Here is a 57,538-nt window from a genome sequence, read left to right on the forward strand (position 1 = left end):
GACGAACGCGTCGCTCGGGCTCCGATCGGTGACGACGAATGCCTTCACCACAAGCCCGCGTGTCGCGTCGGGCGCGCCGATGACCGCGCACTCCTTGACGTCGGCGTGCTTGAGCATCGTGTTCTCGATCTCGACCGCGCTCATCGTCCAGCCGGCGGAGATGATGACGTCGTCGGCACGGCCGCAGTGGTAGAAATAGCCGTCCTCATCGATCTTCGCGAGGTCCTTGGTGGTCTCCCAGCGGTCGCGACGCCACAGCATCAGCTCGCCGATCACGCCCGGCGCGGACGGATTGCCCTCGGCATCCTGAACCTGAAGCTGCTGGCCCGGCACCGCCTTGCCCAGCGAACCCGGCTTCACCCGATGGTCGTCGGCGCCCGGATAGTTGACCAGCACCACGCCAATCTCGGTGGTGCCGTACATGCTGCATGCCGGGACGTGGAAGGTTTCGTCGATGAACTCGAGCGTGGCCGGGTCGATCGGCTCTCCCGTATAGGACAGCTTCTTCATCGAGAAGGCGAAATCCTGCGCCTTTCCGGAGTTCTTCATCATCCGGTAGTGCGTCGCCGCGGCCGACATGTTGGTGATCTTGTAGTCCTGCAGCGCCTTCATCAGCCGCACGGGATCGAAGCGACCGGCAAAGGTGCCCGTGGACACGCCAAGCCCCAGCGGCGCCAGTGTCCCGTGCCAAAGGCCATGCCCCCAGGCGGGCGAGGACGGACAGAAGAATTCGTCGCCGGGGCGGATGCCGGTGCCATAGAGCGCGGCGAACATCAGCGTCACCAGCGCGCGGTGCGTGTGCTTGACCGCCTCGGGCAGCTCGCGCGTCGTGCCCGACGTGTACTGGAACACCGCGAGGTCGTTCGCCCTGGTTTTCGGCTCGTAGCTCGCGGGATATTGCGCGATCTCGTCGAGCAACCCGTCATCTGCCACCACAACGCGCAGGCCGTCGATCGTTCGCGCCAGTTCGGCCTTTTCAGTGTTGGTGATGAGAATCGTCGGCTTGCAGTCGTCGACGCGCAGGCGGAGCGCATCGGGACCGAACAGCGTGAACAGCGGCACCGAGATCGCACCCGTCTGCATCGCGCCGAACAGACAGACATAGAAGGGCAGCGACGGCTCGAGCATGAACGCGATGCGTTCGCCCGGCTGAATGCCATTCGCGTCGAGCCAGTGTGCGAAGCGCGCCGCGCCGGCGGCGATCTCGTCGAAGCTGAGTATCTCGTCGCGACCATCAGCATGCGCAATGCGCACCGCCGCTCGGCCTGATCCATCCGCATGTCGCGTAATGCACTCGTGCGCGATGTTGAGGTGTTCCCTGTCGCCCTCGAACAGCTCCCACAGCGCCTGCGAATTGGCATGCGCCTGGGCGTCTGCATAGCGCGTATATTCGGTAAGCTTCGTCATCGATCCACCAGTTTCGTTCTACCTGTTGAACGCAGACTCGAGCGCTCGCCGGCAACAGACATGGCAATGTCACAACGACCTTGTTGTTGTAAATATAGAATGCTATTCAATATATCGAACACCATACCCATCGCCACAGGGATGCGAGCAACTCAATCATGACACAGCATCAACGCGCCGCGTCCGCCGATCGCGAGCTCGCCAGCGCCGTAAAGGGCAGCAAGGCCCCCGCCATTTCGCGCGCGGCCGCTGTGCTTCGGCTGCTCGGCAAGAGTGCCGCACCACTCGGCGTTCAGTCGATCGCGCGGGAATTGGGCCTTGTGCCAAGCACTTGCCTCTATGTGCTGAGAGCACTTGCCGACGAGGAACTCGTCTCGTTCGATCCCGATACCAAGCGCTATGCACTCGAAGCGGGCGTACTGACGCTCGCGCGGCAATGGCTCCGCCGCAACCAGTTCAACGACCTTGCGCAGCCCCTGCTCGACCGCCTCGCCCAGACGTTCGGCGCGACCATGCTCGGCGTGCAGACCATGGGGCTCGACCACATGATCGTGGTGGCGATCTCTCAATCGGGACAGAGTTTCCAGCTCAGCACGCAGATCGGCAGCCGCTTCCCCGCACTCATCAGCGCGACGGGGCGCTGCGTCGCGGCCTTTGGCGACTATTCGGACGCCGAACTGGAAGCGCGCTTCCGCACGCTCCGCTGGGACGAGCCCCCCACCTTCGAAGAATGGAAGGAGCAGGTGAGCCTCGCGCGCACCCAAGGTTTCGCTATCGATCAGGGCAATTACATCTCGGGCGTCACCGTCGTCTCGGCTCCGGTGTGGAAGGCCCGCGGCAAGCCCAGCCACGCGCTCGTCGCCACCGGCATCGGCAGCGCATTGAAGCGCAGCGGCCTGCCCGAATTGCAGGAAGGCCTCGTATCGGCGGCGCGGTCGCTGTCCAACCAGCTGTGCGGCGACGTCTCGGCGGACTGGACATAGCGCGAATTCCTATGGACTATGACGCCCGATTAGGAGGCCGCTATGAGTGACGCCAGCAGCTCAATGATCGCCGAAGCGCGGCGTGACTGGAAAACCGACCATCTCGGCATGTACCTGGAGTCGGGCGGTGCCGAAGGTCATATCGTCGATGTCAGCGATATTGGCGGGCACAGGTTCACGACCACGCTGCTGCTCAAATATGTCGGCCGCAAGAGCGGCAAGACGATGATCACCCCGCTCATCTACGGCGATATCGGCGGCGAGGTCGTGATCGTCGCCTCCAAGGGCGGCGCCGACCACCATCCCGCCTGGTATCTCAACGTTCGCGAGAGCAAGGAACTGGAATTCCAGATCGCGACCCAGGCCTTCCGCGCGACATGGCGCGAGCCCGGCAATGCCGAGCGCCAGAAGATCTGGGACTTCATGGAAGGCGTATTCCCGCCCTACAAAGGCTATCAGGCATCCACCGATCGCCAGATCCCGCTGGTAATCATGTCGCCGATCGAGCCCGCAGAGCGCTTCGGCAGTTGATCGGCGGGTTTGTCGTGGTGTCCGGACGTTAGATTTTGCAGGCTCGACCATTCAACTGCAGCGAAATACCGCGAACTGACACCGGTATCTCGTCACCGACGCGACACTTCAACTGCCCAAAACGGAATGGTCTCTTTCCCGATCAGGCCATTTGTAGTTTTCACTGTAACGATAACCTCATCTGTGTTCCATCGCGACACGCGCGGCGAGATGCTCACGACCTTAGCAGACGCCTCACGCATTGGCTGCTCAGAACAGCCCGCCAATGCACATACCGTCATTACCAAACCTATTCGGGTTGTCTCCATGGCCCGATACTATGCCTTCCGATTACATCCGCAATGCTGGCGCGTCCGTACTGTACGGATTTTGCATCCATTTTGACGGCGGCAATGTCAAAGATGTCGTCGGGAGTGGACGCTTCAGTTCCTCCCCGAGCTTGTCTCGGGGAGGGGGACCGCGCGTAGCGCGGTGGAGGGGCAGGAGACCTGCTCCGTGCCGCTACCAGCCCCTCCACCATGCTTCGCATGATCCCCTCCCCAAGCGAGCCTGGGGAGGAACTTATCTCCGCGATTTGTCGTCGAAAGCGGTCAATAAGCCGCTGTCCTACACGTCCCCGTTCTGTCACGGTTCGGTCGGCAATCGGCTATTTGAACCGTGCAGATGACAAGCGAGGCGTTGATCGAAAAATCCGATCAGCGCGGGCGCACTGATTGAGGGGATTTTTCCCGCAGGGCTGACCTTCCTGAACTTTGAAGGCCGGCGAAGGTCCGAAACCGGGTCGAGGCGGGAACCTCCGCTATCCTTCGAACGTCGGAATAACCTTCGGGATCTGGTTGTCGGGGCCCACCGGCGAGTCATGTTCCTCGACGATGCACACGGGATTGCTGTTCGATGCGAACAGCTTTCGTTCATCCTCAAGGCGGTGCTGCAGCATCGCCGGATCGGCGAGCCCCTTCATCGCGGTCTCGAAATCGGCGCGCGTGTTCCACCAGATTTCCATGATGCAGTCATAGCCCGGATGGATCACCTCGCCCGTGAGCGGATTGGGCTCGGGGGTGATGTAGCGCCGGACGTAACGCTGCGCATTGGGCAGCGCGGGCTTGGCACCGAGCTTCTTGGAGAGTTGCGAATGCTGGTTTTCATAATAGTCCATGAACTCCTGCATGGACATGTCGTCGCGCTTTTTCAGGAAGACGACCTGCTTGATCACCGCATTGCCTCCTCTTTGAACCTTTACCCGATCGGCATCATCCTCAGCCCACGCGCAGTGCGAGCACGCTGCCCTCCGCATCGCCCGAAACGTAAAGCGTGCCGTCCGCACCCGCGGTCACGTCGGAAAAGGGGATCATCGGCCCCGCCATGTCGCCGATCGGGCCGAGGAACTTTGGCTTCACGCCCTGGGGCGCGCCAACGGGCAGGTTCGATGCGACCACGCTTTGCGCGCCCGTCGCGGCATCGACGGTGATCAACGCCTTAGCGGAGGTATCGACGACGAACAGCTTGCCGCCGCGCACCGCCAGCCCTTCGGGCCGTCCCAGCCCGTCGACGACCGTCTCGGCCTTGCCGCCCGCGAGCTTCACGATCCGACCCGCGCCCGCTTCGGCGACATAGACCGCGCCGCCCGCGTCAATCGCGACGCCCATCGGCTTGTCCATGCCACTCGCCAGTTCGCTTACCTCACCGCCCTCCGCCGACAGCACACGCCCCGTGCCATATTCGGCGAAAACCACCGCACCACCCTGCGCGACCGCGACGCCCATCAACTGATCATGGCCATTGGCGAGGAACTCGCTTTCGCCCGCGGCGGGTCGATAGCGCGCGACGCCGCCGAGGCCCGTCGTCACGACCCATTCACCCGCAGTCGTGCCGGGCGCGACGCCGCGCATATAGCCGGGACAGCCGGGATAGAAGATCATCCCAGCCAGATCGAGGCTGCCGCCCGGCCGCAGCGTGTAACCGAAGGTTCCGTCGGCGACGAAGATCGCGCCATCCGCGCCCACCGCCAGCCCCAGCGGCCATTGCAGCGATCGTGGCACGATGGAGCGCACCTTGCCGGGACTGAGGATCTCGGTGATCTCGCCCGGAATGCTCGAGACGAAGATGCGATCACCGATGAAGGTGACGTTGTCGAGACCCGGCCCCAGATCAGCCAGCACCTCGCGCGTGCCGCTGACGAGATCGAGCCGCAGCACCTGACCGCTCGCCACCTGCGTGGTGACGATCCGCCCCTTGCTGTCGAACTTCACCGAATCCGGCACGCCCAGATCGCCCGCAACGACTTCGGGCGCGCCGCCGTCGAGGTCCACGCGCCAGATCTCGTTGGTGCCCATCACCGGGAAATAGAGCTTGCCGTCGGGCCCGACCTGAAAGGCGTTTGCCATCGGCACATTGTCGACGATGACGCGTGGCGCGCCGCCATCGAGGCTGATCTCCATGATCCGCGCGCCGACGCGGCATTCCCCCGCGATCAGCCGCCCTTGATGCCAGGTGATCGGATTGGCGACGGGCATGTCGCCCTGCACGACGCGCACGTTTCCGTCAGGCGTCCGCATGCAGACGCGGCCCTCGGTGATTTCGGTGAGGTACAGGTTGCCGGCCTCGTCGAAGACGAGATCGTCGGGCGCGACGATCTCGCCCCCCATCGCGCTGATCGTCTCGATCGCGCCGCTGTCGACGTCGATCGCGCTGACCTGACTGCCACCCACTTGCGCGACATAGACGCGCCCGTCGGCCCCGGTCGCGAGCCCGTTGGCGCCGTAAAGGCGGCTGGGCGGCGTCAGCCGTTCGACCGTCCATCCTTCGGCAGCGATTGCCGAACCCGATGCCGCGTAACGGCTTGCCTGCGACGCCATGCCTTATTCGGCCGCCTGTGCGGGCGCGTAGCCGAGCAGCGACTTGGTCTCCAGATACTCGAGGAAGCCATGCTCGCCCCATTCGCGGCCATTGCCGCTGCGCTTGTAGCCGCCGAAAGGCGCGTGGAAGTCGAAGCCGCCATTGATGCTGATCCAGCCCGTGCGCATGCGGCGCGCCACCGCGCGGCATTGTTCGAGATCGCTGCCGTTGACATAGCCCGCGAGACCGAACTCGGTGTCGTTCGCGATCTCGATGGCGTGGTCGACATCATCATAGCCGATGATGACAAGCACCGGCCCGAAGATCTCCTCGCGCGCGATGACCATATCATTGGTACCCGCGAAGACGGTCGGTTTGACGAACCAGCCCTTGTCCAGCCCATCGGGGCGACCAGTGCCGCCGGCGACCAACGTCGCGCCCTCGTCCAGACCCTTCTGGATATAGTCCTGGATGATGTTGAACTGGCTCTTGGAGACGACCGGGCCCATCGCGACATTGCCCCTGGGATCGCCCACGGTGACGCCCTCTGCCGCCGCCCTGGCGGCTTCAATGGCCTCATCCATGCGTGCAGCGGGCACCAGAAGCCGCGAACCGGCGCTGCAGGTCTGCCCCGAATTGCCCATCATGCCCGCCGTCGCGCCCGCGACATTCGCGGCGAGTGTATCGTCGTCGAGCACGATGAAGGGGCTCTTGCCGCCCAGTTCGAGGCCGACGCGCTTGATGGTGGTGGCCGCGTCCTTCTGGATCTGTACACCGACCGGCTCCGAACCCGTGAACGAGACCATGTCGACATCCTCATGCGTCGAGAGCGCGGTGCCGATGACGCTGCCGCTGCCCTGAACCATGTTGAACACGCCCGCGGGCACGCCGGCCGCGTGCAGGATTTCCGCCAGGATCTGCGCGGAGAAGGGCGCAAGCTGCGGCGGCTTCAGGATCATCGTGTTGCCCGTTGCGAGCGCCGGGAAGATCTTCACGCAGGTCTGGTTCATCGGCCAGTTCCACGGCGTGATGAGCGCGCAGACACCGATCGGTTCCTTCGCGATCACCGTTGCGCCGTGCTGCTCGTCGAACCTGAAGTCCCTCAGCACCTCGATCGCGGTCTGAAGGTGGCCCGCGCCAAGACCGACGTGAAAGCCATGCGCAAGCGACGAGGGTGCGCCCATTTCTTCCATGATCGCATCGCCAAGCTCGGCCTGGCGCTTCTGATATTCGGCCTGGATCGCTCCAAGGAGATCGAGGCGCTGCTCGCGCGTGGTCTGCGACCAGCTCGCAAAGGCCTTGCGCGCCGCGGCGACCGCCTTGTCGACGTCTGCGACCGATCCGAGCGCGATGCGTCCTGCGACTTCCTCGGTCGCGGGGTTGATGACATCCGCGGTCTTGAGCTCGACCGGATCGACCCATTCGCCATCGATATAGAACTTCAGATAGTCGCGCATATCATCTCCTGGCGATCAACGGGCTTGGCGCCTCTGTCTGGAATCGGCCGCGCCGCACTCTGACAGAGCGCGGCGCGGGTTGGTCTCTTACTGCGTACCTTCGGCGTACCAGGTACGGAATTTGTCGTATTTCGGCATTTCTTCCGAATTGGCCTTGGGGTCGATCGGCACATGGATGACCGCCGGGCCACCATGCGCGAATGCGCGGGCAATGGCCGGGCCGATCTCGTCCGCGGCCGTCACATACTGGCCATAGGCGCCCAGCCCTTCGGCGATCTTGTCGAAGCGCACCTTGTTGCTCCAGTGGGTGCCGGTCTCGGCGGTGCCAAGGCCGAAGGTGCGCTTGTACACACCCACTTCGAGACCCCACTGGAAATCGACCGCCACCACGCAGACGAGCGGCAGATTGCGGCGCACCGCGACCTCGAGCTCGCCGATATGGAACAGGAAGGACGAGTCCGACGTCACCAGCATCCCCGGTCGCGTTACGCCCGTCTCCGCGATATCGGCGAGCATCGCGCCTGTGGCATAGGGCAGGCCCGTGCCGATATGCCCGTAATTCTGGTTCCAGATCACGTCGTTCGGCTTGCACTGGTTATAGGTCCAGCCGAAGATCACCGATGCGCCGCCGTCGCGGATCATGATACCGTCCTTGGGGAAGGCCTTGGTCGCCTCGACGATGAAGCGCGAGGTATGGATCGGCACATCGCCGGTGCCGTCGCTCTTGGTCAACGTTTCCGCAGCGAGACTGTCGAGTTCGGCCTGGCCGTCCTTCATGAACTTGGCGAGATCCGGACCGGCCGCACGGCCCTTGCCCAGCGCGCGGCTGAGCTGCGGCACGACGGCGCGGACGTCGCCGACCAGCGGCACGTCGATCGGACGGTTGACGCCGATCGCGGTGGGATCCTGCTGCACATAGATCCATTTGCGATTGGCTTCACCGGCATGCCAATGACGCCAGCGGCCGAAATGCACGGGTTCGCCGAGTTCGGTGGCCAGCGCGACGACGAGATCCGATGCTTCCACCGCTTCGATCGAGGCGTCGGAGAAGACGTACTGGAAAGTGCGGTCCTCGATGCCCTTGATGTAGCTGGTGCCGCCCGAGGTCTGGATGACCGGACAGTTCATCAACTCCGCCAGTTCCTTCACCGCCGCGCCCGACTTGGTGGTGTGCACCGCGTGACCGACCAGCAGGATCGGGTTCTTGGCTTCGAGGATCAGCTTCGCCGCCTCGGCGATGCGGTCGCCATCAGCGCCCTGGTTGGTCAGGCGATAGCGGTGCGGCGGAAGCACTTCCGGCACGTCGAGCTCTTCGAGGATGATGTGGCTGGGATATTCGACGTAGGTCGGCCCCGGCGTGCCCGACATCGCGACGCGGATCGCCTCGCGGATCACCTCGTCGGTCTGGTCGGCATATTCGATCGCGCCCGAATATTTGACCGAATCCTCGATCATCGGCTCCTGGCGGACGAACTGGATGCGGCCGCGGCGGACGCGGCGCTCGGTTACACGCGCGCGCTGGCCGCCGAGGAAGATGACCGGCGAATTCTCGACCTTGCAGCACTGGATCGCGGGCATCATGTTCGCGAGGCCCGGCCCGAGCGTGCCGAAGCACAGGGCGGGCTTGCCGGTGATGCGCGACGCGGCTTCGGCCATGAAACCGGCCGCCGCCTCATGGTGCGGCGAGACCACGGTCCAGCCGCGCGCTTCGGCTTCAAGGCAGAGATGGACGAAGTTCGGATCGGGAATGCCGAACAAAGTCTTGATTCCCTCGGCCTCGAACAGGTCGAGGATGCGCTTGTAGACGGGCGTGCCGCCGGCCTTCAGCTTGAGGTCTGATGTTGCCGTTGCAGGCTTGGGATCGTCGTAGCTCATCTTCTACCTCTAATATTGCGTCCCCGCACGCGGGGCTCTCGATGCGAAAGTGGAAGGCCCGATCAATCCTGATCGGGCAGCAATTGTGGCGCACCCCGGCCCATGAAGGCCGCGAGATTGCGGTGCAGGTTGATGACCTTCTGCTCCTGATGCGGATTGGGCAAAGGCCCGCGGAATCCGCTCGATTTCATGCCCTTCTGCACGAACTCCATGTTGGAGAAATCCTGCTCGAGGATAGAACCCCAGTTCGCCGCGGTCGGGTCGGCATAGACCCACTCCGTCTCCGGCTCTTCGCCCTCGGGGAAGCGTTCGAGCGCATAGCTCTCGAACACGCATTTATTGGGGTCGTCGCCGTACGGCCGCACACGGTAGCAAAGCGCGAAGGTCACGCCATGCAGGATATTCTGGTTGGGCCACAGCCCCCAGGCGAGCCCTGCCTCAGCCATGATCTCGGGCGGAATTTCAGGCCAGATCACGCCACGCGCCGCATCGTCCTTCTTCGCCGAGGCGAGCCAGTGCGCGATGCATTCCTGCGCGGTCGCGGTCTCGGGGAGTTCGTCCTTCAGCCGGCTCGCCGCATTTACCAGCGTCTCGGTGGAGGCCGAGTAGTTGATCGTCTCATAATTCTCGCGGATCAACTCATAGGTCGAGACGCGCGGATCCTCGCCCTTGCCCGCGCGCGTCGTGCCCGCGCTCTCGCTCATCTGGAACTTGGCGTCACGTGTGTCGTAGCTGCTGACCGAGTGCAGGCCATATTGCTTCGAAAGCGCGTAATAATTGCCATAGGCGAGCAACTGGGTGTGCGTGCCCGCGACATGATAGGGCTCGAGAAACGCCTCGATCGCAGTCTTCCAGTTGCACGGATAGATCGCCCATTGGCGCCATTTGTAGCGCATCTTGTCGAGCTGGAAGTGATCGAGGATCTCGCCGGCGCGGCCCATCCATTCCTTCAGGGACACGCAATCCGGGTCCATGTTGATGTAGATGTAGCCGCCCCAGGTATCGACATTCACCTCGGACAGACAGGTCATCTCGGGCGTCAGGCCGCCATGCCAGTCCTGCTGGTCGAGGATGTAGACGTTGTTGCCGTCCTGATCGAAGGTCCAGCCGTGAAAGCCGCAGACGAATTTCTTGCGGTTGTTGCCGCGCACGTCATGGACCTTGCCCGGCAGCATGTCGGGCGTACTGACCAGCTGCCGGCCGCGATGCGGGCAGACATTGTGAAACGCCTTGAGCGTCCCGTCGTCCTTGCGCAGCACGATGATTGACTCGTCGGCGACGTTGTACGTCATCCAGTCACCGGGATCGGGCAGATCGCTCTCGCGCTCGACCATCTGCCAGATCTTCGGCCAGAGCAGCTTCTTCTCGGCCAGCGCATAGTCGCGCGAAAGGAAAGCCTCGGTCGGATAGGTGACCAGCTTCTCCGCATCCATGTCTTCGGCGGTGATGCCCGTGGCAGTCAGCTCCGGCTTTTTCATGGAATCCTCCTCCAACGCGATTCCGAGCGGACAATGGCATGCATCGGCACGCTCCGACTTCCCACCTGGACAGATTTTTGATCCTCGTAGCGCAAGTAAACACCCTGCCAAAACGAAAGACACCCCCCCTGGGCCCGGTATCCCCCGGGCGATCAGGATCTGAGCTCGAGCCCTTCCAGATCGCCGCTGGCGCGCCAGTCCTCGAGCAGTTTCTGGAACGCGCCCCAGCCGGGCCCATAGCTTCGGAACAGCGCCCAGGGCGCCTTCACCTGGCCTTCGTTGGTGAAATAGCTCGGCGTGCATTCGCGCTGGAACTGGGACATGTCGATCTCCACTTCATGGAAATGCCGGACATAGGCGTCCTGCGCCTCCTTGGTCGGCTCGACGGCCTTCAGCCCGCGCTTCAGCGCCTCGCTGATGATATGCGCGCTGTGATAGCCTTGGCGCCCGAACTGCTCGGTCACGCTGGCGTTCAGTCCGCCCTGTATATAGCCGATGAAGAACTGGTTGGGGAAACCGTGCGTCATCGTGCCGTGCAGTGTCTCGGGGCCGTTGGCCCAATGATCGTAGATCGACTCGCCGCCCCTGCCCTCGACGACGTCGATGCCCCAGCGACGCTTGAGTTCGCTGGTCACTTCGAAGCCGCTGGCGCAGATCAGGCAGTCGATCTCGTACTCGACGCCATTCGCGACGAAGCCCTTGTCGGTTAACCGCTCGAGGCCCTTGGTCTCCGAAACGTCGATCAGCTTCACATTGGGCTGGTTGAAGACGCCGTAAAACTCGTTGCTCGATAGCGGTCGCTTGCACAGGAAGCGGTACCAGGGCTTCAGCGATTCCGCAGTTTCCTTGTCCTCGACCATGTTCTCGACGCGCGCGCGCAGGCGCTCCATCACGCGGTAGTCGACGACTTCGCGCCGCGCCATGAACTCCTCGGGCGCAAGCTGGGGCCACCCCTCAGCCGCCAGTTCCGCGGCAAGGTTGCGCGTGATCTCGGTCCAGATGTCGCAAATCTGGTCTTCCTCGCCCGGCGCGAAGAATTCCATCGCGGCGCGGTGGAAATTGGCCTTGCGCTCGTCCTGCCAGCCCGGCTCGAGCGACTTCGCCCAATCGGGATCGGTTGGCGGATTGGGCCGCTCGTCCACGGTCGAGGGCGTGCGCTGGATGACGTAAAGCTGCTTGGCATATCGCGCGAGATACGGAACCGCCTGGATCGCGGTCGCGCCCGTCCCGATGATCGCAACGCGCTTGTCGGCCAGCTTGTCGAGCACCGGGTTCTGATAGGTGCCACCCGTATATTCATAGTCCCAGCGCGCCGAATGGAACAGCTTCCCCTTGAACTGCTCGATGCCCGGAATGCCCGGCAGCTTGGGCATGTTGAGCACGCCACAGCCCATGATGATGAAGCGCGCGCGGAACTCGTCACCGCGGCTCGTCCCGACGCGCCAGCGGCCAATTTCCTCGTCCCAGCGCAACGAGGTGATCAGCGTGTGGAACACCGCCTTGTCGGCAAAGTCGAACTTGCGCGCGATGAGCTTGCAATATTCATAGATTTCCGCGCCATCGGCGAACTTCTTGGACGGCATGAAACCCGTCTCTTCGAGCAGCGGCAGATAGCAATAGGCGTCATTGTCGCACTGGATGCCCGGATAACGGTTCCAGTACCACACGCCGCCAAAGTCGCCCGCATGATCGATATTGCGGAAGTTGGTCACCCCCGCTTTGGTCAGGTGATAGGAAGCAAGAATCCCCGCGAAGCCCGCGCCCAGCACGACAACGTCGAGATCTTCCGAAATCGGGTCGCGCGCGACCACGGGCATATACGGGTCGACGTCGTAGCTGTGCGTCACGTCGGCGGTCGACGGCACATACTGATCCTGCCGGTCGGACCGAAGTCGCTTGTCGCGCTCCTGCCGATATTTTTCCCGCAGAGACGGAATATCGAACTCGTCGGGCGCGGGGGTCCGCGTCGGCTTGCAGGTCATGTCCACTCCAGCAATCTCCTTATTTGCCCCTTTCATAATCAACAACCCTGTTCATTTACAACTCCCGAAGAGGCCGGAGGCGACCCCGACAGCGGGCGCGCGCGGACCTCCGATCCATGTCTTTTCCACGCAAATTCAATAACAAGCTTGCCGTTCAACCAGACGATCGTGGTTCCGCAAGGCGTGCTGTATTCGCTGGAGCGATGAATCCCCCGGCGATTTGGACAAGATCAGCCGCATGCGCTTGAACGGTTGCTTTCCCGGCTGGCAGAGCATGCCGAAGTCACAGAATCGAGGATGCCGATGACGCAGCAACTGATCAATTTCGACGGACGGACGGTCATCGTCACCGGCGCCGGCGGCGGCGGCATCGGCACGGCGGTCACGCGCATGCTGGCGCAGTCGGGCGCGACCGTGATCGCCGCGGGCCGGTCGCAGGAAAAGCTCGATGCCAATATCGCGCCTTTGGTCGCGCAGGGCCTCTCGATCGTCCCGGTCCAGGCCGACGTATCGACCGACGACGGTGTCACCGCCGTGATGGAGGCAGCGCTTGCCGCGAAGGGAACGCTTTACGGCCTTGCCAATGTCGCGGGCGGTGCAGCACCCGAAACCTGGATGCGCGCCGAACGCGTGACACGCGCCGACTGGCGTGCGCTGTTCGCGCAGAATCTGGAGACAATGTTCTTCATGAGCCAGGCCGTCGCGCGCGAACTCCGCTCGCGCGGGCTGCCCGGTTCGATCGTCGGCGTCTCCTCGATCAGCGGCATGAACACCGCGCCCTATCATATCGCCTATGGCACCGCGAAGGCCGCGATCGTGGCCGCGACCCGTACGCTCGCGGCTGAACTGGCGCTCGACAATATCCGGGTAAACACGGTGGCGCCGGGCACGACGATCACGCCGGGATCTGGTGCCTATATCGACGAGGACGAGGCGCGTGACCGCGCCGCGGTCGCGATGGGACGGCGCGCACAGCCCGAGGAACAGGCCGGCGCCATCGCCTTTCTGCTATCCGACCTTTCCAGCTACATCACCGGGCAGACCATCCTCGTGGACGGTGGCCTCAATCTCAAATGGACGCATCTCGGGGCGGACAACACCTCGCTTTTTCTCAAGAACGAGGATTTCCGGGCGGCCATCCAGCGCTAACCCGTAAACGACGTGGCGCGTCAGGGCTCCAGAACCAGCGTGGTGCCCTCGACGCGCCAGCTTTTGAGCGTCGACAGAAAATTCATGCCAAGCAGGTTCATTTCACCGAGCTCCGGCGACACCGTCGCGCCGATGTCCTTCCGGACGATCGATCCGATCTCAAGCACGCCGATACGCCCACGGCGCGCCTCGACCGTCCCGTTCGCGGTTTCGACAACGACCGGGAAGCCGCCGTCGTCGATATCGACCCCCGCGGATTCAGCCGTGGCGCGCGACAGGGCGGTAATCGTCGCGCCGCTGTCGATCAGAAAGCGTACCGGTCGTCCGTTGATCGCGCCATTGGCCCAGAAATGTCCGTCCTGGGCCATGGCAATCTTGAGCGGAGCCCCCAGCGCCTCGGCATGCTGACCAAGCGCTGAAAGCCTTATCTCGCTCCATGCCACGCCGAGCTGGTGGCGGAATGCGAACAGCACGAAGAGTGCGGCGAAGATCGCGACCCAGCCCAGCACCATCTTTAGCGTGCTCTTCAGCGGCAGCCGCCGCGCCAGCAGTGAGCTCCCGACCAGAACCAGCGCACCGATGCCCCAGATAAGATTCATGTTCTGATCGTCGGTCATCCTGTCTCCAGTTCCAGCCCGTCCCACCCGGCCATCACGCCCTCGGGCAATGCCCCGCACAATGTCGCATAATCCATCGACTGATCCATATGGGTCAGCACCGCGCGGTCGGGGGCCAGTGCCGCGATCCATTCGAGCGTCTGTGCCAGATGCGGATGCGTTGGGTGTGGCTTATGGCGCAGCGCGTCGACCACCCAAAGGTCAACGCCCTCAAACAGTTTTGCCATATCATCTGTCAGGACATTGAAATCTGTGGAATATCCTATTGAGCCATTCGGCCCGTCAAAGCGCAGCCCCGCCGAGGTGACGCTGCCATGTGGCTGGTCGGTGACGCGGACGCGAATATCGCCCAGCCGCCAGTCGCTTTGGAGCCCATGCCCCGTCACGGTGGGCGGATAACCGTCCTTGCCGTCAAAGGCATAGGCGAAGCGCGTGCGCAGCGATGCCAGCGTGTCGGACCGCGCATAGCCGTTCACCGGGCGTCCACGGGCGTGGAAGAGCTGCCTCAGATCGTCGATGCCGTGGCAATGATCGGCATGGTCGTGCGTCCAGATCACCGCGTCGACATCTGCCACCCGCGCATCCAGCAGCTGCTCGCGCAGATCGGGCGAGGTATCGACAAGGATCCGCGTCGTCGCACTTTCGACGAGGATCGACGCGCGGCGCCGGCGGTTCTTCGGATTGGCCGGATCACAGTCGCCCCAGTCATTCCCGATCCGCGGCACGCCCGAGGATGTGCCGCAGCCCAGTATGCGAAGCTTCACGCAGTCGCCTTGGAAAAGAGTGCGTGGAAATTGCGCGTGGTCTGTTCGGCAAGCGCCTCGACGCTCTCGCCGCGCAGCCCAGCGAGGAAGCGCGCGGTATCGGCGACATAACCTGGCTCACATGGCTTGCCACGATGCGGCACCGGCGCAAGGAAGGGCGAGTCGGTCTCGATCAGCAGGCGATCAGCGGGAAGACGCGCCGCCGTTGCCTGCAGATCCTTCGCATTCCTGAAGGTCACGATACCCGATATCGAGATATAAAGGCCGAGTTCCAATGCGATGTCAGCGAATTCTCCGCTCGCTGTGAAACAGTGGATGACGCCCGGATAGGCTCCCTTGCCCATCTCGTCGCGCAGGATCGCGGCGGTATCGGCTTCGGCATCGCGCGTATGAACGATGAGCGGCAATCCGGTCTCGCGCGACGCGGCAATATGCGCACGAAAGCTCTTCTGCTGCTGCGCGCGGTCCGAATGGTCGTAATAATAATCGAGTCCGGTCTCGCCGATCCCGATCACCTTCGGATGCGCCGCGCGCGCGACGAGCTTGCTGGTGTCGATATCGGGATGCGTGTCGGCCTCATGCGGATGGATGCCTACCGTCGCCCAGACATCGTCCTCGCGCTCGGCGGTCGCGATGATGTCGTCCCATTCGCGCTCGCGCGTCGAGATGTTGAGCATCATGCCCACGCCCGCCGCGCGCGCGCGGTCTAGTACCGCCGCTTGGTCCTCGACCAGCCCCTTATAGTTCAGATGACAGTGGCTATCGACGAACATCGTTCATTCCCCGGCGGGCAGTTCAAGCCTCGGGAAGATGGGGCTCGGCGGCGCCAAAGTGAAGCCCGAGGCGGCGAGTGCTCGATACCATGCGCGCTCGCGGATCACCGCATAGGTGCGCGCATCGTCGGGCACGCCCATCTGGTCGAGCAGCTTTGCGGTCGCGGCCGGGATGATCGGCTGGATCGCGATGGCGACGTTGCCGATCGCTTCGTAAAGCACCGCCAGCACGGCGACCATGCGCGCGGGATCGGTCTTGCGCAGCGTCCACGGCGCCTGCGCGTCGATATACTGGTTGCAGGCGAACACCGCGCGCATCCAGCTTTCGATCGCCGCCGAGATCTCGAGCTGCCCCATATGGCGCTCGAACTCGGCGCATGCCCGGTGGACCAAATGGTAGAGATCGAGATCGTCTTGGGTCGGCTCGAAACCGTCGGCTGCGAGCTTTCCTTCGCAATTCTTCGCGATGAAGCTCAGCGTACGTTGCGCGAGATTGCCGAAACTGTTGGCGAGATCGGCATTGCAGCGCGTAACGATCGCTTCCTCGCTATAGCTGCCGTCATTTCCGAAAGTGACCTCGCTCAGCAGGAAATAACGAAGCTGGTCGACGCCGAAACGGTCGGCATATTCGGTCGGATCGACGACATTGCCGAGTGATTTCGACATCTTCTCGCCGCGGTTGAGCAGGAATCCGTGGCCGAAGACCTGCTTTGGCAGCGCGATGTTCGCCGACATCAGGAAGGCCGGCCAATAGACCGCGTGAAAGCGGACAATGTCCTTGCCGATGATATGATAGTCGGCGGGCCAGTATTTGCGGAACTCGGCCGTATCCCCCGGATAGCCGACGCCGGTCAGGTAGTTGGTCAGCGCGTCGAGCCAGACATACATGACATGGCCTTCGCTGTCGGGCACCTTCACGCCCCAGTCGAAGCTGGTGCGCGAAACCGACAGGTCCGACAATCCGCCCTCGACGAAGCGCAGCACCTCGTTGCGGCGGCTTTCGGGGCGGATGAAATCGGGGTTCGCCGCATAATGCTTCAGCAGCGGCTCCTGATATTTCGACAGACGAAAGAACCAGCTCTCCTCGGCGGTCCAGGTGACGGGCGTGCCCTGCGGCGAGAGCTTTTCACCGCCATCCCCCTCGACGAGTTCCTTCTCGTCGTAAAAGGCCTCGTCACGGACCGAGTACCAGCCTTCATAGCGGTCGAGATAAAGGTCGCCATTGGCCTCGAGCGCCTTCCAGATGGCCTGGCTTGCCGCATGATGATCGGGCTCGCTCGTCTGGATGAAGCGATCGTAGGAAATGTTGAGAACATCATCCATTTCCTTGAAATAGGATGACATTTCATTGGCCAGCGCGCCCGGCGTAACATCGCGGTCGCGCGCGGTCTGCGCCATCTTCAGACCGTGGACGTCGGTGCCCGTCATGAAGAAAACGTCGCGTCCCATCATCCGCTGGAAGCGCGCGATCGCGTCGGTCGCGATCGCTTCATAGGCGTGGCCGATATGCGGGCGGCCATTGGGGTAGGAAATGGCCGTGGTGATGTAGAAAGGCTGCTGCGTCATGGCGCTCAGCCTTTAACGTCAGAACGCCTCGGGGCAAGTCCGGCGATCAGCGTGCCGATCTGGAAAACCACGCTCTGCACGTCAAGCGAGGTGCCGACCGCGCTCGACGTCAGCGCGCGGCATTGTTCCCATAGCGCGATGGCGTCGGCGAGCGCCTGCCCCTGCCGCCGTTCGGCCGCACGCGCGATAAAGGCGGGTGCGCGCTGGAGAAACGCCTCATAGCGCATCTGCGCCGCCTTGAGAGAAAGGCTTTTGGCCAGTGCGACCCGCGTGGCATTGCCGGGATCGCCACTTGCCGCCAGATAGTCCATCGCCTCGTCGAGCCCTGCAATGTCGAGCCCGGCAAAGCCCAGCGCGCGGCCGGGCGATCCCTCGCCCGCGCGCACCAGTGCCGCAATCTCCGCCTCATCGGATTCGGGGAGCTCGTTTCGCAACACCCGCGCCATTGCGTCGCTGCCGAGCGCTGAAAAACGCAACAGCCGGCAGCGCGACCGGATGGTGGGAAGCAATCGGCCCGGGGCGTGGCTGACCAGCAGGAACACGGTCTCCGCCGGTGGCTCTTCCAGATTCTTGAGCAGCGCATTGGCCGCCGCCCGTTCGAGATCGTCGATCGCGTCGATCACCACGACGCGGCGCGAAGACATCGATGGCGTCGTCGCAAACATGCCCTGCAGCGTGCGCACCTGCGCGATCGGAATGTTGCGCGCCAACTCGCCCGTGCCGTCCTTGGCCAGACGCTCGAGCCGCTTGAAATCGGGATGGCTTCCCGCCGTCACCAGCCTGGCGGTGGGATGCTCGGCGCTCACGTACAGCCCCTCGCCGCCCGGCGGTGGCCCCGCTGCTTCGGCCAGCAGGCGCAGCGCGGCCATGTCGGCGAAGCGGGCCTTGCCGATCCCCTGCGGCCCGGTCAGCAGCCAGGCGTGGTGCAGCTTGCCGCTCGCCATCGCCTCGCAAAATGCAGCGATCTGCGTGTCATGTCCGACAAGTGACGTCATGCCGCCAATGCCTCCAGCCGCGCCATCACCTGCGCGACCGCGTCGGCCCGCACGGCATCGGGTGCGCGCGCCGCGTCGATGACCAGAGTCCGCGCGGCATCGTGTCGCGCCTGATCGAGAAAGCCCGCGCGAACACGATCGTGAAAGCCGATATCGAGATCCTCGAAACGCCCCTCATCGAGCCCGGTCTCTCCGAGCCGCGCGCGACTGCGCGCGAGCCCGACGCGTGGATCCACGTCGAGCAGAACGGTGATGTCGGGCCAGAGATCCTCGACCAGATCGCGGTGAAGCCCGCGGATCAGTTGCTCCGAGATGCCGCGCCCCGCGCCTTGATAGGCCAGTGTCGATCCGACGAATCGGTCGCACAATATCGTGCGCCCTGCGCGCAATGCGGGCCGGATGACGCGCTTTACATGCTGGATGCGCGCAGCCGTCATCAGGAGCAGTTCGGCGCCCTGATCCCAGACGGCCCCGTCGGCCGAGAGCAGCAGTTCGCGGAGCTTGAGCCCTTCGTCGGTCCCGCCGGGCTCGCGCGTGACAAGCAGATCATGGCCCAGAGCGCCAAGCCGTGCCGACAAGGCCTCGATCACCCCGCCTTTGCCCGATCCGTCGCCCCCTTCGACGACGATGAAGCGCCCACGGTCTTGCGCGCCGTCAACCATGGGTCGGGATTCTCGTGAAATGCCGCATCGCGCCTACTATCCGGTTTTTGCCCTGGACAACAAGGCGGCACTGATCGTCCTTGAGAAAGGAGCGATTTGCAGGGTTTGTGGGTCCCGGAACCCGTTTGCGGGATCGATACTGCCGCAGCATCGATCCCGCAGGATCCTTCAGGCGAAGATCGACATCAGCCCCGCCCATGCGCGGCCAAAGAAGCCGGCCTCGCCGACATCGGCCTCTGCCACCAGCGGCATCGTCTGGGGCGGGGTGTCGGGCGTTGTGACGACGAGATCGGCAATGTGCTGCCCCTTGCGGATCGGCGCCTTGATCGGCCCGTTATACACAACCGAGACCTTCATATTGGCAGCAGCCCCGCCCGGCAGCGTCACCGCAATGTCGCGCGGCGCGATCAGGCCGACCTCGCTCTCTTCGCCGAGCTGGACCTCGGCGGTCTGCACGCGCTTGCCTTTCGAAACGACGGGCTTGGAGGTCCAGGCCTTGAAGCCCCAATCCATGAAGCGCACCGATTCCTCGATACGGCCGTTGAAGCTGGTGAGCCCCGATACGACCATGACGATGCGGCGGCCATTCTGGATCGCCGAACCGGTGAACCCGTAGCCGGCTTCTTCGGTATGGCCGGTCTTGAGCCCGTCCGCGCCCGACACCCGTCCGAGCAGCGGATCGCGATTGGCCTGGGTGATCGTCTTTCCGTCGCTCAGCGTCCGCGTGTAATCGGCCTGGCTGTAGAACGCCTTGTAGAGATCGGGGAATTCCTCGATCGTCGCCTTGGCCAGCTTTGCGAGGTCGCGTGCAGACACATAGGTCACCCCCTCGTCCGGCCAGCCATTGCTGTTGCCGAAATGGCTGTTGGTGAGGCCGAGCTTCTTTGCCGCGTCGTTCATGCGCTGCACAAACGACGCCTCGGTGCCGGCGATGCCCTCGGCCAGAACGACGCACGCGTCGTTGCCCGACAGCGTCACGATGCCATGGAGCAGATCCTTGACGCTGACCTGCTCGCCGGTTTCGAGGAACATCGTCGAGCCCGCGGCGGGGCCGTGCCATTGACGCCATGTCTCGGGGCGCACCATGAACTTCTGGTCAAGCTTCAGTTCGCCGCGCTTGATCATGTCAAAAGCGACATAGACCGTCATCATCTTCGCCATAGAGGCTGGCGGGATGCGCTGGTCGGCGCCCTTCGAATAGAGGACCGCACCCGAAGACAGATCTTCCATATAGGCGATCGGCGCGGGCGTCTCATAGGGCGGTGCGGCCGCGCTGACGGGGACTGCAAGCGCGAGCGCGAACAATGAAGGAAGGATCAGGGGTTTCATCGGAACCTTTCGATGGAGTGTCGTCGAGATCATGGCACGAAATCCGGCAGAATCGCTGAATCGGGATAGCCTTTCGCACCAGCCTCGCGCAACGCCTGTTTGGCCGCGCCGTCGGTCGTGAACGGCCCGAAACGGACACGGTACACCGCACCCGCGGGATCGACATGAGCGCCGAGCCGGTCGGCCATCGCGCGGGCACGCCCAAGGCTGGCAAAGGCCGCCACCTGCACATAGCGCGGCACGCCCTCCCGGAGAGGCAGCGTCTCCGGCTTGCGCGCCCCATACCGGTTTTCCGCAGCGTTCGGGCTCGACGCTGCGACGGCGTCAACGCGGCGTATCCGCACGCGTGCATGACCATCGCCCGAAATCCCCAACAGACGCGCAGCGCCGTGCGACAGGTCGACCAGCCGGTCATTTGAAAACGGACCGCGATCGTTCACGCGGGCGATGATCGAGCGCCCGGTATCGAGCGCTGTCACTTCGATGTGGCTGAGCAGAGGCAGACTGCGGTGTGCGGCAGTGATCGCGTCGGGATCGAATGGCTCGCCGCTCGCCGTGCGCCTGCCGCGCAGCTCGTCTCCATACCAGCTGGCAGAACCCGTCGCCTCATAATGGGGCACGATCTTCCCGAGCAATCGCGGTGCCGCGCCGGTCGGAACGAATGTGGCTGTCCGGGGCGTCTGCGTTAGCTCGGCCGCCGGGACTGGTGCGTCCGCGGAAGGACCGCACCCGGCCAGCAAAGCCGGCAGGAATGCAGCGATTGCGGCGTCAGCGCGCCACTTCATCCGCGAGCAGCCCCACCGACAAGGCGTAGAAATTGGAGCAGTTATAGTCGAGGATCACGCGGTAATTGCCCGTCAGCAGATACGCGGTCTGTCCGGGGCCATCGGGCTCGAGCAACGAAGCGAGCTCGCTGTCACGCGGCACCGGATAGCCCGTCGGCCGCACACCCAACGCCTTCCATTCGGCGATCGTCTTCCATTGGCTGTGGCGGTCGTGCACCCGCGCGCAGCGCGGCGAAACCAGCTTCGAACGGATAGCGCTGCGATCCAGCGTTGACGGCACGCTTGCGGCGACGCCCCACGGCACATTTGGTCGCCATCCCGCATTGACGAAATAATTGGCGATCGAGGCGAGCGCGTCGGATTCGCTCGTCCAGATGTCCTTGCGCCCGTCGCCATCGCCGTCCTTTGCAAGGCGCAGATAGATCGAGGGCAGGAATTGCGGATAACCCGTCGCCCCCGCCCAGCTACCGACGAGCCGACTGCGCGGCACGCCCTGATCGATCATTTTCAGCGCCGAGAGGAATTCGGACGTGAACAGCTCGCGACGGCGCCCCTCATAAGCGAGACTCGCGAGCGCGCGCAGCAGGTCGAAGTCGCCGGTATAGCTGCCGTAATTGGTCTCGTGCCCGTAGATCGCGACCATGATCGCCTCGGGCACGCCCGTTTCGCGCTCGATTCGCGACAGATTGCCGCGCAACTGCTGATATTTGGCGCGTCCGCGATTGATCCGCGCCGCATCGACGTGCCGCGCCTTGTAGGGAGCGAAGGCGGGTATGGGGCTGTTGGCCGCACCGCCCGGCTGCGCGCGATCCAGTTCGATCACGCGTGGATTAAATGTTAGCGTCGGCAACACGCCGTCGAGCGTCCGGCGGCTGATTCCCTGGCGTTCGGCCTGCCCGCGAAGCCCGGACAGGAACGACTGGAAACCATCCTCGCTCTGCGCAAGCGCGGGTGTCACCACGAGATTGCTGCTCTGGGGCACCGCGGCGGACACCAGAAGAGCGGCAGAAAACAGAAAATAACGCATCGTCTTCCCCTAGCCCCTATCGATGCCATAGCCGGAGCGTCACGGGAATCCCCTTTCGTCGCGCCAGCGACACAATAGATCGCTTGCGTTACAATCTCGTTCAGACGCCTTCCCCCTTCCCCTCGGCGCATCTCGACGATATGGCCGCGCGAGAGCGGACAGGTGGCCGAGTGGTTTAAGGCAGCGGTCTTGAAAACCGCCGTGGGTGCAAGCTCACCGTGGGTTCGAATCCCACCCTGTCCGCCAGCAATTCGTTTCCAGCCATTCCCGACGGGCCGAATTACCCTAGAGAATCTAAGGCATTTTGGCCTTTCATCGTTTCCCCATATTCCTTGTTATTCCCCACAAGCCCGGATACAGTGTGGGAAATAATGTGGGATAGGCAGACATGGGCAAGCTGACAGCAACCGCAATCAAGGCGGCGAAAAAGCCGGGACGATATGGCGACGGCGACGGGCTATTCCTCGTGGTCAACAAGTCGGGCGCGGCATCCTGGGTTGTACGCGCTCAGAAGGCGGGCAAGCGCCGAGACATAGGCTTAGGCAGCGCCAAGAAGGTTTCGCTGGCTCGCGCCCGCCAATTGGCCGAATCGGCACGGACGCAAATCGAGGCGGGACTTGACCCCGTTGCCGAGCGCAAGAAGGCCGAAGGCATCCCCACATTCCGGCAAGCCGCCGCGCTCGTTCACGCCGAGCACAAGAAGGCTTGGCGCAATTCCAAGCATGGCGCGCAATGGCTTTCCACGCTCGAAACCTATGCATTCCCCACCGTTGGCGATTTGCCGGTGAACGCGGTTGACGGTCCAGCCGTGCGCGATTTGCTGGCGGCAATCTGGCTGGAGAAGAATGAGACGGCGCGGCGCGTCCGCCAGCGCATCGGTGCGATTGTCGATTGGGCCGTGGGCAAGGGCTATCGGGACGCTGCCCTGCCTATGGCGGTCATCAATCGTGCGCTCCCCAAGGTGACTAGTAAGGGCGGGCATCATGCGGCCCTTCCCTATTCCGAGCTTCCCGCATTCATTGTCCGGTTGCACGAAAGAGAGACATGGGGGCGGCTGGCGCTGGAGGCGGCAATTCTGACGGCGGCGCGCTCAGGCGAGATTCGCGGCGCGACATGGGCGGAGGTAGATTTGGAGGCGGGCCTGTGGACCGTGCCACCCGAGCGCATGAAGGCGGGCAAGCCGCATGTCGTTCCCCTGTCGCCAGCCGCCAAGCGGGTATTCGAGCGGGCGGCGGCGCTTAACACCGTGCGGGCGAAATTCATCTTTGAGGGCGCGAAGCCCGATAAGCCCATGTCCGACATGACGCTCATGAAGGTTCTGCGCGACATGGGCGAAAGCTGCACGGCGCACGGCTTCCGCTCCACGTTCCGCGATTGGGTTTCGGAGCAGACCAATTTCCCCGGCGCGATTGCGGAGCCGGCACTTGCCCACGCCATCGAAAACAAGACCGAGGCGGCATATCGGCGCGGGAATCTACTCGAAAAGCGGCGCGGCATGATGAACGCTTGGTCCGATTACTGTGACGGAGGGCGGGGCAAGGTCGTTCGGCTGGCAACAGCTAACAAAGGTTAACATCAGGCGCGGCTGAGATTTTCCCTCAACCGCGCCCAATTGTTCTCAACGTTGAAAGGACCAACAATGACGGGTGACGTGCAATTGCTAGCCTTGGCAGCGTACGAAATTGAGCGCGGGGAGCGCGGGGCATTTGCGGCATGACGAAACTGCCAACCATCCCCGACGACATGAAAATGGAGTTTGTCGGGCCGACTGTCGAGGATGACGTGCGCCGCCTGATTGTCCGTTACGGCATTGATGCCGTCCGCGATGCGGTCAAGAAACAGGCCAAGAAGAAAAGGGGTAGGCCTGAAGAAAAGGACATTCGGGAGCTGCGCCCCTTTCTGGAGCAAGACGCGCGGGCCTGGCTGGAGGGGCGTGACCCGTTTGCCGAGCGTTCAAACTATGCCATCGCGCAACAGTTTGCGAATGAGCGGCCAGGTCATAGCTACGCCGGAACAATGACCCGCATCCAGAAGAAGCTTGCACAAAAACGGAAATTCTATGTCTTTGCCATCGCGGAAGCGCTCGCTCGCGACGAGTACCCCTACAAGCAACACCTTCGAGCGCTCGAAGCGGTCGCAACCGAAAGCGACCATGAAATTTGGACCTTGGTTATAGACCGCGCGAACGGCACGCTTGCCTCATACACGCGGAAGCATGGCGAACCCGATGACTCCATCACCATGAAACAAATCGAGGAAGGGGCACGGAATGCGCTGTCCTTTCCCAATGTGAGCAAGCCTATTCGACTAGGAATACTCGGTTCAATGACGCGAAAGGCCCCGCCGACGAAGTAGTGTCGAAATTCGCGATAATTTCGACATGTCGGAAATGGGCCGAATTAAATGGTCTGTTGCCGGCTGCTAATGTGCATATTGTCCCTGTCCACACGCTGCGACGCTTGGGCATTCCGCCCTGTCTCGCCAGCCGTGCGGAGTACGAAGCATGGAAGCTGGATTTCAGACCGTTTCCCAATTTCTACAGACCTACGCCATCAGCCGAACGGAATTTTATCGGCAAGTGGCGTCGAATAAAATCAGGTTGACGAAAATCGGACGCGCCAGCCGCGTTGCCAAAGCGGACGCCGAGGCATGGGCCGGGAGCCTCCCCACTATCGGCGGGGGGCATGAAGCATGAGAATGGCAAATGGAAAGGCCGGGACCGTTGCAGCGGTTCCCGGCCTGAAAGTCGCTCGCTTCGTCAGCAAAGCAAATGCCCAATACCCGTTTTTGCCTATCGGCTCAAATGCCGATTTGGCGGCGCGCGTCATTGGCGAGCGGTTCCGATTATCACCAGCAATCGCCTGTACGATTGCCGAGCTTGTCGGCTATGGAGCACGCGCATGAAGCGGCGCATCCTGACGGCAACGGGGCCGGGCGGCGCGTTCACGGTCAAGGGGCAGGTTGCCAAGGCGTTGTCCGCGCTCTTGTCGGCTGGCGAGAGGGGCGTGACGGCGCTGGAGGTCAATTCCTGGGCCTATCGCCTTGGGGCCTATGTCCACACGCTCCGGCACGATTGCGGGCTGTCCATCGAGACGGTGCGCGAGCCGCACGATGGCGGCTGGCACGCTCGCTATGTGCTCCGCTCGCCCGTGACGATGGGGGAGGCGCTGGCATGAACGGTGCTGTCCTTTTCGAGCAGCCCTATCGCGGCGACGTGTGGCGGCTGGAGGTTGCGAGCCATGACGGGCGGACGTTCGGCAACTGGCGCAAGTGGTATTGGGATGGCGACAACCTGAAACCGACGCGCCAAGGCGTCACGATTCCGTTGGAGCGGCTATCCGAGCTGGAGGCGGCATTGAGCGCCTACAGGAGCGGAAGCGCGCCTGACGGGGCTCCTAGCGCAAAATAGGCGCATCTAGGCTGGCGGGAGCGGCTGGAGACGGTCGCTCCCCCTTTCTGCCGAGCAATCTTGAAACTTGGGAAAGGGGGCGAAAAATGCCCTTTTCAGGCTCCAGCCGCGAAGGCGCGATTGGCACAAGTCCGCCGCATCCGGAAAGTGGCACGGCGCTTGCGATATATACTAGTTCTAAGAGTGCACGGCCATTTGACGCGAAACATGGGTTTTCAGGATGGGGCGGCGCTCGAAACAGCACGGACCGCACAAGCGTTGCACTGACACTGCGACAGGCGAGCGGCATAATCGAGGCGGCGCAATTCGCCTATCGCGTGGGCCTTCTCTTCAACCGTCACGTCACAATCCATCTGGAGCGGGCGGGCGTTTCTGACAGTGAAGCGGCGGCAGCAATAGGGGCATTCCTGACCCTCGCGCGCGATTGGTTCCGCAAGCAGGGCAAGCGGACGGCATGGGCTTGGGTGCGAGAGAATGGCGACGGCAAAGGCTCGCACGTCCATATTCTTTTGCACGTCCCGGTTTGCGTGAAATGGAGCGGTTGGCGGTTGCGGCGCTGGTTGGAGCGCATCACCGGCAAACCCTATCAGGCGGGCATAATCCAGACGGCGCGCATCGGCGGAACAACACGTGCGGCGGCAACGGCTCCAGCCGCCTATCAGGCCAATCTGGCGGCGGTTGTCGCCTACGTCATCAAGGGCGCATCGCCTGACGCGGCGCGGGCGCTTGGGCTGGAGCGGTTGGAGGATGGCGGGCGCATCATCGGCAAGCGCGCGGGATGGAGCCAGAATGTGGGGCTATCAGCACGTTGTCCTAGCTCTTGAACGTTTCCGAATACACGCGCTCTGTTAGTATAAGTTAACCCGAAGCGGTTCCTCCGGTTATCTAAAATAGAGGAAAATAGACATTTTCGACGCCATTACGCGCGCCCTTTTCTAAGCGTGGCTAACCGTTTTCTAACGGCGGATACCGGTAGCGTTGTTCGCTGATAATACAGGGCGGAAACAGGCGCGGCGAACGGGCCGCTATTTGGCCCGGAGCGCGGCAACTGTGGCAAGGATGATGCTTTTCAGCATAACCGCCAGGATTGTTAGCGCCGTCATGCGCAGAATCTATCCCGATTCACCATGCGAGCCTAGGCGGCGTGGACAAATTCGATGAGCCACCACGACGGCAGCTATCCGCGATTTTGGTCTAGAATTGGCCTTTCCGGACCCGACCCAAAGTCGGACGGTCGCGCCCTCGAAAGCGGATGCAAAATCCGGACTGTCTGGACACGCCATTGCTGCCATTCCGTTGCCGTGACAGCCTTCGTAAAACTGGCCCCTTGTTCATCTAGGCCGGGATGGCAACAATCGATTAAGCGCGAGTGATAAAATTCTCACCTCCGCCTTCGTTTCAATTGCAATAAATACACTACATTCCGAAATAAACTGGGGAAATTACAAGGTCATTTTCCACGGCAAAATTTGACGGAGAGATTATCAAGAAAGTTAAACAAAGAGCTGCCAATATAACTTTGTCACTTACATAACTTTTTTCTGACAAATACAGCGCTGTATGAATAATCAAAAATATCACTAACAGAGGGTAGAAAACCACAGTCAGTAAAAATATAGTATTTATTTCAAAAAAATGCACAGAAATATAGTTTATAGATATCGGCCCAAATGCGTATATGTTCCCCCACACTAAATTCACCACAGGTTTGGTGTTTAAGTAAAAGCAAAATACTGGCAAAAAAACGCCTGAAAATAACGAAAACAGGGATAAGGCAACAATTTTATTTGTAAATGTTGAACGCATAACGCCATCCCCTCATGACGAACACAGCAGCCATATCCGCCCCTTTAAACCCATTGCTTCGGCGTCGGCTTACGCCTTCTTTGTCGGCAACTAGTAACCGCCACAGCCGCCGCGGCTACTGGTGTCGCAAGAGGCGCCAGCAGCAGCGTGCCGACTAGCAGCGCGCCACTCACCACAACTTCGATAGCGACGACAGCTCCTTTGTTTGTCATGGCAGCTATTCACGATTTTTTCCAAAAGGCCGCCTGTCGGGACACGACCCAATCTTTGCCGTTTTCCTTCTTCGGGCGAATGTTTGGATCCTGCCGTTTATTCAGCTTCGGTAGTCGGGGCACGAGAGCGTGAGATGACCTCACTACCCGCGTCCAGAAATCATTCGTGCGAGAAAGTGAGTATTCCGGCGATTTGCCGGATTATCAGCGCATAGCCGATCAAAATTCATCAATTTTTTGTCAGTTCATTCCAAACCAAGGGCTTGGCAAAGCATCTTGGCGGAAGGACTGCCCAGTGAAAAAGTTATGGGCAATTTCGACCTTCAGCGCATTGATGTTGAGCGGCTGCGGAGACTCGGCAAGGGTCAATTATCGCGTGATTGTCGAGGTGAACGATAATGGCGTGAAGCGTGCCGGTTCGAGTGTATGGTCTTACTCGATAGCCGAGAACGTGTCGCTTGGTGGTAAAAGCTATAAGTTCAAGTTTAACGGTGAAGCCGTGGCGATAGATTTGCCGGGCCGAGGAACCCTTTTCGCGCTCTCCGAGGGCAGAAGTCCCGAAGGATTTTATCGAGGTGCCGAAGTGCGCATGGCGCCCGAAGCGTTATTCCGAGATGAGTTGACGCGGGAACGCGCAGGACATCGCGGGAAAACACTCCAGCGTCATGAAAAGCTTCGCGAGATTTCCAATATGGCGGGCCGCGCTAAATCGCTGCATTGTCCAGAAGTCTTCAACCCTGTGCCAAGTTTAGTTCATGAGCCATGGAGCGATTGCCCATTCATGGTTCGATTCCGCGATATTCGCAATCCGGCTTCAGTCGAGGCGGTTGATCCGGCGGATCTGGCTGCCGCCTTTGGGAAAGGTGTGAAACTGCAACGAATTGTGATTCAGATTACGCGGGACGAAGTCACAGGGGGAATAGGCAAGAAAATGCCTTGGCTGGAGCAATGGGCGGGCAAAAGGGTTTACCTCAGCGGCAAACCATTCGGAACGTTAAATCCTGACCGACATGATTCGCTTGCGGACCAGCTCAGTGCGGGCGCCTTTAGTACTGAAATGTAATCAATAGCGCCGATCCAAACGAACCCGCTGTCGGGAGGAGCATGGTCGGCAGGTAGAAATTGAACGGCAGCTTTTTGGCGAAATGCGCACAGAGCGGACAGTCCGCTCCCCACGACTTTTCGGCCATTCGGTCGGCCAAAATGCCCTCCCGATAGCGGACGGATCATGCCGGAATTTGTCCACGCCACCTAGAGCGCCGGTGTCGCCTAACACGCTCCCCCAGCATGGGCCGGAAACAAGTCAGCTCGTAACTTGCCTCACGATCATGCACTTACGCCTGCCAAGGGGTTGCCGCCGTTTGCTAAAGTAGACGGGAATAGAATTTTCCGACGCCTTCATGCGCGCGCGTAACTAGGGCGTCGGAGTTTTTGGACGCCATTACGCGCGGGCGCGCGTAGTCAGGCGAGCATGGGTTTTGTCAGGCCCGAAAAAGAGGGCGGCGGGCGAGTTTTCGGACGCCATAAAAAGCGGGGCGTGCCGAATAAAATAACCGGCGAAAATACCGGTGACTTTGCCGTGACGTGGGAAAATGTGTGGGAAAGGCATTATAGCGTTGGAAAATAATCAATATAAATCAAATCATTAAGCGCATCTGTTAGACAGACACCCTGTCCGCCAGCGACGATCGTTGCTCGTCCGAAGCGAATCGAAAAATCCGAAAATTTCTGCTCCTCGGCGAGGGTCGGTCGGGGATATCGCCGCTATCTGGCGTGGAGCGCGTGAGAGTTGGACCATTTAGATAGTGCATGCTATCTATTGAACGCCGGAGCCGAAGATGCCTACCGGAGACCAACGCGAGAGGATCCATGACCCAGACCAATCACCAGATCGTCCGAGATTTTTTTGCGGCTATATCGCGCGGCGAAACACCCGACGCGCTGTTCACGCCCGACATGACCGGGTGGACCGCATCTTCGGGCACCTCGGAGAAGGCGCGCTTTCTGGGCGGTATCCGGCTGCTCACCACCATATTTTCCGGGCCCTACCACTACAGCATCAAATCGCTCACCGCCGAAGACGATCGCGTCGTGGCCGAAGTCCATGGCTCGGGCATGCTGGTCAGCGGCGAGGCATATGCCAACGACTATGCGTTCATCTTCCGCATCAGGGATGGGCGGATCGCGTCTGTCGCGGAGCATAGCGACGTGGCGCTGGTTCGTGAGAAGCTCCACCCGCTGCTCGCCGCGGCCATGGCAAAGGCCGGGGTATAGGCATGGCCATTGCCGGCGTAGCAGCACCACGAGTCGTCGTCGCGGGAACCGGACATGGCTTGCGCGTCCATGTTCCCGCGCTGCGAAGCGCGGGATTTGAGGTGGTTGCGCTCGTGGGCAGCGATTCCGAGCGGACACGGCGCCGGGCGGAGAAGGCCGGCATACAACACGCCTCCACTGATCTTGCCGAGGCGATAACCCAAACACGCGCAGATTGCGTGGTGGTGGCGACCACACCGCCGTCGCACGCGCCGCTGGTCCGCGTTGCGCTGGCGCATCGTTGCCACGTGCTGTGCGAAAAGCCGTTCGTACAGAATGCCGGGCAGGCGCGCGAACTGCTCGCCGCAGCCGAGGAAGCGGGCGTTGTGCACCTGCTGGGAAACCAGTTTCGCATGCTGCCCGAGCGCGCCATGATCGGCCGGGCAATTGCGGATGGTGCGATCGGTGCACCGCGACTGGTGACGATCACGCAATATGCTGGCCTGCTCGCTGACACGAGCCGCAAATGGCCGGACTGGTGGTTCGATCGGGAAGCCGGCGGCGGCTGGCTCGGATCCTCGGGATCGCACATGATCGACATGATCCGCAGCTGGCTCGGCGAGTTCGAGTCCCTGAGCGCCTCGACGCTGGTCGTCGCGGATCGCTCGGGTGCCAGCGAAGACAGCTATACCGTGCGCTTCGAAATGACGAACGGCGTGCAGGGCCTGCTCGCACAGACCGGTGGCGCCTGGGGACCCTTTGCATCGATGACCCGTGTTGCCGGTTCGAAAGGGACCGTCTGGCTGGAAGACGGTGCGGCCTGGCTCGCCGACAAGGACTCCACATCCAAACTCCCGATCCCCGATGCGCTTGTGCTGCCCCCCGAAAGCCCGAGTGACGATCCGCGCCAGCAGTTTCTCCATGTTGAACTGCCGCCGGCGCGACGCCTGTGCGAGATCTGGCGTGCACTAATAGAAGGCCGGCCATTCGACGGACCGCCACCCGCCACCTTCGCCGATGGCCTTGCATGCATGAAGGTGATCGACGCGATCCATGCCTCCGCCGCGCAGGGCGGCGCGCGCATTGCGATAGTGCCGGACTGATCCGGCACCGACCTTACCGCCCCGCCTTTCCCGAATTTGCGTTGATCCCGTCGAGCACGAACTCGATGATGGCGGTGCCAATCTCGTCGTCGCCCGCGAGACCTTCGGGGAACAGCCAGTCCTTGAACATCATGTTGGCGAGCACGGCAGCAAAAGAGACGCGCACCATCAGCCGCGGATCGACTTTCGCATCGTCGCCGACCCGGTTGCTCTGGACCGCTGCGCCGCGATCGAAATAGGTGGCAAGGCTGTCGATCGCGCCCACACCATGGGCGTCGTCCGCGCCATAGGTCTGGGTCAGGATCAGCGCCCGGAAAAGCTGCGCGTGCTCCTCGATGAAGCGCTGCAGCTCGGTGATATAGAGCCGGGCATTGTCCCTGTTTGCCCCGCCATCTGCAGCATTCGCAATATGCTCGGCATTGAACCGCTCGAAATGCGCGTTGAGCGGGCGGAACACCGCCTCTCGAAACAGGTCGGCCTTGGAGGCGAAGGTACGGAACAGCTGCGCCTCGGTGACGTCCGCGCGCCTTGCGATGGCTGCGGTCGTTGCGCCGGCATAGCCACAGCGCTTGAACTCCTCTTCGGCCGCGCGGATCAGCCGATCGGTGATTTCTTCCGATGAGCGGCGTTTCCTTCGAACGGGTTGCGGGCTGGAATTCACGATCGCTCCATCAGTCGTTTGACGCTGTCTATCACGCGCGCGGGCGCTCGCCAGCCATCGCTTGCCAATTCAATTGATAGTACATACTATCTTATTTGTCGAAGCCGAATCCAGCGGCATTCGGAAAAGGGTGAGAAAGGACCGCAGGCGTGAGCCGTCTGATACGACCGGATTCGAATTTTTCGCCGTCGAACGGCCTGCTCCGCGCGGACCAGTTCCAGATTGCCTATGCGACCAACGACATCGATGCGGCGTGCGCCATTTTCCGCAATCGCTTCGGCATCGACGCCTTTCGGCGGCTGGAAGGCCCCTTGCCGGCCGGCGGTCGTATCCGTGTCGAGCTCGCCTGGGTCGGCACGGTGATGTACGAGCTTTTGACGGCGAGCGGTCCGGGCTCCGCGCTCTACATGGACCGCGTCCCCGATAACGGCTTCGCCATCAGGCATCACCATCTGGGGCTCCTCATCCATGACGCTGCGCAATGGGCCGCGCTGGCGCGCGAAGCCGAACGTGTCGGCACACCCTTGCTCAATCTGCGTCACAATGAAGGCTTCATGCGGACATGCTTCGTCGATGCCCCCACGCTCGGCCATTACCTCGAATATATCTTCCCCGAGCCCGCGGGCCTCGAATTCCTGAACGCTGTGCCGGGCAATTGAGGATCGCCAATGACTGAAATCCGTCCCCATATTCTCGACTATCTGGGCGATCTTGAAGGCGCGGTCGCCGAACTGGGCAATACCTGGCGGCCGGACGATCCGACCTACCGCGCAGACGTTTATCGCCAGACGATGGCGAGTTTTTCCTATAGCTATTTCGCCTATTTTCATGCCGATGCCGAGCATCCCGACTGGGCGCCACTGTGGAATCCGGTGTTCACGCTCCAGCCCAACCCGGACGACATCTACACCTATAGTCCGATCCGCGGAGACCTTCGCTACCGCGTGTCGGGCAATCGCGGGACCGTGAAGATCCTCAGCTTCACCAGCCAGCGCCACATGTCGGGGATGATCGACGATATCTCGATGATCGGCGCGCACAACGAGATCGACGACAGCGAGTTCGAGGTCGATGCCAGTGGCGAGTTCGAGATCCTGTTCAGCGCGGAGCGGCCGCAGGGCCACGCGGGCAACTGGGCAAAGATCGATCCGCAAGCCACCGCGATCTTCACGCGCTTCCGCAGCTATGACTGGGAAAATGAAGTCGATCCGGTACTGTCGATCGAATGTCTCGATCCGGTGCAGCCCAAGCCACGACCGACCCGCGACCAGATTCTCGCGCGCATCCAAGAAATGGCCAAATTCCCGGCACGCAAGACGCGCAGCTATTATCGGCTGCAAAACGGCGTGAAGGAGCGCGTCGGCTTTAACGTCTTCGAGCCGATCCAGATGAAGGGCGCGCTGGCGAAACAGGTCTATTGGCCAGCGTGTTTCCGGTTCGATCCCGGGGAGGCGCTGATCATCGAGACCGAGCTGCCCGAGCACCGTCCCTATTGGAACATCCAGCTCAACGACCCGTATTTCAACGCGCTCGAATATGTCTACCGGCTCTCGAGCCTGAATGGCCATAGCGCGAAGCTGAGTTCTGACGGCAAGTTTCGTGCGGTGATCGCGCTCGAGGATCCGGGCGTCCCCAACTGGCTCGATCCCGCCGGCTATACCGAAGGCGGGATCTATGGCCGCTGGTTCAATTGCAGTTCCGCGCCGCTGCCGGTGCTCAAGCGCGTGAAACTCGCGGAACTACGAGAACACCTGCCGCCCGACACGCCCGTCGTCACGCCCGAGGAACGCGCCGAGGAACTGCGCCGGCGCGTCCGTGCCTGCCAGCGCCGGCGCCGCTGGTAAGTGGAGGATTTCATGGCAGGCTTCGAAGAACGCTTCCCGGCCCCCGACCAGTTTCGCGGTGCGTCCGACCAGTTGCACGCATTAGTGACTGCGCAGACTGGCACCGACGCTTTCGGCCCGGACGACTATCTGCCCGGGCTGGAGATATTGCTGCAGTCGATGGACGTGGATCCGCATTTCACCGAGCGCGGACGCCGCATCGCCTGGGGCGATCTCGTCAACGTGCTCGGCGCCCGGGCGCATGCCTATCGCGCCATGAAAGCCAATCCCGCTTTCGACGCGCGTCCGATCTCACGGCCCATCGTCATCACCGGCGTGCCACGCACGGGCACCACCGCGCTGCACAAGCTGATGGCGGTCGATCCGCAGTTTCAGGGGCTGCAGACCTGGCTCACCGGCGCACCGATGCCGCGCCCGCCACGCGATCAATGGAGCCAGCACCCGCAATTCCTGAAGGTCGCGGACCAGTTGCGTGCACGTTACGACGCTGCGCCTGACTCGCGCGCGGCGCACCTGATGGTGGCCGAGGAGGTCGACGAATGCTGCCTCGTCTTGCGGCAGAGCTTCGTCTCCAATCTGTGGACCTGCGGCTGGTCGGCACACAGCTATGACGCATGGTGGCAGCAGCAAAGCGAACGGCCTGCCTATGAACATCTTGCCCGCGTTCTGCAGCTCATCGGCAGCGCCGAGCCCGACAAAAAATGGCTGCTCAAGAACCCGGGGCATATCGCCAATCTCGACCTCGTCTTCGAGACGTTCCCCGACGCACTTGTCATCCAGACGCACCGCGACAGCGCCAAAGCACTGCCTTCACTGTGCGCGCTGCTGATGCAGCGCTTCCCGCTCATGGAAGAAGGCTCTGCGGCCAAGCGCGCGCGGGCCATGCTGGCGCGCGAGACTCAAAAATGGGCGGATGCCGTGCACCGCGCCGACGTGGTCCAGCAGCAGCATCCCGGTAAGATATTCGACGTGGTGCATGCCCACTTCCACCGTGATCCGATGGGCATCATCCGCCGCATCTATGCCTTTGCGGACCTGGAACTGACGCCCGAGGTGGAAGCCGACATGGTACGGCGCGCCGAAGAACGGCCCGAGCTTGCCCATGGCGTTCATCGCTACGATCTCGCGGATTTCGGCATGACCGAGGAAGCAATACGCGCGCCGTTCGGCGACTATATCGATCGCCTCGGCCTCGCGCCGCGCAAGAGCGTCGTGGCATGAGGGCGATCGTCTATCCGGGAGCCGGCGCCCCGCTCGTGCTCGAGCGCGTCCCCGATCCCGAGCCGGGGCCGGGAGAACTGGTGATCAAGGTCCACCGTTGTGGCATTTGCGGGACCGACCTGCACATGACCGAAGGGTCAGGCTTCGAGTTTCCCGCGGGGACGGTGCCGGGTCATGAATATGCCGGCGAGGTGGTCGCGATCGGCAAGGAGGTGACGGGCTGGGCCGAGGGCGACCGGTTGACCGCGCTCCCGTCGACCGGCTGCGGCAATTGCGCGGCATGCGCCCAGGGCAATCTCGTGCTGTGCCGCGATGCGCCCGGCGTGATGGGCGGTTTTGCGGACTATCTGAAGGTGCCCGCCAAGGTCGCGGTCAAGCTGCCGTCGGTCTTGTCGCTCGCCGATGGTGCGCTGATCGAGCCACTGGCGGTCGGTCTGTACGGGATGCGGCAGGTGGTGATGGACGCGCGGAGCCGCGTGCTGGTGCTTGGCGGCGGGTCGGTCGCGCTGGGGGCGATCTGGTGGGCGCGCAGGCTTGGCGCCGGCCGGATCATCGCGGCGTCGCGTTCGTTGCGCCGGGCGGAAATGGCGCTGGCCATGGGCGCAGACGCATTTGTAACCTTCGGCGAGAACGAGGCGACGGAGATCCGCGAGGCGTTGGGCGGCCCACCCGACATCGTCGTGGAATGCGTCGGCACCGCCGGATTTCTCGGCAAGGCCGTGCAGCATGTCGCTTCGCTGGGGCAGGTGCTGTCGATGGGCTTCTGCACCGTGCCCGACACACTCATCCCGGCGGTTGCCGCCACCAAGGGGGTCACGATGCGCTTCCCGGTCGGCTATGCGCTGTCGGACTTCGAACGCGTCGCGCGCGACATCGATCGCGGCCATGCCGACCCCAAAATGATGATCAGTTCGGTCGTCGCGCTGGACGACGTTCCGGCGACCTTCGACCGGCTGCGCGGTCCCAACGCGGAAACGAAAGTCCAGATCGCGCTCGACATGTAGCGTCGAAGGCACGTGCGTCGATGCACCGTTTCGTCGCAAGAGTCGCTTCCGTCCTATGATTGAGCGGCCGCGTTGATGCAAAAAGACGTCGTGATTGAGCGAGTCTCGTAGCCCCGCACACCGCAATCGGCATCCGACCCATGTCGATCCCGAGCCCTCTGGTCTCGAGAGGCTACGACTCTGCATCTGGAGCGACTGAAATGAGCAAACTGTCCTTAGTGACCCGATCGACGATCGGCCGTGCGGCAATCGGCTTCGTGGGGACCGCCATGGTGCTGCTGGGCACGCCGCTGTTGAGTCCCGAGGCATCCTCTGGAACGCCAATCTCGGCGGACATGTCGGAAGCAGCCATCGAGGGTAATGTCACGCGCCCTTCCTGAGCGATACGCGTCATGAACCGACAGGCGGCCGGCAAGCCGGCGTTCGATAACGGAGCTTGGGATACCAGTCGGTGCGCCATCCGCCGGGCGTGAGGTCGAGGACGGACCGGGGAGACGCAACTGCAAACGCCTGATCGGCATGCGCGCTTGCCCGCAGCTTCCAGCATTCCACTCAGGCACAGCCTTCAGCTCATCGCACCACACGGTGCTTGCAGCTTGACTTGCAGGGGTGCGTCACCCATGCCCGGATGGTTCGGCGACGCCTGCAGACAGGCTGTCCATGCCGCAATCCCCATCCGAGGTGTTCATTCCCTTATGCGGCTCCCACGCTTCTTCGGCCTTGCCTCCCACGATATGGCGATCGATCTCGGAACGGCGAACACCGTTGTATATCTGAGCAATAGCGGGATCGTGCTCAACGAACCCTCGGTCGTTGCCATCGAGACGCGTAACGGCGCGAAGCGCGTGAAGGCCGTGGGCAGCGACGCCAAGCTGATGATGGGCAAGACGCCTGATCACATTCAGGCGATACGTCCGCTGCGCGACGGGGTCATCGCCGACATCGATGTCGCCGAACAGATGATCAAGCATTTCATCACCAAGGCCCATGGTGGGCCCAGCCGCCTTCCCAGACGCCCAGAGATCGTCATTTGCGTGCCGTCGGGTTCGACGAAGGTGGAACGCCGCGCCATTCGCGATGCAGCCTCGAATGCGGGGGCGTCACGTGTCTATCTGATCGAGGAACCCATGGCCGCCGCGATTGGCGCTGGCTTGCCGGTCACGGAGCCGATCGGAGCGATGGTCGTCGATATCGGCGGCGGCACGACCGAGGTGGCGGTGCTTTCGCTGCGTGGTCTTGCCTACAGCAATTCGGTGCGCGTCGGCGGCGACAAGATGGATGATGCCATCTCCTCCTATATCCGGCGCAAGCACAACCTCATGATCGGCGAAGCGACCGCCGAGCGCATCAAGCACAGCATCGGCAGCGCGATCATACCGTTGAACGATGGTCCCGTGCTGCGCGTCAAGGGGCGCGATCTCGTTGCCGGCGTCCCCAAGGAGATCAGCATCACCCAGGGCGAAATTGCTGAAGCGATCACTGAGCCGGTGAGCCAGATCGTCCAGGCCGTGCGAACGGCCCTCGAGTACACGCCCCCCGAGCTCGCGGCCGATATCGTGGATCAGGGGATCGTCATGACCGGCGGTGGTGCGCTGCTCGACCGTCTCGACCAGGTACTCAGCCAGGCGACCGGGTTGCCCGTGTCCATCGCCGAAGATGCGTTGATCTGCGTCGCCATGGGCGCGGGCAAGGCATTGGAAGACCCAGCATATCGAGGCGTGCTCACGCAAGAATAGGCCCGGATGCGCCGAACGGCGTGCGATAGCGACGCGGATCGGGGAAAGACCCGATTGTCGCGCTGCTGACGCGTAGCCAGACTTCGCCGACCACAGGGATCATGAGAGCCGTTCCTGCGGACAACGGCACAGGAGGGTTTCGGGTGGCAGGGCGACAGCAGCCGGATCCGGACTTCGCGCAGTTCGACGTGTTCGAAGGCGGTCCGCCGCGACGGATTTCAGCGCTTGTCCGCCTCCCGGCCCCGCTCTGTCCCAATGTTGCGAGCCGGGTCCTCCTCGTCATCCTGATCGGCTGGGCACCGTTGGTCGCCCTCGCCTACTTCGCGGACCGGACCCTGACGCCGGGAAGCTTTCAAAGCTTCGTGCGCGATGTCGGCACACAAACACGCTATCTCGTCGCAGCGCCGCTCATGGTGCTGGGCTGGCGACATTGCGCACGACGTCTCGGCTCAATCGCGCTCCATTTCCGGGTATCCGGGGTACTCGATAATGAAGATCAACCGACGTTCGAGGAAATCCTCCGGAATGCACGCCGCTGGGTCAATTCGCTTTGGGTGGAAGCGGCGATGCTGCTCGCGATCTACGCGGTGATCCTGCCGATAAGCGTTATGCCGCCGCTGGCCCTGCTGCCCGCATGGGCCGTTGTGCCCGGCGGAGGCGCATTTTCGTACGCGGGCCTGTGGCACCTGATCTTCAGCCTGCCATTGCTGCTGCTCCTGATGCTGGGATGGCTCTGGCGCATAATCGTGTGGACCATCGTGCTCAGTCGGATCTCTCGCCTCCGCCTGAACCTTATCGCCGCACATCCCGATCAGTCGGCAGGGCTTGGCTTTCTCTGCCAGTCGGTACGCTCATTTTCCATCGTCGGTGCGGCGCTGGGTTCGATCGCTGCCGGACGTTTCGCGAATGTGCATCTCGCCGGCCAGGCCACGCCGTTCACCGATGGACTGCTTGTTGGCGGCATCGCCCTTGTGTCGATGCTGATCTTTGTGGCGCCGCTCGCCGTCTTCAGCAGTCGCCTCGCCCATGTCTGGCGGCAGGGCTCGATGATCTACGGCGCACTCGCGACCGAGCTGGGCGCGCAATTCGAGCAATCGTGGTTTGCCGACGCAAGACCCGTGGAACGTCAGATGTTGTCCGAGCCCGATTTTTCGGCCGCGACCGATCTCTATCAGGTCGTGTCAAACGTCTATGCGATGCGCTTCGTGCCAGTCGACGTCAGAAGCCTGATAATCTTGTTGGGCGCGACACTCGCCCCCTTTGTGCCCGCCATGTTCCTGTCGATGCCGACAGAGGCCGTGCTCACGGAACTGCGGGGTCTTTTCTTCTGACGCCGCAAGCGATCAGCGGCGCTCGATCTGCGCGACCGCAAGCACCGACAACAGTCCGACCGAAAGGCCGCGCAGGCTTTCCTTCGTTTCGACATCGATAAATTCGTCAGTCGAATGCGCGCGCTCACCGCTGCCGCCCGAACCGATGGTGATCGCGGGAATTCCGAGGCTGATCGGCACATTGGCGTCGGTGGACGACGCCTCATATTCGGGCGCAAAGCCCTGCGCGCGCGCCGCGGCCGCGGTGTAGGCCACGACGGCCGCGTCACGCGGCGTGACGCCAGCGGGGCGATCGCCGATCTTCTTCTTTTCGGCGGTTATCGATCCCTCGCGCGTTGAACGCGCACCGTTTTCGGCAGCGACGGCGCGATCGATCACGGTCAGGAAGCGCCGTTCAAGGCCGTCGAGTTCGGCGGCGCTTTCAGAGCGCATGTCGAACTCGACAAACACTGAATCGGGGATCGAGTTGACCGATGTTCCCCCGCCGATAACCGCGGCGGCATAGGTCGTCTTGGGCTGGGTCGGAGGCACGATCTCGTAGAGATCGGTAATCGCGCGCGCAGCTGCGGCCATGGGATTGACGATGCCGAAGGCGCTGAAGCTATGCCCACCCGGCCCCTTGAAGGTAACCCGGTAGCGCTTCGAACCCACGGCCGCATGCGTCAGTTGTGCGGGATCGATACCGTCCACCGAGTAGAATGCCGCGACGCGATCCTTGTATTTGCCCTGCGTGAAGAAATGGCGGACGCCGCGCAGGTCGCCCTGCCCCTCCTCGCCAACCGTGCCAACGAACAGGATGTCATGCCGAGTACGGATCTTCGCGGCGTCGAGCGCGCGGATCCAGGCGAGCATCGTGGCAAGCCCGCGCGAATCATCGCCAATGCCGGGGGCGAAGAGCCGCGTCCCCTCGCGGCGCACTTTCACGTCGGTGCCCGCGGGGAAAACCGTGTCGAGATGCGCCGAAACGACGATCACCTTGCCGCCCGCCGAAGACGTGCCGCGCCGGAGCCCCATGACGTTGCCCTCGGCATCGGTGTCGATGTCGGTCAGGCCGTGTTGTGCGAGCATTTCACGATAGGCCGCTGCACGCTTCGCCTCGCCAAAAGGGGGCGACGGGATTTCGGTGAGCGTTATGATTTCGCCGACAAAGCGGTCGTGTTGCGCCGCAAGCGTCTGCTCGGCTCTCTTGTAGGCGGGCAGTGCACGGATCGTGGCGATCGCCTGATCTTCGGACGTTGCTGCAGGCGCCGCTGCAGCAGGATGTGCCGCGGCGAGCGCCAGAACAATCAGGGGCTGGAGCGCAGAAATAGGACCGAACGGCCGATTTCCGCGCCCCTGCCGCACCGACTTACTTCTTGCCGAGCGTAAGGCCGCCAAAGCGCTTGTTGAAGCGCGCCACCTGGCCACCCGCGTCGAGCAGGCGCTGGTTGCCGCCGGTCCAGGCCGGATGCGCCAGCGGGTCGATTTCGAGCGTCATCGTCTCGCCTTCCGAGCCCCAAGTGGAGCGCGTCTCGTAAACGGTGCCGTCGGTCATCTGGACCTTGATCATGTGGTAGTCGGGGTGAATGCCTTGTTTCACGTCAAATGCTCCGAAAATGGCTGGTTTCCGACCAGCCTGGGGATGCGAAGGCGGCGCTCTAGACGGTTGGCCGCCGAATTACAAGCGTCAGACCGCAGGCCAGGATCGGGTCATGATGAAAACATCACGACCCATGCATCCTGGCCTGACTGAAAGCGCAGCCTCTGATTCACCGATCAGGTTGAAACCTGATCGGATCAGGCGCTGGGCGGATCCGCGATCATGGCGGTAAAGTTCGCTTCCGCGGCAACCTTGCCGTCGATCAGTGCGCGTCCGGCAAATTTGCAGACGCTCGAACGCTTCTGGACGAACTCGACCTCGAGGCGCAGCAGCACGCCCGGCTCGACGGGGGTGCGGAACTTCGCGCCCTCGATCGCCATGAAATAGACGAGCTTTCCGGAGCCCGCGAGCCCAAGCGACTCGACCGCGAGCACACCTGCGGCCTGCGCCAATGCCTCGACGATGAGCACGCCGGGCATGATCGGACGGCCAGGGAAATGCCCCTGAAAAAAGCCCTCGTTAAAGGACACCGCCTTGATCGCCGCGATCGACCGGTCGGGGATGATCTCCTCGACCCGGTCGACCAGCAGCATCGGATAACGGTGCGGCAAGGCCGCAAGCACCCGCTTGATATCAAGCGGGCCGATCGCGGCCTTTTCGGTCGTTTCCTCGTTCATGCGCGTGTGTCAGCGGCCCTGAGGCTGCGGCTGCGCCGGCTGCGCCGCCGGTGCGGGCGCGGTCGTGTTGACGCTGGGCAGCTGCTGATTGAGCTGCGCCAGAACGTCGTTGGTCACGTCGATCGAAGCAGCCGCCGCCAGCGTCGCCTGACGGTCGAGAGCGACGGTCGCGCCGCGCGCGGTCATCACCTGCGAGACGATCGGATTCAGCTTTTCCTGGATCTGCTGCGCGACATAGGCGCGGTTGCGCTGGAAAGCCTGCTCGCGATCGGACAACTCCTTCTGCGCAGCGGTCTGCTTCTGCTGAAAGGCGGTGGCACGCTGCTGGAGCGCCGCGTCAGGCTGCTTGCCGGCAAGCGCCTTCACAGCGGCTTCGAGCGACTGCGCCTCAGTCTGGAGCGGCTGGCCGAGCTGCTGCGCGCGCTGCTGGATCTGCTGAAGCTGCGTCTGCATCTGCGCCTGCGCAGCCTTGCAGGCGGTGCATTCGCGGAACACGCGGTCATTGTCGACAACCGCGATCACCGCGGGATTGAGCTTCTGCGCCTGCGCCGCGATCGGGCTTGCGACCGCGAGCGCCGACAAGGCGGTAACAATAAGATACTTCGTCATCAGAATTGTGTCCCTACGTTGAATGTGAACAATTTGGTGTCATCCCCTGGTTCCTTGACCAGCGCCTTCGCGATGTCGATGCGGAAGGGGCCGAACGGCGAATTCCAGTTTACACCGAAACCGACCGAAACGCGTGGCTTTGGCGAATCGCCGAAATAATCTTCCTGAAAGCCATTATTGTCATAGGTGAAGTTGGCCGGGCAAACGCCGGGGGCCGAGGCGTTGACAGAGTTCTGGCCCGACGCCGAGCAAGTACCCGGAAATTGGGTCAGAATTGGATCGAGCAGGCCGAAGACCGCACCCGCGTCCACGAAGACCGACGGACGCAGGCCCAGTTCGCGCGCACCCGAGCCGAGCGGAATCTCGAGTTCGGCGCGCGCCAGATAATATGCGCGGCCGCCCAATGCGTCATCGGTCTGCTGCTGCTTGTCCGTCGAAGGCTCATACTGGTTGGTGTCGCTGTTCAGCACCAGCGGACGGCGAATGATGCGCGGGCCCACGCCACGAATGTCGAAACCGCGGATCTGCGGCTCGCCGAGGAAGAAGCGGTCGGTCAGACGGATCCGGTCGATCGGATTGCCCGCATCGTCGGTGCGCGGCCCTTCGAGCGAATGAATATAGCCCCCCTCGCCGGTCAGCGAGAAGATGAAGCCGCCAAACACGTTCCAGTATTTCGATCCGCGCGCGATCGTCCGGATATATTTGACGTCGCCGCCCAGCCCCGCGAAATCCTGGCTGAGGCTGAGCCTGTGCCCCGCCGACGGGCGCAGACGATTGTTGGTGTTGTCGAAAGCGAGCGTATAGCCCAGTGCCGAGGTCGTACGCTTGCCGATCGCGTCGCAGAGATAACGGCCGGCGCGCAGCGGATCGCACTCGATGTCGCCGTCACCGTCGACGTCCGAATAGAACAGATCCTTGTCGAGCGTGACGTCGTCGAAGGTCAGGCCATAGCGCGCCTGCGCCTGCCAGAATTCGGTGATGGGCACGCCCATCCTGACCCCGAAGCCCGTGGAGAGCTGCTCATAGGTGGTGTTGCGGTCGTTGTTGCCGACATACTGGAACGAATTGTAGTCGCGGCGGAAGATATCGCCGCCGAGCGCGATATTCTTGTCCATCAGATAGGGCTCGGTAAAGCCCAGCTCGATCGACTTCGAATAGCTCGAATAGTTGATCGCGGCGCGCAGCAGCTGTCCCTTGCCGCGGAAGTTGCGCTGCGTGATCGACGTATTGATGATGAAGCGCTCAAGGCTCGAGAAACCTGCCGAGAGCTGGAGTTCACCCGTCGACTTTTCCTCGACATTGGTCTCCAGGATGATGCGATCGGGCGCCGAACCCTGCTTCTGCTCGATCTCCAGATTTTCCTGGAAGAAGCCCAGCGAGTTGATACGGTCCTGCGAACGCTTGACCTGGAAGCTGTTGAACGCGTCGCCCTCCGCCAGGCGGAACTCGCGGCGGATCACCTTGTCCTGGGTCTGCGTGTTGCCGTTGATGTCGATGCGTTCGACATAGACGCGCGGGGCATTGGCGACCTTCAGGGTCAGCCCCATCGTCTTTTCGTCCTTCTTGCGATCGAATTCGGGACGAACATCGGCGAAGGCGTAACCGAACAACCCCGCAGTCTCGGTGATGCCGTCGACCGTGTCTTCGACGGCCTTGGCGTTGTACCAGTCGCCCTTCTTGATGCGGATCAGGTTCTTGACCGTATCCGAATTGAAGTCGCGAAGCTCGCTTTCGACGGCGATGTCGCCGAATTTATAGCGATCGCCCTCTTCCACCACATAGGTGATGATGAAGTCGCGCTTGTCGGGCGTCAGTTCGGCCACCGCCGAGATCACGCGGAAATCGGCATAGCCTTCGGTCAGGTAGAACTGGCGCAGCTTCTGCTGGTCATAGGCGAGGCGATCCGGATCGTAACTGTCGCTCGAACTGAAGAAGCGATAGAAACGCGACTGCTTGGTCGCCATCTGACCGCGCAGATCGCCGTCCGAGAATTTTTCGTTCCCGAGGATGTTGATCTGGCGGACCTTGGATTTCGGCCCCTCGTTGATCTCGAAGACGATGTCGACGCGGTTCTGGTCGAGCTGGACCATCTTGGGCTCGACCGTCGCGGCGAAGCGGCCCTGACGACGATAGAGCTCGATGATGCGTGCAACGTCCGCGCGCGCCTTGGTGCGCGTGAAGATCTGGCGCGGCGCGAGCCGGATCTCGGGCCGGATCTTGTCTTCCTTGAGGCGCTTGTTGCCCTCGAGGATGATGCGGTTGATCACCGGGTTCTCGCGCACCTGGATGGTCAGTTCGCCATTCCCGCCCGGATCGAGAATCTGGACGTCGGCGAACAGTTCGGTCGCGAACAGGTCCTTGAGCGCCTGGTCGATCGTCTCGCTGCTATAGGGCGCGCCAACGCGCAGCGCGGTGTAGGAGCGCACGGTGTCGGGCTCAAGACGCTGCGCGCCGACGACGGTGATCGCGCGAATCGTCCGCGCCGCGGGCTGGGCAGGAGCCGGCTGACCCGCCGTGGGCACCGCGACAGGCGGTTTCACCGACTGCGGCGCCGCCTGTTGCGCCTGGGCAACAGCCGCCTGGCCGGCAAGAACCGTTCCGACGAGCAGGGCCGCCGACGTGCGTTTGCTGAAGCTGATTGTCTTGTTCGCTTTCACGCGTTCCCACCCTAGAAGTTTACGCGCCGTCCCCTCGACGGCCATGTTGACGCAATGCCCTGCCCGATCAGCTTCAGCCGATCAAGCCGGACAGCTTTTCCCAGACCTTGAATGACGACAAATCGTTGAATGTCACGAAGATCATGAGCGTGAGAAGCACCAGCAAACCAGAGCGGAATGCCCATTCCTGCGCCGCAGCACCCACCGGTTTCCGGCGAACCGCTTCGATCGCGTAGAAGAGCAGATGTCCGCCATCCAGCATGGGAACTGGCAACAGGTTGATGAATCCCAGATTAATCGAGATCAAAGCGATGAAGAAGATATAGTCCTCTAGGCCGCGATTCACCTGTTCGCCGGAGACCTGCGCGATCTTCAGCGGCCCCCCTAGTTCCTTCGCAGACCGCCGGCCGGTGATCACCTGACCAAGCGTATCGACCATCGTCGTCAGGATCTTGCCCGTACGATCGACGGCGACGCCCGGCGCCTCGAGTACGCCGACGGGCACAATCACTGCGCGCGGGGAATAAATGCCGAGAACACCCAGCCGATACTCGTTGCCGAACCGATCCCTCTCGATCCGGACGCCCGTCTCTATCCGGAGGCGCTGCGCGACACCGCCACGCACAATATCGACGCTGACCAGTTCATCGGGACGGTAGAGCACGAACCCTGCGATGTCGTCGAATGTCCGCATCTGTCGGCCGTTGATCGCCTCGATGCGATCGCCGATCCTCAGACCGCCCGTTTCCGCGGCCGCGCCGGCCACCAGCCGGTCGATCACGGGCGGGGTCTGGCTTTGTCCATAGGCCAGCGCAAATCCCGCGAGGATGATGAGCGCAAAGAGGAAATTGGTGATCGGTCCCGCAAGCACGATCAACGCGCGTTGCCACACGGGCTTTGCCTGAAAGGTGCGCGCGCGTTCTTCGGCGGGCAGCGCCTTCCATTCCTCGGTCGGTTCGCTCGCTGGACTCATGTCTCCCGCAAAGCGCACATATCCGCCAAGCGGCATCCAGCCGACCTTCCAGCGCGTCCCCCGCCGGTCGCTCCAGCCGAGGATTTCGCGGCCGAATCCGATCGAGAACGCCTCGGCATGAACCCCGAACCAGCGCCCCACGAAATAATGGCCAAGTTCGTGAATGAAGACGAGCGGCCCGATAACGAGCACGAACGCCAATATTGTCAGCAAGATACCGGGATTATCCGTCAAGAAGCTCTGGCCTCGATCCACTCATGCGCGAAAATCCGCGCTTCCCGGTCGATCGTGAACACTTCCTCGAGCGCAGCCGGAACCGGCGGGTCATACCGTTCCAGCGTCGCCTCGACAACCTGCACGATCTCCAGAAACCCGATCCGCCGTTCCAGGAACGCGCCGACCGCAATTTCGTTCGCGGCGTTCAGGATCGCCGATTTGGCCGGATTATCGTCAACGACGCGTTGCGCGAGCGCGATCGCCGGAAAACGGTCCAGATCGGGGGCCTCGAAATCGAGCCGTGCGATCTTCGCGAAATCAAGACTTTCGCACGGGGTGCTCATCCGCTCAGGCCAGGCGAGGCTGTGCGCGATCGGGGTGCGCATATCGGGCGTGCCAAGCTGCGCGAGCACCGATCCATCGACATACTCGACCATCGAATGGATCACCGATTGCGGGTGAACGATGATCTCGAGCCGATCGGTGCCGACCGGGAACAGGTGGTGCGCCTCGATCAGTTCGAGCCCCTTGTTCATCATTGTCGCCGAATCGATCGATATCTTGGCGCCCATCGACCAGTTGGGGTGCTTCACCGCCTGCTCTGGCGTCACCGCGGCCATCGCTTCACGCGACCATGTGCGAAACGGTCCGCCGCTCGCGGTCAGAATGATCCGGCGAACGCGATCGAGCGCATGATCCTCGAGGCACTGGAAGATCGCATTATGTTCGGAGTCGACGGGCAACAGCGTCGCCCCGTACATGGCAACCGCTCGCGTCATCAACGCGCCCGCGGAAACCAGCGCCTCCTTGTTGGCCAATGCGACAGTGCCGCCGCGCTCGACCGCGGCCATCACCGGCGCAAGCCCTGCGCAGCCCACGATCGCAGCCATCGTCCAGTCGACGGGGCGCGCGGCCGCTTCGGCCACCGCCCCGACGCCTGCGGCCGCTTCGATGCCAGTACCCGCCAGCGCGGACCTGAGCGCGTCATATCGGTTTTCGTCGGCAATCACGGCGATCCGCGCATTCGTGCGCCGCGCGGCAGCGGCCAGCCCCTCGACGTCGCTATGCGCGGTCAGCGCCTCGACGAGAAACTCATCGGGCGCGCGCTCGACAAGATCGAGCGTGGATCGTCCCACCGATCCGGTAGCGCCCAGGATTGATACGTGCTTCACAACAAGGTTTCCATCAGCACCAGCAGCGCCACCATCGGTGCCACCGGGACCACACCGTCAAGCCGGTCCAGCACGCCGCCATGACCGGGCAGGATCGTACCGCTGTCCTTTACACCCGCCTTGCGCTTCAAAGCGCTCTCATACAAGTCCCCACCCTGCGCGACACCCGCGAGCACGGCGCTCGCAAGGGCAAGCCCCAGCGGCAGCGCACCCCATTGGTGGAAGCCGAGCCCCGTCAGCAACGCCGCCGTCATGCCGCCGCCAAGCCCGGCCCAGGTCTTGCTGGGGCTTACCGCCGGCCACAATTTGGGACCACCGATCAGCCGGCCTGCGAAATAGGCGCCGATGTCGGTCGCCCAGACGATCGCCAGCGTCCAGAACGACAGCACCAGCCCGTTGTCCTGATCGCGCAGGAACAGCAGCGCGGCCGCGGGAATGCCGCAATAGGCGACACCAAGCCCGAGTTGCTGCGAACGCGCGGCCATCGTCACGAAAAAGGCGGCGCCCGCGATCAGTCCGAGCGCGAAAAAGCCCGGTCCCGCTGCGAGCGGCGACAGGATCGCGAGCGGCACGGACAGCGCGAACATCGAAAGCCGCTTCGTTTTCGCGTCGACCTTCGCCAGATCCGCCCATTCCATCATCATCAGCAGCGACATGATGCTGGTGAGCACCCACAGCGCGATACCGCCCTGAACGAGCGCGAGCACGGCGATTGCGATGAGAATGAGGCCGACCAGCGCTCTGCGAGGAAGGTCGGCAGCCCAGCCCGACTTTGGGGGTTCGGTCATAGCCCCCCGAAACGCCGCTCGCGCTGGCCGAAATGCGCGATCGCCTCGGCGAGCGCATCACGGTCGAAATCGGGCCAGAGCGTGTCGACGAACAGCAGTTCGGCATAGGCCGCCTGCCAGAGAAGGAAGTTTGAAAGCCGCTTTTCACCCGAGGTGCGGATCAGCAGGTCGAGCGGCGGGAGATCGCACGTGTCGAGCCGCGCATCGATATCCCCGGTGTCGATCGCCAGCGGGTCGATCTTGCCCGCCAAGGCGTCGGCAGCGAGACTTCGCACGGCGCGAACGAGTTCCTGTTGAGCGCCATAATTGAGCGCGATCACGAGCGTCGTCTTCGAGTTGCCCGCGGTCCGCGCCATCGCGCTGTCGATCATCGCCACAACGTCGGGCTCAAGCGCATGATAGTCGCCGATGATCCTGAGCCGAACGCCAGCTTCGGCGAGTTCATCGATGTCGTTGACGATGAAGCGACGCAACAGCCCCATCAGGTCGCTGATCTCGGTCGCGGGTCGCCGCCAGTTCTCGGAAGAAAAGGCGTATAGCGTCAGCACCTCGAGCCCGAGTTCGCCTGCCGCGCGAACAATCCGGCGGGCCGCCTCCACGCCCTGGCGATGCCCCGCGGCGCGCGGCAACAGCCGCTTTTTCGCCCAGCGACCATTGCCGTCCATGATGATCGCGACGTGACGCGGCGCGCGCCCCGCGCCTGCGGGCACCGACTGCTGCGCTGTTGCAGCCTGCTTCACTGGCCGAGAATTTCCTTTTCCTTGGCCTGTGCGGCGGCGTCGATCTCGGCGATCGTGCTGTCGGTCAGCTTCTGCACCTCGGTTTCGAGCCGCTTGCGCTCATCTTCGCTGATCTCGTGCTTCTTTTCGTCGGTCTTCAGATTGTCCATCCCGTCACGGCGGACATTGCGCGCGGCGATACGTGCCTTTTCGGCATATTGGCCGGCAAGCTTGGCGAGCTCCTTGCGGCGCTCCTCGGTCAGATCGGGGATCGGCAGGCGCAAGGTCTGCCCGTCCATGATCGGGTTGAGGCCGAGGCCGGCCGAGCGGATCGCCTTGTCGACGGGGCCGACATTGCTCTTGTCCCACACCTGCACCGAAAGCATGCGCGGCTCGGGCGCCGAGACCGTCGCGACCTGGTTCAGCGGCATATGCGCGCCGTATACCTCCACGGTCACCGGATCGAGCAACGTCGTCGAGGCGCGACCGGTGCGGAGGCCGCCCAGATCGTGCTTCAGCGATTCAACGGCGCCATGCATGCGGCGTTCGAGATCGGCCTTGTCGTAAGCGGGCATGGTTTCATCCTTCCTCGTTCTGGACGATCGTGGCAACGCCTTCGCCGGCGAGCACGCGGGCCAGATTGCCCTGCTCGCGGATGTTGAAGACCACGATCGGTATGTTGTTGTCGCGGCAAAGCGCCACCGCGCTTGCATCCATCACCTTCAGATCATCCGAGAGCACCCGGTTGAAACTGACTGTTTCATAACGCTTTGCCGTCTTCACCTTCTTGGGATCGGCGTCATAGACGCCATCGACCGAAGTGCCCTTGAAGATCGCATCGCATTTCATCTCGGCGGCGCGCAGCGCAGCGCCGCTGTCGGTGGTGAAATAGGGTGCGCCAACACCCGCGGCGAAGATCACGAGCCGCCCCTTTTCGAGATGGCGCTCGGCGCGGCGGCGGATGACCGGCTCGCACACCTTGTCCATCTCGATCGCTGACTGGACACGCGTCTGGACGCCAAGCTGCTCAAGCGCGTTTTGCATCGCGAGCGCGTTCATGACGGTGGCGAGCATGCCCATATAATCGGCCTGGGCGCGGTCCATGCCCTTGGCGGCGCCAGCCATACCGCGGAAAATATTGCCGCCCCCGATGACGAGGCAGATCTCGAAGCCCGCCTGCCTTGCCGCGGCGATCTCGCCCGCGACGCGCGCAACTGTGTCCGTATCGATGCCGAACTGGCTGTTGCCCATCAACACTTCGCCGGAAAGCTTCAGGAGGATGCGGTTGAAGCGCGGCCGTGTCATCAGCGAATGGAATCCGTTCTCAAATAGGGAAAGTGGCGCGGACATTAGTCAGGCCGCGAGGCAAAGCCAAGCGCCTGCACATAATCTTCAAAAAAGAGGCCGCCGCGATCGGCATGATCGCGACGGCCCCCTTTGATTTCAGGAAATCAGGCGACGCCAGCGGCGGCCGCGACTTCAGCAGCGAAGTCCGATTCCTTCTTCTCGATGCCTTCGCCGAGCTGGAAGCGGACATAGTCCTTCAGCACGATCGGGCTGCCGGCTTCCTTGCCGGCGGCCGCGACGACGTCGGCGATCTTGGTCTTGTTGTCCATCACGAAGAGCTGGCTGAGGAGCGCGTTTTCCTTGCGGTACTTCGCAATCGCGCCGTCGACCATCTTGGCGATGATATCGGCGGGCTTGCCCGATTCAGCGGCCTTTTCAGCGGCGATCGCACGTTCACGCTCGATCACGTCAGCAGGCAGGCCATCTTCGTTCAGCGCCAGCGGGAAGGCGGCAGCAATGTGCATCGCGATCTGCTTGCCAAGCGCCTCGAGCTTGTCGGTGGGTGCCTCGCTCTCGAGCGCGACGAGCACGCCGATCTTGCCGAGGCCGGGGGCTGCGGCGTTGTGGACGTAGGACACGACCGAACCCTTGCCGACCGACACGAGCTTCGCGCGGCGCAGGTTCTGGTTCTCGCCGATCGTGGCGATGTTGCCGGTCAGCTTTTCAGCCACCGTGCCACCCTCGGGGTGTGCGGCGCCGGCAATCGCGTCGATATCGTCACCCGCGTCGAGCGCGATGTTCGCGACGGTGCGGACGAAATCCTGGAACTGGTCGTTCTTGGCGACGAAGTCGGTTTCCGAGTTGACCTCGACGGCGACGCCCCTGGTGCCTGCAACGGCAACGCCGACGAGACCTTCGGCCGCGGTGCGGCTCGACTTCTTGGCGGCGGCGGCGAGACCCTTGGTGCGCAGCCAGTCGACCGCGGCTTCCAGATCGCCATTGGTTTCGGCCAGCGCCTTCTTGCAGTCCATCATGCCCGCGCCGCTGCGCTCACGCAGTTCCTTGACGAGTGCGGCAGTAATCTCCGCCATGAGATGTTCCTTTCAGTTCAATGGTAAAACGGGCGAGGCAAGCGCGTGACCGCGCCCTACCCCGCCCGCATTGCAGTTTCGCGAAACTCAGGCGTCGGTCTGGCGCTCGGCCTCTGCAGCCGCTTCGGCCGGAACCTGCTCGTCCTCGGTCACCGCGAGAGCGGGCTCGACGGGAGCCTCTTCCAGCGCGCCGATGTCGACGCCACGCGCCTGCTGCGCGCCCTGGTTGCCGCGGGTGGCCGCAATCGCGATCGCATCGCAGTAGAGGCGGATCGCACGGCTGGCGTCATCGTTCGCGGGAACCGGGAAAGCGATGCCGTCGGGCGAGACGTTCGAATCGAGGATCGCGACGACGGGGATGCCAAGCGTGTTAGCTTCCTTGATCGCGAGCTCTTCCTTGTTGGCGTCGATCACGAACATCACGTCGGGGATGCCGCCCATGTCGCGGATGCCGCCGAGCGACAGCTCGAACTTGTCACGCTCGCGGGTGAGCTGAAGCACTTCCTTCTTGGTCAGGCCGTGCGTGTCGCCCGAAAGCTGCTCTTCGAGCGCCTTGAAGCGCTTGATCGAGTTGCTGATGGTCTTCCAGTTGGTGAGCATGCCGCCCAGCCAGCGGTGGTTGACGTAATGCTGACCCGACTTGCGGGCTGCTTCAGCGATCGGCTCCTGCGCCTGGCGCTTGGTGCCGACGAACAGAACCTTGCCGCCGCGGGCGACGGTCCGGTCGACGAAGTCGAGCGCGCGCGCGAAAAGCGGCACGGTCTGCGACAGGTCGATGATGTGGATCCCGTTGCGATCGCCGAAGATGTAAGGCTTCATCTTCGGGTTCCAGCGGTGGGTCTGGTGGCCGAAATGCGCCCCGGCCTCAAGCAATTGGTGCATGGTGACGACAGGTGCCGCCATAGTCTTTCTCCTTCCGGTTAATCCGCTGGGAAGCAAGAACCGCAGATGGAGTGATTTCGAGTTTGGACGGAAGTCCAACAGCTCAGAAATCGCGGCCAAGGCCACTCCAGCCGCAGCACCGGTATGTGCGCTTCCCATGTGGGATGGCGGCGCGCTTAGCCCGATCGGTCGGCAAAATCAAGTGCGGGATCTGAGGCTGCGCGAATCGGGATTACCCACAATGCCTTTGCCTTGATTGCTTCTGCAGTGCGCCGCCGCTTGTTACACTCGCGTCAGGATATCGGCGGACAGCGCCGTTGCAGGAGGCGGCTGTGAATCGAATTGATCAGGGCGATCCGGCCCGCCTGTTTGTGCGCGAGACGTTTTGGCCGGTCCGGGAATGAGGCTTGCGCTGCGCAGGCACCGGGATCGCGACGCCCTCTCGGCGCCGTCCGCAGGCGTGCGCGTGGTGACCGAGATTCGTGGCCAGAGCCGCACCGCTGACGGAACGCTCGTCCAGTTTCAATATGTCCAAAGCCAGGAGAGGTGGCCCCCCGCGCTCCCCATGCTGGCGAATTCGCCGAAAATGGGCCGCACCGCCTGGCGCTATGCGCTTGTGCTGCTGGTCGTTCCGGCAGCTGTTGCCGTCCTGATCGGCGTCGTGACCGGCGGCCGCGCCAACGATCCGCAGATCGCGGACCGGGCGCGAGGTTCCGGACTGCGCATCATGCTCGACGACACTTCCAGCCCGTCCACTGCGGAACCAGCCGCGTCGCGCCAGTCGCCGGCCAGGGCCGTTCGCCCTGCGGTCGCGATCGCCACGCAAGCCAGGCCCTCGGCGCGCCCTGCCGACACCGTCGCGGCAACGCTTGGGCCGGCCATTTTGATACCGCCCTCCTCCGACATGCACTCCGCCGTCGACAAGGCGCTGGAAAGCGGCGCGGTGCAGCCCTGGCGCGAAGATAACCGGGAGGGTTTCGTCATCGCCGGCCCCGAACGCGTCAGCGACGGCCAGGCCTGCCGCGAGATCACCATACTCGCAAAAGGCGACGCACAGGGCGCAGCGGCCAGCGAGATGCGGTGCCGGCCAGCCCCGCGACCATGACTAGTCCTCGCCGCGCTTGACAATGGAACAAATAGTGAACATTATTATGAGACCCAAGCCCCATGGGATCCGCCCGCGGTGTGTTGCGTAATGCTGCGGGCGGGTGACACGGGCTGAGATTCTGGAGGTTGCAATGGCCCAATTCCTCTCGACCGCGCTGTTTCTGGCGACGTTGGCTTTCGCGATTAGCGTGATCGCCATGATGCTGCGCACGCATTTGGACGCGATCCGCCATGCGCTGGCGGGCCATTCGCTCGCCGCAACGGCCGCCGAGCAGCGGGAAATTCAGGCGAGGCTGAACGCGATCAGGATCGCGCCGCGCCAGCGCGATCGGAATATGGCTATGCCCCGGCGCCCCGCGCCGCTGCGCGCTGCCGCCTGACGCGTGCATAGCTGCGGATGCCGAAGGGTATTGCGAGCAGATAGAGGACGCTGATCACGGAAAGTGTAGCCCAGGGCGCTGACAGCAGCGCGGCGCCGAGAATACCGACCAGTGCCAGCACTTCCAGTCGGATGTGGCGACGCAGACGCAGCGACGACCAGCTCAGGGTCGCCACGTTCGAGATCATCAGAAATGCACTGAAGGCCAGCCATGGCGCAACGATATAGACTTCGCGAAAGATCGGTTCGCCCGTCCACAACGTCAGGTATAGCGGCAACATCGCCAGACCCGCGCCGGCGGGTGCGGGCACTCCGGTCAGGAAACCCGCCGATTTGTGTGGCTGATCCTTGACGTCGATATTGGCGTTGAATCGCGCGAGCCTGAGCGCGCAGCACACCGCGTGCGCGAGCGCAAAAATCCAGCCGAACTGCGGCAGATGCTGGAGTGACCAGAGATAGATGATGATCGCCGGTGAAACGCCGAAAGCGATCACATCGGACAGCGAATCCAGTTCGGCACCGAAACGGCTTTCGCCCTTGAGAAGCCGTGCGATCCGTCCGTCGATCCCGTCCAGGCATCCTGCGACAATGATCGCGGCCGCTGCCTTTTCCCATTCGCCCGCAATGCCGAAGCGGATTCCCGTCAGCCCGCAGCACAGCGCCAGTGCGGTCACCGCATTGGGTATCAGCGCGCGAAGGGGAATGCCGCGTCGTATCCGCGCTTCGGGCGAAGCATCGGTCATTGGGGAATCGCGCCCAGCGCCTGTCCTTCACCTACAACCGCCAGGATCGTCTCGCCGGCAACGATCCGCTGACCAAGCGCGACCCTGGGCGCAGTCCCTGCGGGGAGGTAGACGTCGACGCGGCTGCCGAAGCGGATCAGCCCGATGCGCTGGCCGGCCGCCACGATGTCGCCGGGCTTGACGAAGGGCACGATGCGCCGCGCAACAAGCCCGGCGATCTGCGTGAAACCGATCCTGAGACCGTTGCGATCCTCGACCAGGATGTGCTGGCGCTCATTGTCCTCGCTCGCCTTGTCGAGATCGGCATTGAGAAACTTGCCCGAGATATAGACGACATTCTTGACCGTGCCGCCGATCGGCGACCGGTTGATGTGGACGTCGAACACGCTCATGAAGATCGAGACGCGCGTCATCGGCTCATCGCCCAGCCCTTCCGGCCCAGCCATTTCGCGCGGCGGAAGGACATGCTGGATCAGCGTCACCATGCCATCGGCGGGCGCCACGATCAGCCCCTCGCCCTGCGGCACCGACCTGACCGGATCGCGGAAGAATGCGGCGACCCACAAAGTGATGCCGGCCATCGGCCAGGCAAGCGTTTCCCACGCCATCCACGCGAGGAAAAGCGTGATCGCACCCGCGATCAGGATGAATTTGCGGCCCTCGGGATGCACGCTGGGCCAGCGCCATTTGACGCCCACCGCCGTGCTCTCCGGCTTTGTCATATTTGTCATGCGCATCCTATTAGGCGGCGAATGCAACAGTTACAACGGCGGCGCGGTTGATAAGCGCGCCATCTGGTCCTACAGGCTCCCCCGAACCATCCCCGGGAGAAAGAGTGCGTCCATGGCCAAGATCAAGGTGAAAACCCCCGTTGTCGAGATCGACGGCGACGAAATGACCCGCATCATCTGGCAGTGGATACGCGAGCGCCTGATCCTCCCCTATCTCGATATCGATCTCGACTATTACGATCTCGGCATCGAGAAGCGCGACGAGACCGACGACAAGATCACGGTCGATTCCGCGAAGGCGATCAAGAAATATGGCGTCGGCGTGAAGTGCGCGACGATCACTCCCGATGAAGCACGCGTCGAGGAATTCAGCCTCAAGAAGATGTGGAAGTCGCCCAATGGCACGATCCGCAACATCCTGGGCGGCGTCGTGTTCCGCGAACCGATCGTCATCAAGAACGTTCCCCGCCTCATCCCGGGCTGGACCGATCCCATCGTCGTCGGCCGTCACGCCTTTGGCGACCAGTATCGCGCGACCGATTACCGCGTGCCCGGCCCCGGCAAGCTCCGCCTCGTCTTCGAGGGCGACGACGGCACGGTGATCGACGAGGAGGTGTTCCAGTTCCCCTCGTCGGGCGTCGCGATGGCGATGTACAATCTCGACGATTCGATCCGCGATTTCGCGCGCGCCAGCATGAACTACGGCCTCGGCCGCGGCTGGCCGGTGTATCTCTCGACCAAGAACACCATCCTCAAGGCCTATGACGGCCGCTTCAAGGATCTGTTCCAGGAAGTATTCGACGCTGAGTTCAAGGACCAGTTCAAGGAAGCGGGCATCGTCTATGAGCACCGCCTGATCGACGACATGGTCGCATCGGCGCTCAAGTGGAGCGGCAAGTTCGTCTGGGCCTGCAAGAACTATGACGGCGACGTCCAGTCGGACCAGGTCGCGCAGGGCTTCGGCTCGCTCGGCCTCATGACCTCCGTCCTGATGACCCCCGACGGCAAATGCGTCGAGGCCGAGGCCGCGCACGGCACTGTCACGCGCCATTACCGCATGCATGAACAGGGCAAGGCGACCTCGACCAACCCGATCGCCTCGATCTTCGCATGGACCGGCGGTCTCAAATATCGCGGCAAGTTCGACGGCACGCCCGACGTGACGCGCTTTGCCGAAACGCTCGAGCGAGTCTGCATCGAAACCGTCGAGCAGGGCCAGATGACCAAGGATCTCGCGATCCTCATCGGTCCCGATCAGGCATGGATGACGACCGAGCAGTTCTTCGAGGCAATCCGTGCAAACCTCGAAAAGGCCATGAGCGACTGGAAATAACCGGTGACGCGGACGGGCGGCACGCGGCTTGAGGTAAGACAGGCGAAGCTGGCCGACGTGCCGGCGATCCAGCGGCTTATCGCGCGTGCCTACCCCGAACTCCCCGGCTATACGGCCGGGGTTGTTCGCGGCCAGCTCAACAATTTTCCCGAAGGTCAGTTTGTCGCCACCTTCAACAACAAGATGGTCGGCTATTGCGCGTCGATGCGGATATCGGGCGCGATCGCGCTCAAGCCGCATGACTGGGACGAGATTACCGGCAACGGCTTCGGATCGCGCCACGATCCCACGGGCAACTGGCTCTACGGCTATGAAATGTGCGTCGATCCCAAGCAGCGGGGGCTTCGCATCGGCCAGCGGCTCTATGACGCGCGCAAGGCGCTTGCAGAGCGCCTCGATCTTTCGGGCATCGTCTTCGGCGGCCGGATGCCGGGCTATTCCCGCGTCCATCGCAAGGTCGAGGGGCCCGAGGACTATCTGAAGAAAGTCGTCGAGGGAAAGCTGCGCGATCCCGTCCTCGGCTTTCAGCTCAGCAACGGCTATGAGCCGATCGGCGTACTGAAGAACTATCTGCCAGAGGACAGGAAGTCGCTCGGCAACGCGGCGCACATGGTGTGGCGTAATCCCTATGTCGATGAAACGTCAGCGCCCGAATTCCGCGTCCCCCGCGACGTGGAAAGCGTCCGCCTGGCCACGTGCCAGCTCCAGGCGCGCGCCGTCGCGGACTTTGACGAGTTTGTCAGGAACGTCGAATATTTTGTTGATGTAGCAGCGGATTATCGGTCGGACTTCATCGTCTTTCCCGAGTTGTTCACCCTGCCCCTGCTCTCTTTCGAGACGCGCAAGCTGTCACCCGTCGAGGCGATCGACGCGCTCACCGCCTATACGCCCCGCATCGAGAAGGAACTCGCGCGCATGGCGCTCGAGTACAACATCAACATCATCGGTGGCTCGCACCCCACGCGCACCGACGATGGCGACATCCAGAATGTCGCCTATGTCGCGCTGCGCGACGGATCGACGCACGCGCAGGAGAAGATTCACCCCACGCCCAACGAGCGTTACTGGTGGAAGATCAAGGGCGGCGACGCGATCGACGTGATCCAGACCGATTGCGGGCCGATCGGCGTGCTGATCTGTTACGACAGCGAGTTTCCGGAACTTGCGCGACGGCTGGTCGACCAGGGCGCGCGCATCATCTTCGTCCCCTTCTGCACTGACAGCCGCCAAGGCTATCTGCGCGTGCGCTATTGCAGCCAGGCCCGTGCGATCGAGAACCAGTGTTTCATGGTGCTGTCGGGCAATGTCGGCAACCTGCCCAATGTCGACAACATGGACATCCAATATGCCCAGAGCTGTATCCTGACGCCCTGCGATTTCCCTTTCGCGCGTGACGGCATCGCGGCCGAGGCGACCGAGAATGTCGAGACGCTGACCATCTCCGACGTCAACCTCGCCGACCTCACCTGGGCGCGCGCCGAAGGCACGGTGCGCAACCTCAACGACCGGCGCTTCGACCTTTATCATATCGAATGGGATGCCGGGCACGGGCATGGCGGGAATATCCCGACCAGCCCGCCAACCGCGGGGTCGCACGGCGCCGGCGGGGGCTGAGCCTCGCCGCCATGCGATGTCAGGCGCCTGCACGCGCCTGTTCGATCATCCTCCGCGCAATTTCCTGTTCGCCCATGATTGTCATGTCGGCGCCCATCTTCAGCAGGTGCGTCACTTCGTCCTGCGAATGCGCGCGCGCGACGATGCGGATCGCCGGGTTCAGCCTACGCGCCTGCTCGATGATCT

The 57,538-nt window shown here is 62.8% G+C and carries 56 protein-coding genes and 1 tRNA gene (1 of these 57 cut by a window edge); 24 read left to right on the top strand and 33 right to left on the bottom strand.

Annotated elements, in window-relative coordinates; translation table 11 throughout:
• A partial coding sequence (locus MKI88_RS14040) for an acyl-CoA synthetase (RefSeq protein WP_241632018.1) occupies positions 1-1,407 on the bottom strand: 1,407 nt, incomplete at its 3' end.
• A 158-nt stretch (positions 1,408-1,565) separates the two neighbouring features.
• Here MKI88_RS14040 and MKI88_RS14045 point away from each other — a divergent pair.
• Together MKI88_RS14045 and MKI88_RS14050 are read left to right on the top strand one after the other, a co-directional pair.
• Complete coding sequence (locus tag MKI88_RS14045; RefSeq protein WP_241632019.1) at positions 1,566-2,390, top strand: IclR family transcriptional regulator; 825 nt, start codon at positions 1,566-1,568, stop codon at positions 2,388-2,390.
• A 42-nt stretch (positions 2,391-2,432) separates the two neighbouring features.
• Positions 2,433-2,921, top strand: a complete 489-nt coding sequence (locus tag MKI88_RS14050; protein WP_241632020.1) for a nitroreductase/quinone reductase family protein — start codon at positions 2,433-2,435, stop codon at positions 2,919-2,921.
• 799 nt (positions 2,922-3,720) lie between these two features.
• Here the strand turns inward: MKI88_RS14050 and MKI88_RS14055 are convergent.
• The 6 genes from MKI88_RS14055 to MKI88_RS14080 form a co-directional block, all read right to left on the bottom strand.
• Positions 3,721-4,134 carry an EthD domain-containing protein gene (locus MKI88_RS14055; RefSeq protein ID WP_241632021.1) on the bottom strand — a complete coding sequence of 138 codons (414 nt, stop codon included), beginning with the start codon at positions 4,132-4,134 and terminating at the stop codon, positions 3,721-3,723.
• A gap of 43 nt (positions 4,135-4,177) precedes the next feature.
• Positions 4,178-5,776: an SMP-30/gluconolactonase/LRE family protein gene (locus tag MKI88_RS14060; RefSeq protein ID WP_241632022.1), complete on the bottom strand. Its 1,599-nt coding sequence runs from the start codon at positions 5,774-5,776 to the stop codon at positions 4,178-4,180.
• A 3-nt stretch (positions 5,777-5,779) separates the two neighbouring features.
• Positions 5,780-7,213, bottom strand: a complete 1,434-nt coding sequence (locus tag MKI88_RS14065; RefSeq protein WP_241632023.1) for an aldehyde dehydrogenase family protein — start codon at positions 7,211-7,213, stop codon at positions 5,780-5,782.
• An 87-nt stretch (positions 7,214-7,300) separates the two neighbouring features.
• Positions 7,301-9,088, bottom strand: coding sequence for a thiamine pyrophosphate-binding protein (locus MKI88_RS14070; protein WP_241632024.1), 1,788 nt, complete (start codon positions 9,086-9,088; stop codon positions 7,301-7,303).
• A 62-nt stretch (positions 9,089-9,150) separates the two neighbouring features.
• Complete coding sequence (locus MKI88_RS14075) at positions 9,151-10,566, bottom strand: SRPBCC family protein (protein ID WP_241632025.1); 1,416 nt, start codon at positions 10,564-10,566, stop codon at positions 9,151-9,153.
• 152 nt (positions 10,567-10,718) lie between these two features.
• A complete protein-coding gene (locus MKI88_RS14080; protein ID WP_241632026.1) occupies positions 10,719-12,548 on the bottom strand; it encodes an NAD(P)/FAD-dependent oxidoreductase in 1,830 nt (609 codons plus the stop codon).
• A gap of 303 nt (positions 12,549-12,851) precedes the next feature.
• Between MKI88_RS14080 and MKI88_RS14085 the strand changes: the two genes are divergently transcribed.
• Positions 12,852-13,697, top strand: coding sequence for an SDR family NAD(P)-dependent oxidoreductase (locus MKI88_RS14085; protein ID WP_241632027.1), 846 nt, complete (start codon positions 12,852-12,854; stop codon positions 13,695-13,697).
• A 20-nt stretch (positions 13,698-13,717) separates the two neighbouring features.
• Here MKI88_RS14085 and MKI88_RS14090 read toward each other — a convergent pair whose 3' ends face one another.
• The 9 genes from MKI88_RS14090 to MKI88_RS14130 all read right to left on the bottom strand — a co-directional run bounded on the left by MKI88_RS14090 (position 13,718) and on the right by MKI88_RS14130 (position 22,215).
• A complete protein-coding gene (locus MKI88_RS14090; RefSeq protein WP_241632028.1) occupies positions 13,718-14,314 on the bottom strand; it encodes a TIGR02281 family clan AA aspartic protease in 597 nt (198 codons plus the stop codon).
• On the bottom strand, positions 14,311-15,078 hold the full coding sequence (locus MKI88_RS14095) for an MBL fold metallo-hydrolase (RefSeq protein WP_241632029.1): 768 nt from the start codon (positions 15,076-15,078) through the stop codon (positions 14,311-14,313). Before MKI88_RS14095 ends, MKI88_RS14090 begins: the two co-directional genes overlap by 4 nt.
• Positions 15,075-15,851: a TatD family hydrolase gene (locus MKI88_RS14100; protein WP_241632030.1), complete on the bottom strand. Its 777-nt coding sequence runs from the start codon at positions 15,849-15,851 to the stop codon at positions 15,075-15,077. The genes MKI88_RS14095 and MKI88_RS14100 overlap by 4 nt, the downstream gene beginning before the upstream one ends.
• Before the next feature lie 3 nt (positions 15,852-15,854).
• Entirely contained in the window at positions 15,855-17,417 is a 1,563-nt protein-coding gene (gene metG, locus MKI88_RS14105) for a methionine--tRNA ligase (RefSeq protein ID WP_241632031.1), read from the bottom strand.
• A gap of 5 nt (positions 17,418-17,422) precedes the next feature.
• The gene (locus MKI88_RS14110; RefSeq protein WP_241632032.1) at positions 17,423-18,412 is read right to left on the bottom strand and encodes a DNA polymerase III subunit delta'; all 990 of its coding nucleotides are present in this window, start codon (positions 18,410-18,412) and stop codon (positions 17,423-17,425) included.
• Positions 18,409-19,074 (bottom strand): dTMP kinase, encoded by a 666-nt coding sequence (tmk, locus tag MKI88_RS14115; RefSeq protein ID WP_241632033.1) that lies wholly within the window; start codon positions 19,072-19,074, stop codon positions 18,409-18,411. Before tmk ends, MKI88_RS14110 begins: the two co-directional genes overlap by 4 nt.
• A 168-nt stretch (positions 19,075-19,242) precedes the next feature.
• Positions 19,243-20,403, bottom strand: a complete 1,161-nt coding sequence (locus tag MKI88_RS14120; protein ID WP_241632034.1) for a D-alanyl-D-alanine carboxypeptidase family protein — start codon at positions 20,401-20,403, stop codon at positions 19,243-19,245.
• Positions 20,404-20,432: 29 nt separating this feature from the next.
• Positions 20,433-21,038, bottom strand: coding sequence for an SPOR domain-containing protein (locus MKI88_RS14125; RefSeq protein WP_241632035.1), 606 nt, complete (start codon positions 21,036-21,038; stop codon positions 20,433-20,435).
• A gap of 133 nt (positions 21,039-21,171) precedes the next feature.
• Positions 21,172-22,215 carry a lytic transglycosylase domain-containing protein gene (locus tag MKI88_RS14130; protein ID WP_241632036.1) on the bottom strand — a complete coding sequence of 348 codons (1,044 nt, stop codon included), beginning with the start codon at positions 22,213-22,215 and terminating at the stop codon, positions 21,172-21,174.
• A 156-nt stretch (positions 22,216-22,371) separates the two neighbouring features.
• Between MKI88_RS14130 and MKI88_RS14135 the strand changes: the two genes are divergently transcribed.
• From MKI88_RS14135 to MKI88_RS14180, 10 genes are all read left to right on the top strand, one after another.
• A tRNA-Ser gene (locus tag MKI88_RS14135) sits at positions 22,372-22,461 on the top strand.
• 142 nt (positions 22,462-22,603) lie between these two features.
• A complete protein-coding gene (locus tag MKI88_RS14140) occupies positions 22,604-23,788 on the top strand; it encodes a phage integrase central domain-containing protein (protein WP_241632037.1) in 1,185 nt (394 codons plus the stop codon).
• Positions 23,789-23,928: 140 nt separating this feature from the next.
• Positions 23,929-24,570: a hypothetical protein gene (locus MKI88_RS14145; protein WP_241632038.1), complete on the top strand. Its 642-nt coding sequence runs from the start codon at positions 23,929-23,931 to the stop codon at positions 24,568-24,570.
• 342 nt (positions 24,571-24,912) lie between these two features.
• The gene (locus tag MKI88_RS14150) at positions 24,913-25,119 is read left to right on the top strand and encodes a hypothetical protein (protein ID WP_241632039.1); all 207 of its coding nucleotides are present in this window, start codon (positions 24,913-24,915) and stop codon (positions 25,117-25,119) included.
• Positions 25,116-25,391: a hypothetical protein gene (locus tag MKI88_RS14155; protein ID WP_241632040.1), complete on the top strand. Its 276-nt coding sequence runs from the start codon at positions 25,116-25,118 to the stop codon at positions 25,389-25,391. Before MKI88_RS14150 ends, MKI88_RS14155 begins: the two co-directional genes overlap by 4 nt.
• Positions 25,388-25,624: a PC4/YdbC family ssDNA-binding protein gene (locus tag MKI88_RS14160; protein WP_241632041.1), complete on the top strand. Its 237-nt coding sequence runs from the start codon at positions 25,388-25,390 to the stop codon at positions 25,622-25,624. The genes MKI88_RS14155 and MKI88_RS14160 overlap by 4 nt, the downstream gene beginning before the upstream one ends.
• Before the next feature lie 86 nt (positions 25,625-25,710).
• Positions 25,711-26,448, top strand: a complete 738-nt coding sequence (locus MKI88_RS14165) for a hypothetical protein (RefSeq protein ID WP_241632042.1) — start codon at positions 25,711-25,713, stop codon at positions 26,446-26,448.
• A gap of 1,360 nt (positions 26,449-27,808) precedes the next feature.
• Complete coding sequence (locus MKI88_RS14170) at positions 27,809-28,705, top strand: hypothetical protein (protein WP_241632043.1); 897 nt, start codon at positions 27,809-27,811, stop codon at positions 28,703-28,705.
• 806 nt (positions 28,706-29,511) lie between these two features.
• Positions 29,512-29,916, top strand: a complete 405-nt coding sequence (locus tag MKI88_RS14175; RefSeq protein WP_241632044.1) for a nuclear transport factor 2 family protein — start codon at positions 29,512-29,514, stop codon at positions 29,914-29,916.
• 2 nt (positions 29,917-29,918) lie between these two features.
• Positions 29,919-30,998, top strand: coding sequence for a Gfo/Idh/MocA family protein (locus MKI88_RS14180; protein ID WP_241632045.1), 1,080 nt, complete (start codon positions 29,919-29,921; stop codon positions 30,996-30,998).
• A gap of 13 nt (positions 30,999-31,011) precedes the next feature.
• On the opposite strand, the gene MKI88_RS14185 is transcribed toward MKI88_RS14180, so the two are convergent.
• Positions 31,012-31,659: a TetR/AcrR family transcriptional regulator gene (locus MKI88_RS14185; protein ID WP_241632046.1), complete on the bottom strand. Its 648-nt coding sequence runs from the start codon at positions 31,657-31,659 to the stop codon at positions 31,012-31,014.
• A gap of 149 nt (positions 31,660-31,808) precedes the next feature.
• On the opposite strand from MKI88_RS14185, the gene MKI88_RS14190 reads away from it, so the two are divergent.
• From MKI88_RS14190 to MKI88_RS14220, 7 genes are all read left to right on the top strand, one after another.
• The gene (locus tag MKI88_RS14190) at positions 31,809-32,318 is read left to right on the top strand and encodes a VOC family protein (protein WP_241632047.1); all 510 of its coding nucleotides are present in this window, start codon (positions 31,809-31,811) and stop codon (positions 32,316-32,318) included.
• A gap of 9 nt (positions 32,319-32,327) precedes the next feature.
• Positions 32,328-33,503 carry a DUF1214 domain-containing protein gene (locus MKI88_RS14195; RefSeq protein WP_241632048.1) on the top strand — a complete coding sequence of 392 codons (1,176 nt, stop codon included), beginning with the start codon at positions 32,328-32,330 and terminating at the stop codon, positions 33,501-33,503.
• A 12-nt stretch (positions 33,504-33,515) separates the two neighbouring features.
• Complete coding sequence (locus tag MKI88_RS14200) at positions 33,516-34,724, top strand: sulfotransferase (RefSeq protein ID WP_241632049.1); 1,209 nt, start codon at positions 33,516-33,518, stop codon at positions 34,722-34,724.
• Positions 34,721-35,728: an alcohol dehydrogenase catalytic domain-containing protein gene (locus MKI88_RS14205; RefSeq protein ID WP_241632050.1), complete on the top strand. Its 1,008-nt coding sequence runs from the start codon at positions 34,721-34,723 to the stop codon at positions 35,726-35,728. The genes MKI88_RS14200 and MKI88_RS14205 overlap by 4 nt, the downstream gene beginning before the upstream one ends.
• Positions 35,729-35,928: 200 nt before the next feature.
• Positions 35,929-36,108, top strand: a complete 180-nt coding sequence (locus MKI88_RS14210; RefSeq protein WP_241632051.1) for a hypothetical protein — start codon at positions 35,929-35,931, stop codon at positions 36,106-36,108.
• 315 nt (positions 36,109-36,423) lie between these two features.
• Complete coding sequence (locus tag MKI88_RS14215) at positions 36,424-37,464, top strand: rod shape-determining protein (RefSeq protein ID WP_241632052.1); 1,041 nt, start codon at positions 36,424-36,426, stop codon at positions 37,462-37,464.
• A gap of 143 nt (positions 37,465-37,607) precedes the next feature.
• Positions 37,608-38,795, top strand: a complete 1,188-nt coding sequence (locus MKI88_RS14220) for a hypothetical protein (protein WP_241632053.1) — start codon at positions 37,608-37,610, stop codon at positions 38,793-38,795.
• A 12-nt stretch (positions 38,796-38,807) separates the two neighbouring features.
• Here the strand turns inward: MKI88_RS14220 and MKI88_RS14225 are convergent, their stop codons facing one another.
• The 13 genes from MKI88_RS14225 to rpsB form a co-directional block, all read right to left on the bottom strand.
• Positions 38,808-40,139, bottom strand: a complete 1,332-nt coding sequence (locus MKI88_RS14225; RefSeq protein ID WP_241632054.1) for a M20/M25/M40 family metallo-hydrolase — start codon at positions 40,137-40,139, stop codon at positions 38,808-38,810.
• A 4-nt stretch (positions 40,140-40,143) separates the two neighbouring features.
• Complete coding sequence (rpmE, locus tag MKI88_RS14230; RefSeq protein ID WP_241632055.1) at positions 40,144-40,374, bottom strand: 50S ribosomal protein L31; 231 nt, start codon at positions 40,372-40,374, stop codon at positions 40,144-40,146.
• 197 nt (positions 40,375-40,571) lie between these two features.
• Positions 40,572-41,051 carry a 3-hydroxyacyl-ACP dehydratase FabZ gene (gene fabZ / locus MKI88_RS14235; protein WP_241632056.1) on the bottom strand — a complete coding sequence of 160 codons (480 nt, stop codon included), beginning with the start codon at positions 41,049-41,051 and terminating at the stop codon, positions 40,572-40,574.
• A 9-nt stretch (positions 41,052-41,060) separates the two neighbouring features.
• Positions 41,061-41,660 carry an OmpH family outer membrane protein gene (locus MKI88_RS14240; protein WP_241632057.1) on the bottom strand — a complete coding sequence of 200 codons (600 nt, stop codon included), beginning with the start codon at positions 41,658-41,660 and terminating at the stop codon, positions 41,061-41,063.
• The gene (bamA, locus tag MKI88_RS14245; RefSeq protein ID WP_241632058.1) at positions 41,660-44,362 is read right to left on the bottom strand and encodes an outer membrane protein assembly factor BamA; all 2,703 of its coding nucleotides are present in this window, start codon (positions 44,360-44,362) and stop codon (positions 41,660-41,662) included. Before bamA ends, MKI88_RS14240 begins: the two co-directional genes overlap by 1 nt.
• Before the next feature lie 28 nt (positions 44,363-44,390).
• On the bottom strand, positions 44,391-45,524 hold the full coding sequence (gene rseP / locus MKI88_RS14250) for an RIP metalloprotease RseP (protein ID WP_241632059.1): 1,134 nt from the start codon (positions 45,522-45,524) through the stop codon (positions 44,391-44,393).
• Complete coding sequence (locus MKI88_RS14255; protein WP_241632060.1) at positions 45,521-46,678, bottom strand: 1-deoxy-D-xylulose-5-phosphate reductoisomerase; 1,158 nt, start codon at positions 46,676-46,678, stop codon at positions 45,521-45,523. The genes rseP and MKI88_RS14255 overlap by 4 nt, the downstream gene beginning before the upstream one ends.
• Complete coding sequence (locus MKI88_RS14260) at positions 46,675-47,466, bottom strand: phosphatidate cytidylyltransferase (RefSeq protein ID WP_241632061.1); 792 nt, start codon at positions 47,464-47,466, stop codon at positions 46,675-46,677. Before MKI88_RS14260 ends, MKI88_RS14255 begins: the two co-directional genes overlap by 4 nt.
• The gene (locus MKI88_RS14265; RefSeq protein ID WP_281063742.1) at positions 47,463-48,206 is read right to left on the bottom strand and encodes an isoprenyl transferase; all 744 of its coding nucleotides are present in this window, start codon (positions 48,204-48,206) and stop codon (positions 47,463-47,465) included. The genes MKI88_RS14260 and MKI88_RS14265 overlap by 4 nt, the downstream gene beginning before the upstream one ends.
• Positions 48,203-48,760 carry a ribosome recycling factor gene (gene frr / locus MKI88_RS14270; protein ID WP_241632062.1) on the bottom strand — a complete coding sequence of 186 codons (558 nt, stop codon included), beginning with the start codon at positions 48,758-48,760 and terminating at the stop codon, positions 48,203-48,205. The genes MKI88_RS14265 and frr overlap by 4 nt, the downstream gene beginning before the upstream one ends.
• 4 nt (positions 48,761-48,764) lie before the next feature.
• The gene (gene pyrH, locus MKI88_RS14275) at positions 48,765-49,490 is read right to left on the bottom strand and encodes a UMP kinase (protein ID WP_241632063.1); all 726 of its coding nucleotides are present in this window, start codon (positions 49,488-49,490) and stop codon (positions 48,765-48,767) included.
• 146 nt (positions 49,491-49,636) lie between these two features.
• Positions 49,637-50,563 carry a translation elongation factor Ts gene (tsf, locus tag MKI88_RS14280; RefSeq protein WP_241632064.1) on the bottom strand — a complete coding sequence of 309 codons (927 nt, stop codon included), beginning with the start codon at positions 50,561-50,563 and terminating at the stop codon, positions 49,637-49,639.
• An 87-nt stretch (positions 50,564-50,650) separates the two neighbouring features.
• The gene (rpsB, locus tag MKI88_RS14285; RefSeq protein WP_241632065.1) at positions 50,651-51,466 is read right to left on the bottom strand and encodes a 30S ribosomal protein S2; all 816 of its coding nucleotides are present in this window, start codon (positions 51,464-51,466) and stop codon (positions 50,651-50,653) included.
• Between the two features lie 448 nt (positions 51,467-51,914).
• Between rpsB and MKI88_RS14290 the strand changes: the two genes are divergently transcribed.
• Complete coding sequence (locus MKI88_RS14290; protein WP_241632066.1) at positions 51,915-52,550, top strand: hypothetical protein; 636 nt, start codon at positions 51,915-51,917, stop codon at positions 52,548-52,550.
• Positions 52,551-52,683: 133 nt separating this feature from the next.
• Entirely contained in the window at positions 52,684-52,932 is a 249-nt protein-coding gene (locus MKI88_RS14295; RefSeq protein WP_241632067.1) for a hypothetical protein, read from the top strand.
• Here MKI88_RS14295 and MKI88_RS14300 read toward each other — a convergent pair.
• Positions 52,892-53,674 carry a phosphatidylcholine/phosphatidylserine synthase gene (locus MKI88_RS14300; protein WP_241632068.1) on the bottom strand — a complete coding sequence of 261 codons (783 nt, stop codon included), beginning with the start codon at positions 53,672-53,674 and terminating at the stop codon, positions 52,892-52,894. The genes MKI88_RS14295 and MKI88_RS14300 overlap by 41 nt on opposite strands.
• Entirely contained in the window at positions 53,671-54,411 is a 741-nt protein-coding gene (locus MKI88_RS14305; RefSeq protein ID WP_407073359.1) for a phosphatidylserine decarboxylase, read from the bottom strand. Before MKI88_RS14305 ends, MKI88_RS14300 begins: the two co-directional genes overlap by 4 nt.
• A 106-nt stretch (positions 54,412-54,517) precedes the next feature.
• Between MKI88_RS14305 and MKI88_RS14310 the strand changes: the two genes are divergently transcribed.
• Positions 54,518-55,738: an NADP-dependent isocitrate dehydrogenase gene (locus MKI88_RS14310; RefSeq protein WP_241632069.1), complete on the top strand. Its 1,221-nt coding sequence runs from the start codon at positions 54,518-54,520 to the stop codon at positions 55,736-55,738.
• Between the two features lie 3 nt (positions 55,739-55,741).
• Positions 55,742-57,352 (top strand): GNAT family N-acetyltransferase, encoded by a 1,611-nt coding sequence (locus MKI88_RS14315; RefSeq protein WP_241632070.1) that lies wholly within the window; start codon positions 55,742-55,744, stop codon positions 57,350-57,352.
• A 19-nt stretch (positions 57,353-57,371) separates the two neighbouring features.
• On the opposite strand, the gene MKI88_RS14320 is transcribed toward MKI88_RS14315, so the two are convergent.
• Positions 57,372-57,538, bottom strand: part of the annotated coding region (locus MKI88_RS14320; RefSeq protein WP_241632071.1) for an NAD-binding protein (this coding region is incomplete at its 5' end). Its footprint extends 242 nt past the window's final position; 167 of its 409 annotated nt are in view.

Origin of the sequence: Sphingomonas sp. LaA6.9 (genome assembly GCF_022601895.1) — a bacterium.
GTDB lineage: Bacteria > Pseudomonadota > Alphaproteobacteria > Sphingomonadales > Sphingomonadaceae > Sphingobium_A.

Coding starts and splice junctions, on each gene's coding strand:
- MKI88_RS14045 (WP_241632019.1), top strand. CDS start 1,566: ATGACACAGCATCAACGCGCCGCGTCCGCCGATCGCGAGCTCGCCAGC.
- MKI88_RS14050 (WP_241632020.1), top strand. CDS start 2,433: ATGAGTGACGCCAGCAGCTCAATGATCGCCGAAGCGCGGCGTGACTGG.
- MKI88_RS14060 (WP_241632022.1), bottom strand. CDS start 5,776: ATGGCGTCGCAGGCAAGCCGTTACGCGGCATCGGGTTCGGCAATCGCT.
- MKI88_RS14065 (WP_241632023.1), bottom strand. CDS start 7,213: ATGCGCGACTATCTGAAGTTCTATATCGATGGCGAATGGGTCGATCCG.
- MKI88_RS14070 (WP_241632024.1), bottom strand. CDS start 9,088: ATGAGCTACGACGATCCCAAGCCTGCAACGGCAACATCAGACCTCAAG.
- MKI88_RS14075 (WP_241632025.1), bottom strand. CDS start 10,566: ATGAAAAAGCCGGAGCTGACTGCCACGGGCATCACCGCCGAAGACATG.
- MKI88_RS14080 (WP_241632026.1), bottom strand. CDS start 12,548: ATGACCTGCAAGCCGACGCGGACCCCCGCGCCCGACGAGTTCGATATT.
- MKI88_RS14085 (WP_241632027.1), top strand. CDS start 12,852: ATGACGCAGCAACTGATCAATTTCGACGGACGGACGGTCATCGTCACC.
- MKI88_RS14090 (WP_241632028.1), bottom strand. CDS start 14,314: ATGACCGACGATCAGAACATGAATCTTATCTGGGGCATCGGTGCGCTG.
- MKI88_RS14100 (WP_241632030.1), bottom strand. CDS start 15,851: ATGTTCGTCGATAGCCACTGTCATCTGAACTATAAGGGGCTGGTCGAG.
- metG (WP_241632031.1), bottom strand. CDS start 17,417: ATGACGCAGCAGCCTTTCTACATCACCACGGCCATTTCCTACCCCAAT.
- MKI88_RS14110 (WP_241632032.1), bottom strand. CDS start 18,412: ATGACGTCACTTGTCGGACATGACACGCAGATCGCTGCATTTTGCGAG.
- tmk (WP_241632033.1), bottom strand. CDS start 19,074: ATGGTTGACGGCGCGCAAGACCGTGGGCGCTTCATCGTCGTCGAAGGG.
- MKI88_RS14120 (WP_241632034.1), bottom strand. CDS start 20,403: ATGAAACCCCTGATCCTTCCTTCATTGTTCGCGCTCGCGCTTGCAGTC.
- MKI88_RS14130 (WP_241632036.1), bottom strand. CDS start 22,215: ATGCGTTATTTTCTGTTTTCTGCCGCTCTTCTGGTGTCCGCCGCGGTG.
- MKI88_RS14140 (WP_241632037.1), top strand. CDS start 22,604: ATGGGCAAGCTGACAGCAACCGCAATCAAGGCGGCGAAAAAGCCGGGA.
- MKI88_RS14145 (WP_241632038.1), top strand. CDS start 23,929: ATGACGAAACTGCCAACCATCCCCGACGACATGAAAATGGAGTTTGTC.
- MKI88_RS14150 (WP_241632039.1), top strand. CDS start 24,913: ATGGCAAATGGAAAGGCCGGGACCGTTGCAGCGGTTCCCGGCCTGAAA.
- MKI88_RS14155 (WP_241632040.1), top strand. CDS start 25,116: ATGAAGCGGCGCATCCTGACGGCAACGGGGCCGGGCGGCGCGTTCACG.
- MKI88_RS14160 (WP_241632041.1), top strand. CDS start 25,388: ATGAACGGTGCTGTCCTTTTCGAGCAGCCCTATCGCGGCGACGTGTGG.
- MKI88_RS14165 (WP_241632042.1), top strand. CDS start 25,711: ATGCCCTTTTCAGGCTCCAGCCGCGAAGGCGCGATTGGCACAAGTCCG.
- MKI88_RS14175 (WP_241632044.1), top strand. CDS start 29,512: ATGACCCAGACCAATCACCAGATCGTCCGAGATTTTTTTGCGGCTATA.
- MKI88_RS14180 (WP_241632045.1), top strand. CDS start 29,919: ATGGCCATTGCCGGCGTAGCAGCACCACGAGTCGTCGTCGCGGGAACC.
- MKI88_RS14195 (WP_241632048.1), top strand. CDS start 32,328: ATGACTGAAATCCGTCCCCATATTCTCGACTATCTGGGCGATCTTGAA.
- MKI88_RS14200 (WP_241632049.1), top strand. CDS start 33,516: ATGGCAGGCTTCGAAGAACGCTTCCCGGCCCCCGACCAGTTTCGCGGT.
- MKI88_RS14205 (WP_241632050.1), top strand. CDS start 34,721: ATGAGGGCGATCGTCTATCCGGGAGCCGGCGCCCCGCTCGTGCTCGAG.
- MKI88_RS14210 (WP_241632051.1), top strand. CDS start 35,929: ATGAGCAAACTGTCCTTAGTGACCCGATCGACGATCGGCCGTGCGGCA.
- MKI88_RS14215 (WP_241632052.1), top strand. CDS start 36,424: ATGCGGCTCCCACGCTTCTTCGGCCTTGCCTCCCACGATATGGCGATC.
- fabZ (WP_241632056.1), bottom strand. CDS start 41,051: ATGAACGAGGAAACGACCGAAAAGGCCGCGATCGGCCCGCTTGATATC.
- MKI88_RS14240 (WP_241632057.1), bottom strand. CDS start 41,660: ATGACGAAGTATCTTATTGTTACCGCCTTGTCGGCGCTCGCGGTCGCA.
- bamA (WP_241632058.1), bottom strand. CDS start 44,362: ATGGCCGTCGAGGGGACGGCGCGTAAACTTCTAGGGTGGGAACGCGTG.
- MKI88_RS14260 (WP_241632061.1), bottom strand. CDS start 47,466: ATGACCGAACCCCCAAAGTCGGGCTGGGCTGCCGACCTTCCTCGCAGA.
- frr (WP_241632062.1), bottom strand. CDS start 48,760: ATGCCCGCTTACGACAAGGCCGATCTCGAACGCCGCATGCATGGCGCC.
- pyrH (WP_241632063.1), bottom strand. CDS start 49,490: ATGACACGGCCGCGCTTCAACCGCATCCTCCTGAAGCTTTCCGGCGAA.
- tsf (WP_241632064.1), bottom strand. CDS start 50,563: ATGGCGGAGATTACTGCCGCACTCGTCAAGGAACTGCGTGAGCGCAGC.
- rpsB (WP_241632065.1), bottom strand. CDS start 51,466: ATGGCGGCACCTGTCGTCACCATGCACCAATTGCTTGAGGCCGGGGCG.
- MKI88_RS14295 (WP_241632067.1), top strand. CDS start 52,684: ATGGCCCAATTCCTCTCGACCGCGCTGTTTCTGGCGACGTTGGCTTTC.
- MKI88_RS14300 (WP_241632068.1), bottom strand. CDS start 53,674: ATGACCGATGCTTCGCCCGAAGCGCGGATACGACGCGGCATTCCCCTT.
- MKI88_RS14305 (WP_407073359.1), bottom strand. CDS start 54,411: ATGCGCATGACAAATATGACAAAGCCGGAGAGCACGGCGGTGGGCGTC.
- MKI88_RS14310 (WP_241632069.1), top strand. CDS start 54,518: ATGGCCAAGATCAAGGTGAAAACCCCCGTTGTCGAGATCGACGGCGAC.